Source organism: Pararobbsia silviterrae, from assembly GCF_003628125.1.
GTDB lineage: Bacteria > Pseudomonadota > Gammaproteobacteria > Burkholderiales > Burkholderiaceae > Pararobbsia > Pararobbsia silviterrae.
The window spans coordinates 1-54374 of sequence record NZ_RBZU01000019.1; the positions used below are offsets into that span (position 1 = coordinate 1).

70 protein-coding genes and 5 tRNA genes (1 of these 75 running past the window's edge) are annotated in these 54374 nt (G+C 61.8%); 46 read left to right on the plus strand and 29 right to left on the minus strand.

Annotated features, from left to right (window positions below; all coding sequences use genetic code 11):
* Window positions 1–81: 81 nt before the first annotated feature.
* The 9 genes from D7S86_RS26865 to D7S86_RS26895 are packed head-to-tail and all read right to left on the minus strand — an operon-like array spanning window position 82 to window position 4951.
* Entirely contained in the window at window positions 82–744 is a 663-nt protein-coding gene (locus D7S86_RS26865) for a hypothetical protein (RefSeq protein ID WP_121091203.1), read from the minus strand.
* Complete coding sequence (locus D7S86_RS26870; protein ID WP_121091205.1) at window positions 741–1055, minus strand: hypothetical protein; 315 nt, start codon at window positions 1053–1055, stop codon at window positions 741–743. Before D7S86_RS26870 ends, D7S86_RS26865 begins: the two co-directional genes overlap by 4 nt.
* 2 nt (window positions 1056–1057) lie before the next feature.
* The gene (locus D7S86_RS26875) at window positions 1058–2272 is read right to left on the minus strand and encodes an RtcB family protein (protein ID WP_121091206.1); all 1215 of its coding nucleotides are present in this window, start codon (window positions 2270–2272) and stop codon (window positions 1058–1060) included.
* Entirely contained in the window at window positions 2269–2709 is a 441-nt protein-coding gene (locus tag D7S86_RS26880; RefSeq protein ID WP_121091207.1) for a hypothetical protein, read from the minus strand. The genes D7S86_RS26875 and D7S86_RS26880 overlap by 4 nt, the downstream gene beginning before the upstream one ends.
* 15 nt (window positions 2710–2724) lie before the next feature.
* Window positions 2725–3231 carry a hypothetical protein gene (locus D7S86_RS26885; RefSeq protein ID WP_121091208.1) on the minus strand — a complete coding sequence of 169 codons (507 nt, stop codon included), beginning with the start codon at window positions 3229–3231 and terminating at the stop codon, window positions 2725–2727.
* A 14-nt stretch (window positions 3232–3245) separates the two neighbouring features.
* A complete protein-coding gene (locus D7S86_RS26890) occupies window positions 3246–3776 on the minus strand; it encodes a hypothetical protein (protein WP_121091209.1) in 531 nt (176 codons plus the stop codon).
* A gap of 6 nt (window positions 3777–3782) precedes the next feature.
* Window positions 3783–4004: a hypothetical protein gene (locus D7S86_RS29325; protein ID WP_147432491.1), complete on the minus strand. Its 222-nt coding sequence runs from the start codon at window positions 4002–4004 to the stop codon at window positions 3783–3785.
* Window positions 3997–4173 (minus strand): hypothetical protein, encoded by a 177-nt coding sequence (locus D7S86_RS29675; protein ID WP_158602100.1) that lies wholly within the window; start codon window positions 4171–4173, stop codon window positions 3997–3999. Before D7S86_RS29675 ends, D7S86_RS29325 begins: the two co-directional genes overlap by 8 nt.
* 52 nt (window positions 4174–4225) lie before the next feature.
* Window positions 4226–4951 carry a hypothetical protein gene (locus tag D7S86_RS26895; protein ID WP_147432492.1) on the minus strand — a complete coding sequence of 242 codons (726 nt, stop codon included), beginning with the start codon at window positions 4949–4951 and terminating at the stop codon, window positions 4226–4228.
* 268 nt (window positions 4952–5219) lie between these two features.
* Here D7S86_RS26895 and D7S86_RS26905 point away from each other — a divergent pair, with 268 nt between their 5' ends.
* The 10 genes from D7S86_RS26905 to D7S86_RS26950 all read left to right on the plus strand — a co-directional run bounded on the left by D7S86_RS26905 (window position 5220) and on the right by D7S86_RS26950 (window position 13964).
* Window positions 5220–6971 carry a phage portal protein gene (locus tag D7S86_RS26905; RefSeq protein WP_121091212.1) on the plus strand — a complete coding sequence of 584 codons (1752 nt, stop codon included), beginning with the start codon at window positions 5220–5222 and terminating at the stop codon, window positions 6969–6971.
* Window positions 6968–7315, plus strand: coding sequence for a hypothetical protein (locus D7S86_RS26910; protein ID WP_121091213.1), 348 nt, complete (start codon window positions 6968–6970; stop codon window positions 7313–7315). The genes D7S86_RS26905 and D7S86_RS26910 overlap by 4 nt, the downstream gene beginning before the upstream one ends.
* 46 nt (window positions 7316–7361) lie before the next feature.
* Window positions 7362–8504, plus strand: a complete 1143-nt coding sequence (locus D7S86_RS26915; protein ID WP_147432493.1) for a hypothetical protein — start codon at window positions 7362–7364, stop codon at window positions 8502–8504.
* Between the two features lie 21 nt (window positions 8505–8525).
* The gene (locus D7S86_RS26920) at window positions 8526–8747 is read left to right on the plus strand and encodes a hypothetical protein (protein ID WP_121091215.1); all 222 of its coding nucleotides are present in this window, start codon (window positions 8526–8528) and stop codon (window positions 8745–8747) included.
* 43 nt (window positions 8748–8790) lie between these two features.
* A complete protein-coding gene (locus D7S86_RS26925; protein WP_147432494.1) occupies window positions 8791–9648 on the plus strand; it encodes a hypothetical protein in 858 nt (285 codons plus the stop codon).
* An 8-nt stretch (window positions 9649–9656) separates the two neighbouring features.
* Window positions 9657–10409, plus strand: a complete 753-nt coding sequence (locus D7S86_RS26930) for a hypothetical protein (RefSeq protein ID WP_121091217.1) — start codon at window positions 9657–9659, stop codon at window positions 10407–10409.
* A 39-nt stretch (window positions 10410–10448) separates the two neighbouring features.
* Window positions 10449–11897 carry a hypothetical protein gene (locus D7S86_RS26935; protein WP_121091218.1) on the plus strand — a complete coding sequence of 483 codons (1449 nt, stop codon included), beginning with the start codon at window positions 10449–10451 and terminating at the stop codon, window positions 11895–11897.
* Between the two features lie 89 nt (window positions 11898–11986).
* Complete coding sequence (locus D7S86_RS29680; protein ID WP_158602101.1) at window positions 11987–12358, plus strand: hypothetical protein; 372 nt, start codon at window positions 11987–11989, stop codon at window positions 12356–12358.
* A 105-nt stretch (window positions 12359–12463) separates the two neighbouring features.
* Window positions 12464–13312, plus strand: coding sequence for a hypothetical protein (locus tag D7S86_RS26945; protein WP_147432495.1), 849 nt, complete (start codon window positions 12464–12466; stop codon window positions 13310–13312).
* A gap of 1 nt (window position 13313) precedes the next feature.
* Entirely contained in the window at window positions 13314–13964 is a 651-nt protein-coding gene (locus tag D7S86_RS26950) for a hypothetical protein (protein ID WP_121091220.1), read from the plus strand.
* Here D7S86_RS26950 and D7S86_RS26955 read toward each other — a convergent pair.
* Window positions 13961–15139, minus strand: coding sequence for a hypothetical protein (locus tag D7S86_RS26955; protein ID WP_147432496.1), 1179 nt, complete (start codon window positions 15137–15139; stop codon window positions 13961–13963). The genes D7S86_RS26950 and D7S86_RS26955 overlap by 4 nt on opposite strands.
* Window positions 15140–15190: 51 nt before the next feature.
* Here D7S86_RS26955 and D7S86_RS29330 point away from each other — a divergent pair, with 51 nt between their 5' ends.
* From D7S86_RS29330 to D7S86_RS26995, 8 genes are all read left to right on the plus strand, one after another.
* On the plus strand, window positions 15191–15742 hold the full coding sequence (locus D7S86_RS29330) for a hypothetical protein (RefSeq protein WP_147432497.1): 552 nt from the start codon (window positions 15191–15193) through the stop codon (window positions 15740–15742).
* 23 nt (window positions 15743–15765) lie between these two features.
* Window positions 15766–16164 carry a hypothetical protein gene (locus tag D7S86_RS26965; RefSeq protein ID WP_121091223.1) on the plus strand — a complete coding sequence of 133 codons (399 nt, stop codon included), beginning with the start codon at window positions 15766–15768 and terminating at the stop codon, window positions 16162–16164.
* Window positions 16165–16173: 9 nt separating this feature from the next.
* A complete protein-coding gene (locus D7S86_RS26970) occupies window positions 16174–17895 on the plus strand; it encodes a phage tail sheath subtilisin-like domain-containing protein (RefSeq protein WP_121091224.1) in 1722 nt (573 codons plus the stop codon).
* 15 nt (window positions 17896–17910) lie between these two features.
* On the plus strand, window positions 17911–18351 hold the full coding sequence (locus D7S86_RS26975; RefSeq protein WP_147432498.1) for a hypothetical protein: 441 nt from the start codon (window positions 17911–17913) through the stop codon (window positions 18349–18351).
* A gap of 68 nt (window positions 18352–18419) precedes the next feature.
* Window positions 18420–18830 (plus strand): hypothetical protein, encoded by a 411-nt coding sequence (locus D7S86_RS26980; RefSeq protein ID WP_147432499.1) that lies wholly within the window; start codon window positions 18420–18422, stop codon window positions 18828–18830.
* Window positions 18831–19243: 413 nt separating this feature from the next.
* Window positions 19244–21847 carry a lysozyme family protein gene (locus D7S86_RS26985; RefSeq protein WP_147432500.1) on the plus strand — a complete coding sequence of 868 codons (2604 nt, stop codon included), beginning with the start codon at window positions 19244–19246 and terminating at the stop codon, window positions 21845–21847.
* Between the two features lie 268 nt (window positions 21848–22115).
* Complete coding sequence (locus D7S86_RS26990; RefSeq protein WP_147432501.1) at window positions 22116–23357, plus strand: hypothetical protein; 1242 nt, start codon at window positions 22116–22118, stop codon at window positions 23355–23357.
* Window positions 23357–24292 carry a hypothetical protein gene (locus D7S86_RS26995; protein WP_147432502.1) on the plus strand — a complete coding sequence of 312 codons (936 nt, stop codon included), beginning with the start codon at window positions 23357–23359 and terminating at the stop codon, window positions 24290–24292. Before D7S86_RS26990 ends, D7S86_RS26995 begins: the two co-directional genes overlap by 1 nt.
* Window positions 24293–24321: 29 nt before the next feature.
* On the opposite strand, the gene D7S86_RS27000 is transcribed toward D7S86_RS26995, so the two are convergent.
* Window positions 24322–24996: an SPOR domain-containing protein gene (locus D7S86_RS27000; protein ID WP_158602102.1), complete on the minus strand. Its 675-nt coding sequence runs from the start codon at window positions 24994–24996 to the stop codon at window positions 24322–24324.
* Window positions 24997–25224: 228 nt separating this feature from the next.
* On the opposite strand from D7S86_RS27000, the gene D7S86_RS27005 reads away from it, so the two are divergent.
* From D7S86_RS27005 to D7S86_RS27070, 14 genes are all read left to right on the plus strand, one after another.
* Entirely contained in the window at window positions 25225–26379 is a 1155-nt protein-coding gene (locus D7S86_RS27005) for a hypothetical protein (protein WP_121091231.1), read from the plus strand.
* Complete coding sequence (locus D7S86_RS27010; RefSeq protein WP_121091232.1) at window positions 26376–26999, plus strand: GPW/gp25 family protein; 624 nt, start codon at window positions 26376–26378, stop codon at window positions 26997–26999. The genes D7S86_RS27005 and D7S86_RS27010 overlap by 4 nt, the downstream gene beginning before the upstream one ends.
* Before the next feature lie 119 nt (window positions 27000–27118).
* Entirely contained in the window at window positions 27119–28210 is a 1092-nt protein-coding gene (locus D7S86_RS27015) for a baseplate J/gp47 family protein (RefSeq protein WP_158602103.1), read from the plus strand.
* Window positions 28207–29313 carry a hypothetical protein gene (locus D7S86_RS27020; RefSeq protein WP_121091234.1) on the plus strand — a complete coding sequence of 369 codons (1107 nt, stop codon included), beginning with the start codon at window positions 28207–28209 and terminating at the stop codon, window positions 29311–29313. Before D7S86_RS27015 ends, D7S86_RS27020 begins: the two co-directional genes overlap by 4 nt.
* A 40-nt stretch (window positions 29314–29353) precedes the next feature.
* Complete coding sequence (locus D7S86_RS27025) at window positions 29354–29806, plus strand: hypothetical protein (RefSeq protein ID WP_147432503.1); 453 nt, start codon at window positions 29354–29356, stop codon at window positions 29804–29806.
* Between the two features lie 11 nt (window positions 29807–29817).
* The gene (locus D7S86_RS30020; RefSeq protein ID WP_205962899.1) at window positions 29818–31029 is read left to right on the plus strand and encodes a gp53-like domain-containing protein; all 1212 of its coding nucleotides are present in this window, start codon (window positions 29818–29820) and stop codon (window positions 31027–31029) included.
* A gap of 45 nt (window positions 31030–31074) precedes the next feature.
* The gene (locus tag D7S86_RS27035; RefSeq protein WP_158602104.1) at window positions 31075–31593 is read left to right on the plus strand and encodes a DUF4376 domain-containing protein; all 519 of its coding nucleotides are present in this window, start codon (window positions 31075–31077) and stop codon (window positions 31591–31593) included.
* Window positions 31590–32027, plus strand: coding sequence for a hypothetical protein (locus tag D7S86_RS27040; protein WP_121091237.1), 438 nt, complete (start codon window positions 31590–31592; stop codon window positions 32025–32027). Before D7S86_RS27035 ends, D7S86_RS27040 begins: the two co-directional genes overlap by 4 nt.
* Before the next feature lie 122 nt (window positions 32028–32149).
* Window positions 32150–32461 carry a hypothetical protein gene (locus D7S86_RS27045; protein ID WP_147432504.1) on the plus strand — a complete coding sequence of 104 codons (312 nt, stop codon included), beginning with the start codon at window positions 32150–32152 and terminating at the stop codon, window positions 32459–32461.
* Window positions 32458–33027, plus strand: coding sequence for a lysozyme (locus D7S86_RS27050; protein ID WP_121091239.1), 570 nt, complete (start codon window positions 32458–32460; stop codon window positions 33025–33027). The genes D7S86_RS27045 and D7S86_RS27050 overlap by 4 nt, the downstream gene beginning before the upstream one ends.
* A 20-nt stretch (window positions 33028–33047) precedes the next feature.
* Complete coding sequence (locus tag D7S86_RS27055; RefSeq protein ID WP_147432505.1) at window positions 33048–33419, plus strand: 6TM ABC transporter family protein; 372 nt, start codon at window positions 33048–33050, stop codon at window positions 33417–33419.
* Entirely contained in the window at window positions 33416–33934 is a 519-nt protein-coding gene (locus D7S86_RS27060; protein ID WP_121091241.1) for a hypothetical protein, read from the plus strand. Before D7S86_RS27055 ends, D7S86_RS27060 begins: the two co-directional genes overlap by 4 nt.
* Window positions 33903–34226: a hypothetical protein gene (locus tag D7S86_RS27065; protein WP_121091242.1), complete on the plus strand. Its 324-nt coding sequence runs from the start codon at window positions 33903–33905 to the stop codon at window positions 34224–34226. The genes D7S86_RS27060 and D7S86_RS27065 overlap by 32 nt, the downstream gene beginning before the upstream one ends.
* A gap of 129 nt (window positions 34227–34355) precedes the next feature.
* On the plus strand, window positions 34356–34595 hold the full coding sequence (locus tag D7S86_RS27070; protein ID WP_121091243.1) for a hypothetical protein: 240 nt from the start codon (window positions 34356–34358) through the stop codon (window positions 34593–34595).
* Between the two features lie 288 nt (window positions 34596–34883).
* On the opposite strand, the gene D7S86_RS27080 is transcribed toward D7S86_RS27070, so the two are convergent.
* From D7S86_RS27080 to D7S86_RS27145, 14 genes are all read right to left on the minus strand, one after another.
* Window positions 34884–35249, minus strand: coding sequence for a helix-turn-helix domain-containing protein (locus D7S86_RS27080; RefSeq protein WP_121091245.1), 366 nt, complete (start codon window positions 35247–35249; stop codon window positions 34884–34886).
* A 3-nt stretch (window positions 35250–35252) separates the two neighbouring features.
* Window positions 35253–35555, minus strand: a complete 303-nt coding sequence (locus D7S86_RS27085) for a type II toxin-antitoxin system HigB family toxin (RefSeq protein ID WP_121091246.1) — start codon at window positions 35553–35555, stop codon at window positions 35253–35255.
* A 122-nt stretch (window positions 35556–35677) separates the two neighbouring features.
* Window positions 35678–35980, minus strand: a complete 303-nt coding sequence (locus D7S86_RS27090; RefSeq protein WP_121091247.1) for a DUF7673 family protein — start codon at window positions 35978–35980, stop codon at window positions 35678–35680.
* 32 nt (window positions 35981–36012) lie between these two features.
* Window positions 36013–36339, minus strand: coding sequence for a hypothetical protein (locus D7S86_RS27095; protein WP_240648426.1), 327 nt, complete (start codon window positions 36337–36339; stop codon window positions 36013–36015).
* A gap of 57 nt (window positions 36340–36396) precedes the next feature.
* Window positions 36397–37260, minus strand: coding sequence for a plasmid replication initiator TrfA (trfA, locus tag D7S86_RS27100; protein WP_121091249.1), 864 nt, complete (start codon window positions 37258–37260; stop codon window positions 36397–36399).
* Window positions 37261–38011: 751 nt separating this feature from the next.
* A complete protein-coding gene (locus D7S86_RS27105) occupies window positions 38012–38431 on the minus strand; it encodes a hypothetical protein (protein WP_147432506.1) in 420 nt (139 codons plus the stop codon).
* Window positions 38428–39075 carry a ParA family protein gene (locus D7S86_RS27110; protein ID WP_121091251.1) on the minus strand — a complete coding sequence of 216 codons (648 nt, stop codon included), beginning with the start codon at window positions 39073–39075 and terminating at the stop codon, window positions 38428–38430. Before D7S86_RS27110 ends, D7S86_RS27105 begins: the two co-directional genes overlap by 4 nt.
* A 156-nt stretch (window positions 39076–39231) precedes the next feature.
* Entirely contained in the window at window positions 39232–39687 is a 456-nt protein-coding gene (locus D7S86_RS27115; protein WP_121091314.1) for a nuclease domain-containing protein, read from the minus strand.
* A gap of 95 nt (window positions 39688–39782) precedes the next feature.
* Entirely contained in the window at window positions 39783–40394 is a 612-nt protein-coding gene (locus D7S86_RS27120; RefSeq protein WP_121091252.1) for a hypothetical protein, read from the minus strand.
* A 2-nt stretch (window positions 40395–40396) separates the two neighbouring features.
* A complete protein-coding gene (locus D7S86_RS27125) occupies window positions 40397–40945 on the minus strand; it encodes a single-stranded DNA-binding protein (protein ID WP_121091253.1) in 549 nt (182 codons plus the stop codon).
* 8 nt (window positions 40946–40953) lie between these two features.
* On the minus strand, window positions 40954–42807 hold the full coding sequence (locus D7S86_RS27130; protein ID WP_121091254.1) for an AAA family ATPase: 1854 nt from the start codon (window positions 42805–42807) through the stop codon (window positions 40954–40956).
* A 48-nt stretch (window positions 42808–42855) separates the two neighbouring features.
* Window positions 42856–44034, minus strand: a complete 1179-nt coding sequence (locus D7S86_RS27135) for a recombinase RecT (protein ID WP_240648427.1) — start codon at window positions 44032–44034, stop codon at window positions 42856–42858.
* Window positions 44004–44831, minus strand: coding sequence for a RecB family exonuclease (locus tag D7S86_RS27140; protein WP_240648428.1), 828 nt, complete (start codon window positions 44829–44831; stop codon window positions 44004–44006). Before D7S86_RS27140 ends, D7S86_RS27135 begins: the two co-directional genes overlap by 31 nt.
* 171 nt (window positions 44832–45002) lie before the next feature.
* Window positions 45003–45746 carry an XRE family transcriptional regulator gene (locus D7S86_RS27145; protein ID WP_158602106.1) on the minus strand — a complete coding sequence of 248 codons (744 nt, stop codon included), beginning with the start codon at window positions 45744–45746 and terminating at the stop codon, window positions 45003–45005.
* 151 nt (window positions 45747–45897) lie between these two features.
* On the opposite strand from D7S86_RS27145, the gene D7S86_RS27150 reads away from it, so the two are divergent.
* From D7S86_RS27150 to D7S86_RS27220, 14 genes are all read left to right on the plus strand, one after another.
* Entirely contained in the window at window positions 45898–46170 is a 273-nt protein-coding gene (locus D7S86_RS27150; RefSeq protein ID WP_121091257.1) for a helix-turn-helix domain-containing protein, read from the plus strand.
* 104 nt (window positions 46171–46274) lie between these two features.
* Window positions 46275–46460 carry a hypothetical protein gene (locus tag D7S86_RS27155; RefSeq protein ID WP_121091258.1) on the plus strand — a complete coding sequence of 62 codons (186 nt, stop codon included), beginning with the start codon at window positions 46275–46277 and terminating at the stop codon, window positions 46458–46460.
* A gap of 103 nt (window positions 46461–46563) precedes the next feature.
* A complete protein-coding gene (locus D7S86_RS27160; protein WP_121091259.1) occupies window positions 46564–47436 on the plus strand; it encodes a hypothetical protein in 873 nt (290 codons plus the stop codon).
* Window positions 47393–48154, plus strand: a complete 762-nt coding sequence (locus D7S86_RS27165) for a hypothetical protein (RefSeq protein WP_121091260.1) — start codon at window positions 47393–47395, stop codon at window positions 48152–48154. The genes D7S86_RS27160 and D7S86_RS27165 overlap by 44 nt, the downstream gene beginning before the upstream one ends.
* A 3-nt stretch (window positions 48155–48157) precedes the next feature.
* Complete coding sequence (locus tag D7S86_RS27170; protein WP_240648429.1) at window positions 48158–48664, plus strand: hypothetical protein; 507 nt, start codon at window positions 48158–48160, stop codon at window positions 48662–48664.
* 35 nt (window positions 48665–48699) lie between these two features.
* Window positions 48700–48876, plus strand: coding sequence for a hypothetical protein (locus D7S86_RS29685; protein WP_158602107.1), 177 nt, complete (start codon window positions 48700–48702; stop codon window positions 48874–48876).
* A 609-nt stretch (window positions 48877–49485) separates the two neighbouring features.
* Window positions 49486–49881, plus strand: a complete 396-nt coding sequence (locus D7S86_RS27185; RefSeq protein WP_121091263.1) for a hypothetical protein — start codon at window positions 49486–49488, stop codon at window positions 49879–49881.
* A gap of 165 nt (window positions 49882–50046) precedes the next feature.
* Complete coding sequence (locus D7S86_RS27190) at window positions 50047–50343, plus strand: HU family DNA-binding protein (protein ID WP_158602108.1); 297 nt, start codon at window positions 50047–50049, stop codon at window positions 50341–50343.
* A 311-nt stretch (window positions 50344–50654) separates the two neighbouring features.
* Window positions 50655–51227, plus strand: coding sequence for a hypothetical protein (locus tag D7S86_RS27195; RefSeq protein WP_121091265.1), 573 nt, complete (start codon window positions 50655–50657; stop codon window positions 51225–51227).
* A gap of 149 nt (window positions 51228–51376) precedes the next feature.
* A tRNA-Gly gene (locus D7S86_RS27200) sits at window positions 51377–51452 on the plus strand.
* Window positions 51453–51604: 152 nt separating this feature from the next.
* Window positions 51605–51682: transfer RNA gene (locus D7S86_RS27205), tRNA-Met, on the plus strand.
* Between the two features lie 188 nt (window positions 51683–51870).
* Window positions 51871–51947 (plus strand) — tRNA-Glu (locus D7S86_RS27210).
* Between the two features lie 4 nt (window positions 51948–51951).
* Window positions 51952–52030, plus strand: a tRNA-OTHER gene (locus tag D7S86_RS27215).
* 336 nt (window positions 52031–52366) lie between these two features.
* Window positions 52367–52466 (plus strand) — tRNA-Ser (locus D7S86_RS27220).
* A gap of 464 nt (window positions 52467–52930) precedes the next feature.
* Here D7S86_RS27220 and D7S86_RS27225 read toward each other — a convergent pair.
* The 4 genes in view from D7S86_RS27225 to D7S86_RS27240 are tightly spaced (at most 50 nt apart) and all read right to left on the minus strand, a layout consistent with a single transcriptional unit that may run on beyond the window.
* Complete coding sequence (locus D7S86_RS27225; protein ID WP_147432507.1) at window positions 52931–53119, minus strand: hypothetical protein; 189 nt, start codon at window positions 53117–53119, stop codon at window positions 52931–52933.
* A gap of 28 nt (window positions 53120–53147) precedes the next feature.
* Window positions 53148–53726 (minus strand): DUF7338 family protein, encoded by a 579-nt coding sequence (locus tag D7S86_RS27230; RefSeq protein WP_121091267.1) that lies wholly within the window; start codon window positions 53724–53726, stop codon window positions 53148–53150.
* 50 nt (window positions 53727–53776) lie between these two features.
* On the minus strand, window positions 53777–54112 hold the full coding sequence (locus D7S86_RS27235) for a DUF4031 domain-containing protein (RefSeq protein ID WP_121091268.1): 336 nt from the start codon (window positions 54110–54112) through the stop codon (window positions 53777–53779).
* Window positions 54109–54374: the final stretch of a DUF5131 family protein gene (locus D7S86_RS27240; RefSeq protein WP_121091269.1), read on the minus strand. The gene runs 841 nt beyond the window's last position; 266 of the gene's 1107 nt are visible here — the last part of the coding sequence; the start codon falls outside the window, past its right edge; its stop codon occupies window positions 54109–54111. Before D7S86_RS27240 ends, D7S86_RS27235 begins: the two co-directional genes overlap by 4 nt.

The following is a 54374-nucleotide window of genomic DNA, read 5'->3' on the forward strand; positions in this document are numbered from 1 at the left end:
GCGCGCGCGCGCGCGCGGCGATCGCAGCCAGGCGCTCGGACGCCTCCGCGACGCTCATTGGTGCTTGTTCGGGGCGTGACATTAGAAAAGGGCTCCCTGATCAATAGCGGGCTCGACGGTGGACGTCGCTGCGGGTACGTCGGGACGAGATTCGCGCGCCGTGCTCACGGGCTCGCGCCCTTGCTCAAGCCGAGCGAAGCGGGCCCGGATCGCGTCGTACGCGCTTGCGTATGCCGTCGGCTGCCCGGGCACGAACCATCCGCTGTTGTGCGGGATCATTTCGTTGAATACGCATCCCACCTCGCGTGCGAGTTCGCCGAGTGCGGCTTCAGTCGATTCGAGAAGCCGCGCGCTCGGTGCGGCAGTCAGGATCGGGCGAGATGGGGGCGCCGGCGCCTTCTGTGGCACGATGACGGGCACGGGAGCCGAAACGCCTAGCTCGTCAGCCGTCCAACCCGGCGGCGGCGTGCCGGGCCCCTCCGTGATCTTCCGGCCGAGCATCATCTGTGAGAACTCGTCGAAGTTCGGATACCAGCGCACGGACCCCATGTCGACGACGGCCTTCTTCGCGAGCGCGTGGTGCGTCATCACGTATCCGGTGACGACGTAGAAATTGCGCTCCTCAATGCGCGCGGCGCGCTCGCGCGTCACGCCCAGGATGCAATTCAGGTTTGGACTGCCGCTCGCGCAGTCCACGAGCACGGGCCGATCGCTTTCGGCCTGAATCGCCGCGTCGACCGTCATGCGAAGCGCTCCGCGTCGAACGGCCGCACCTTCACACGCTCGTCGGTGTCCTTGATGTTCGTTGCGACCGCCTCTCCGACAAACCAGCCGACGAGCATCCGGTATGCGAGGTAGGGGCGCGAAAACATCGTGTGTTCGGGCGGCGGCGGTGCGATAGGCTTCTCGCCGAGTACATACAGGGGGGTGCCTTCTTCGTCCCGCGTCAGCTGCACGATCACAAGCTTCGCGCGCAGCTCAGCGAGCTTGTCCGTGTAAATGACGACGGCGCCTACAGGAAGGCGATGCAGCTCGCCAGGGTTCTCGCTGCGCATCCTCAGGCCCCCTTCACGCAAAGGACCTGCTTCAGCTCATGAACGACTTCGACGAGGTCGGTTTGATTCGCCATGACCTCGTCGATGGGCTTGTACGCGCCCGGAATCTCATCGAGAACGCTGTCGTCCTTCCGGCATTCAACGCCCTCGGTCTGAGACACGAGGTCCGCGACCTGGAACCGGCGGCGCGCTTCCGTGCGACTCATGCGGCGCCCAGCGCCGTGCGAGCACGAGCAGTACGACTCGGCGTTGCCTTTGCCGCGCACGATGTAGCTACGCTGGCCCATGGATCCGGGGATGATGCCGAGGTCGCCGGCGCGCGCGCGGATCGCGCCCTTGCGCGTGACCCACAAGTTCTTTCCGAAGTGATTCTCGCGCATCACATAATTGTGATGGCAGTTGATCGCCTCCTGCGTCACGGTGAACTCGATAGGAATGTGCCGGCGCACCGCGGCGATGACGGCCTGCATCATCACCCGGCGGTTCTCGAGCGCATACTCCTGAGCCCACTGGACGGCTTCGACGTAGTCGTTGAACTCGTCCGTCTCCTCCGGGAAGTAGGCAAGATCGCCATCGGGAAGACTGATGAAATACTGCTCCATGCGCCGCTTCGCCTTCTCGATGAAGTAGCGCCCGATCAAGTTGCCGATGCCGCGCGAGCCAGAGTGCAGCATGATCCACACGTCCTGGCTCTCATCGATGCAGAGTTCGATGAAGTGGTTTCCGCTGCCGAGCGTGCCAAGTTGCGACGCCGCCTTAGTGAACGCCTTGGGCATGCTTCCACCGAAAATGCGGTCGGCGAGAATGTCCTGCATGCGATCTGACGGCATTGTCGGCAGGCGATTCAGGTTTGCATTGATCTCCTGATCGCGCTTGTGCGCGCCGCCAGCGCCGAGCGGAACGTCGCGCTCGATTTGATGGCGAATGTCCGTCAGGCTTTCCGGCAGGTCCGCAGCCTTCAGCGAGAGGCGCACGGCGTTCATACCGCAACCGATATCGACGCCGACGGCGGCAGGAATGATCGCCTTGTCGGTCGCAATGACGGTGCCGACAGTCGAGCCAATTCCAGCATGGACATCGGGCATGCACGCGACGCCGTTGCCAGCGATGAAGGGAAGGCGCGCAAGGTTCTTGAGTTGCGTGAGGGCCGCGTCCTGGATGTCGTCGGTCCAGATCTTGATCGGACGCGCGCCGTCCTCGCGAATGACTTGCTTCATAGCTGTTCCGTGTTGGATAGGTTTTTCATCGCGTGCCGCACGTGATCCAGGTGGAACACGATCCCGCGGCAGTACTTCTCGCCGTCCTCGAGCACTTCGAACGTCGCATGCGGGATGTCCGTCCGATAGACCCACGAATATTCGCCCTCAGACCACACAGCCTCGACCACCGCGGCAGCGTCTTTTAGCTTCGCGAAGTGAGGACAATCGTCGTCCTCGCACTCGTTCGTGAGCAACCCGAGCGCGGTGAAATAGGCTTCTCCGCCGTCGTAGCAAGACACCTCATCGTGGATAGCGCCGCGCAGTTCCATGAGATCGTCGCTTGCACCGAAAACCACGACCAGGCCGTGCGCTTTCGCTTCCGCCTCTTTTTCGCGACTGATCTCGTCCCCCATCTGGGCCCCGCTAAGAGCGGCCGCGAGTGTGGATGCGTCCATGTTGATTGGCTCCTTTCAATGCGTGGTGGGGGATGCGGCTGCGGCGACGGCGACCGTAAGCGGTTCGCAAAGCTCGTTGAGCGTTGCCTTTCCGTCGACGATCGGGTTGCGGCCGTGCCAGGTGCCGTTGTGATGCGTGATCACCTGAACGGACACGAACTCGATAGCGGGGATCTCGTCGCCCGCCCGCGGGCCGCCGGGCGCGACCATGACGACGGCGTCTGGCGGGACCGCGAACGACGCACGCAGTGCACTCGCCGTGTCGAAGATGCCTGCCAGAAAGCGCTGCAGAATGTTGTGCTGCTGCTCGACCGCATTCTCCGGCGCGACCTCGTACAGTCCGAGCAGCATTTGCATCGGTATCTCGACCATGAGAATTTCGGTCGGCTCGAACGTCGCAAGCATGAGGGCGGGAGGGATCTCGCCCTTCTCGTTGAACTTGGCGACGGCGATGCCCGCGACGTTCGAGTACAGAATCGAAATCTGTTCGCGCGTGAGGCGGCGGGGGTCCTGAGTGCTCATAGATAGTTCTCCATTCATTCATTTGCGATGCGCTTCAACTCGCGCGCGATCGGATCCGATATTTGGTGGACCAAGGTTCGAAACGGAATCCTGGCCAGCGTCAAGGGACTGATCGCATAGCCGACGCGCTGCTCGCAGTAAGTCACGCGCACATGGCGCGCTCCACGCATGTCATCGAACGCGTGCGCAAGGATGACCGGCAATGTCAGCGTTCTGAACGCATGACTCGGATCGACGCGCATGGCGCGCCCCGGCAAATACACCGCGTCCATCACGGACGCATAATCCACGTTGTTCAGCGCGCCGAATCGTCCGAACAGCTCCACGAACTGAGTCGCCGGACCATTTAATTCCAACGTCTGCGGATCGAATGCCGCGCTGTACTCGCCCGCGATTCGCTTCGCTCGCGCGATCTCTTCGCGTAGGACACGAAGCTCGCTCGTTTTGTCGCCGATCGCGCGTCGGGAGATAGCGTCCTGATGCTCAAGTTCTAAAATCCGCTCGCGCGCGCGGCGCCGCTGATTGCGGCCAAATCGCTTGCTCATGAACGACTACAGTTCGCCGATGCGATGAAGGTGGTTGAAAATCGCCGAGTGCCCGCGCTTTACCTGACGCGGTGTGAGGCTCTTTGCCGCCGGGCGCTTCGCGCGCCGCGCATCGCACGAATTGCAGATCGGCTTCTTCGAAATCTGATCCACGGCCTTGTGCGCCACGTCTTTGTGGCGCGAGCACGTGAAGCAGAAGAACTCTGCTCGAGCATCGGCCTTAGTCATGTTCCGCGGCGCATGCGCGCTCCATTCCAATGCACTCGGTACACAGATCGCGGCCCGGCTCCTTCTCGAAGAAGCCGCACTCGGCGCACTTCGACTCGTCGTCCGGGGTTCCGCTGTCGATCGGCTCGAACGCGGGGCGCGCATGCTTTTCTCGGGATCGCTTGCTCATGGTGGATTCGTGCTGAGAGCCGCGCGCGGGCGATGCGCGCGGCGTGACGCGATTACTGCGGGGCGCCGACGGCGCGCGGGACTTTCTTCGGGGCGGCTGCGGTTGCGACGGGCGCAAGGCTCGGGGCCGCGATCGTCTTCGGCGGCCGACCGCGTCGCTTGGGCTGAGCCACGGGCGCATCCGTTGCCTTGACAGCAGGTGGCACGGCCGGCTTCTTGATGGCGCGCTTCGCTTTGGGCGCGGGCGCCGGCTTCGACTGCGCGTCGGCCTGGGGCGCTGCAGCAGCGATGCGCGCCGCAGCAGCGATCGCTTCGTCGATCGGCGGCGAGAGAAGGATAAGCGGGCCGCGCTCCGTAATCTGCGTGCGGATTTCACGCCCGTTGAGCTTCACGCGACGCTTTGCGAGTTCGCGATCGATCCCGAGTCTGAGGTTCGCCATCTGAGTTTGCTCGTGCGAATGCAACTCGTTGATGGCGTCGCCGAAAGACTTCGCCTGGTTCGTCAGAAAGTTTTTGACGTACTGGATCGCGGTCAGGTAGCCGGCGGTGTGCGCGGTGTGTGCGTCGCGGATTGCGATCTCCTCGACCGCCGGAGCGACGGCCTGAGCGATCGATTTCTTTGCCTTCGTGGCGGCCTGCTTGATGGCTGCTTTCGACACTTGAACTCCTATTTGGATTGGGTCACTCGGTGCGCGCGAACTGATCGCAGACGCCGTTCGCCACGATCGTGAATCCACCGATTCGGCATTTCGACACTCGGCTCTGAGTGCCGCTCTCAAACCCCGATTTCTGGCATGAAAAGCAGCACGCTTGCGACCGATAGCCCTGGATCTTCCTGGCGTTCGTCAACTCGCCGAATCGTGTGGATTGCTCGATGCTCTGCAACGTGGTTTCCATGCTGCGCCTCGCCAATTCTGCGTACAAAGCAGATTATTGACGCAATGCGTAACCCCGGCAACAAATATTTCTTCGATTTAGGAAGAATTCGGGGCGCGGATAGGGCCGGAGTCGTGACTACAAACTCATCGTTAAAACCATGGGGGTGTTATGTCCGATTCAGCCGCGTCCGCAGCCTTTGACGGGGCCGCGCCCGAAGACGAGCGCTCCGAAGCGCTTGGCGCGCTGCAGCGCGAATACATGCCGACGCAGTCGGATTTGCTGCCTCCGGAGCACGTTCGTCAGATTCTTCAATTTGCCGAGTACAGTTTCGACGAGCCGTTCGCCAAGGCCATCGCGGACAACGGCGCGCCGTTCCCGAGCGAGGCCGCGCGCAAGAAGTTGCGCGGCATGCAGTCCGTGCAGCTCGACGGGTTCACGATCAATATCCAGGGCGATTTCTGGGAGCGGCCGACCGCGCTGTCGTATGACTCGTTGCGGCTCATGGTCGCCAAGACACCGATCCTGAACGCTGTCGCGATGACGCGCGTTCGGCAAGTTCAGCGCTTCTGCCGCGTCGCCGAGAAGGGCGTCGACGCCCCCGGATTCGATATCCGGCACGTTGACCGCAAACACCAGCTCACGAAGGCCGAGCAGGAGTCGATCGGGCTCTTGAATCGCTTCATGGTCAATTGCGGGTGGGAATTCAACCCGCGCCTTCGGAAATCGCTGCGCCGCGACTCGCTCTCGCAGTTCATGGCGAAATCGGTGCGCGACTCGCTCGTGCTCGACTCGGCGCCGATCGAGACGGAATGGAAGCGCAACAAGAAGCTGGGCATCGACGGGTTTTACCCGGTCGACGGCGCGACGATCCGCCTCTGCACCGAGGACGGCTTTCACGGGAATGAGGCCATCTGCGCGATTCAGCTCGTGGAAGGACGCATCACGGCGGCCTATACCCACGACGATCTGATCTACGAGCCGCGCAACCCGCGCACGGAGGTCAACGCGGTGGGCTATGGCATCTCCGAGACCGAGCTGCTCGTGCGCGTCGTGTCGGGCTACTTGAACGCTATGACGTACAACATCAAGGGCTTCGACTCGAACCAGATCCCCAAGGGCGTCCTGAACCTCGTTGGCGATTACAGCGAAGCAGACTTGAAGGCCTTCCGTCGCTACTGGAACTCGCTTGTCAAAGGCGTGAGCAACGCCTGGACGCTCCCCGTGCTCGCGGCCAAAAACAGCGAAGCGAAGGCCACGTTCGAGAAATTCGGCGTCGAATTCAACGAAATGTATTTCGCGAAGTGGATGACGTTCCTGACGTCGATCATTTGCGCGCTGTGGGGCATGTCGCCGGCGGAGATCAATTTCGACAGTTTCTCGGGCGGCAATACGTCGCCTCTTTCGGGTTCGGACACGGCAGAGCGCTTGGCCGCCTCCAAAGATTCGGGGCTGCGGCCTCTGCTCGCGCACTACGAAAACCTGTTCAGCGATTTCCTCATCGCCGAGTACTCGGACAACCTCGTGTTCCGGTGGACGGGGCTCGACCCCGAGGACAAGGAAGCGAAACAGGAAATGCGCAAGCTCGTTCTGACGGTCAACGAGATCCGCGCGGAGGAAGGGCACGAGGCGATGGAAGGTCCGCTCGGCGATGCCCCGGTGAATCCCGCGTTGATTCAGCCGTGGATGGCCTTCAACGGCCCGCAGCCGGCCGAAGGTGCCGACGGCGGCGCCCCGGGTGCTCCTACCGGCGCAGGCGGCGCGCGGGCCGCAGATCCGGACGCCGAGCCCAACGAAAACGACACCCCCGAAGAAGACGCAGCGCCCGGATCGGAATCTAGCTTCGGCGAGCAGCCGGGCGAGGACTTCGGAAAGGCATTCAATCTGCCGCCCATTTATTCGACTGAGGACATGCTCGCATGAGTACGGCCGTATTTTTCAAGGCGATCAAGCCGGCGAAGTCTCCCAAGGCAGGGAAGGCCTCGAAGATCAACAAGCAGGGGGACGGCAACCCTCTGGCCGGTCTCCTGTCGATCCTCACCGAGCACAAGGTGGGGCAGAAATTCGGGCCCGACGTGGTGAAGGACGACCACGAAGTCACGTTCAAGGCCGGCACTTTCGTCGGCTCGGGTAAGGTCCGCGCAACCGGAAAGCATGGCTGCAAGGTCGAGGACGAAGAGGGCCGCGCGCACGACGTGCGCTGGCACGAAGTCACCGGGCACAAGGACGGCGGATCGGGCAAGCAGAAGGGCAATGCTGAAAAATAACGTGTTCCTCGATATCGGCCCGCTTTCGTGTGCGTGCTCGGACCACGTGCTCGGCACGATCGCGAAGGCGCTGTCAGGCTCGGACGGCCTGTCGCACGACATCTGGGCGCTCCACGAGAGCCCGTTCGTGCGCTCGCTCGTCGAACTGTTCTCGTCGCGCGGCCTGCTGCAGCTCGACAAGGTGCAGACCGAGCTCAAAGCATGGGTCGCGGGCAAGCGCTTCATTCCGAACGGGCTCGGTGTCGACGGACGGCCCGTGCTTTCGGTCGGCCGGCTGGATGCGAACGAACTCGCGCTCGTGCGCATCTATCTCGAGAACCTGCCGCCCGAGAAATTCACGGCGGCCGACTGGAGCCTGTTGGTCGACTATCTCGTGAGCCGTTACATGCCACCCAAGGTCGCATATAGCGAGGCGGAGTGGCTGACGGTACGCTCCACTTTCATGGGAAAGGTGCAGGCGAACATCGCAAATCTGAACGCCGCGCAGGCGGAGGGACTCGTTGCCGCTCTGCCGAGCACAGTCGCCGAGGCGAAACGCGAGTTCAGCCCTTCGCCTTCGCTTCAGGCGATTATCGACTTCGGGCTCGAGCGCTGCGCCGACAACATCACCGCGATCAACGACGCGACGCGGCACCGAATCAAGCGCGTGATCATGAATCACGAAGAGCAGCGCTTGCTCGGCGATCGACCGCCGGAATCGGCGTTGCAAACGCAGCTCGTCGACGAGTTCGCTGCGCTCAATCGTGACTGGCGTCGCATCGCTCTCACCGAGGTCGCCGAGAACGCCGGCAACGGCATGATTGCCTCGGTCGCGCCGGGCGGCCGCGTGCGGCGCGTCGAGCAGTACGTGGGTTCGTGCGACTTCTGCCGGAAAATCCACGGCCGCATCTTCACCGTCGTGTCGCCCGATAAGAAGGACAAGAACTGGGACACGGAGGTCTGGGTCGGCAAATCGAACATCGGCCGATCTGGCGCGAAGATGAAGCGCACCGATGATGGCCTGGTGCCGCGCGCCGAGTCCGAACTGTGGACGGTGCCAGCCGGCCCCGTTCATCCCCACTGCCGCGGTATCTGGGTTCCCGTCGAGGACGCGAAGCCGACCGACGATCCGTCGTTCGCAAAGTGGCTGGACGCGCATTTCGCTAAGCACCGCCGGTCCGCCGAGCAGCTCGCAGAATCCTTTCGCTAGTCGTGACGCCGTAATGGCGTCATGCACAAGTTCACCGTCTACGAGCTACACCTCGCGGCCTATATCAAATCGAACGGCGCCACGTTCGATGGCCTCGATGGTCGCGGCTTCAAATTCACCTCAGATATCTCGGTCGACGCGTGGAAGGTCAAGCACTCCAACTCGTGCTGCCGTCGCGTTGATATCGAGCTAATCGGGCTGCGCAACTTCTTGCGCGACAAGTTCCCCGCAGAAAAGTCGTGACGCGAGCATTGCCTTCATGACTCCGCACACGAACAACGAAGCATTGCTGAGCACGCTGCCCGATTTTCTCAGCGTGTCGCAAATGCTCAAGGCGACACCCGCGACAGAGGGTGACGCTCGCTTCGTGTATCTCGAAGCGTCGAATCAGACGCGTGACCTGCAGGGAGAAGTACTGCTCGCGAAGGCCCTCGAGGAGTCGGCCTCGTATTACCTCAAGTTCGGAAATCTGGATCTCGAACACTTCACGCAAATCGGCGCGAAGCAGGGCATCCCGATGTACGAGTCGTACGAAATCGGCAAGCCCGTCGATGTGCGTGTCGATGGCACGCGCACTTTCGTCAAGGGCCAGATCTACACCGGCACCGGACCGGCTGCCGAGAAAGCAAATCTGTTCTGGTCGTCTCTCACGCAGATCGATCCGCCGAAGGACTGGTACCCGTCCGTCGGCGGTGGCGTTCTCGGCAAGAGCATCGCAATCGACCCGGAAACACAGCAGCCGTACCCCGTGATCACGAAAGTTCGGTGGTCGAACGTCGGGTTCTCGCGCACGCCCGTGAACCCTGACCTAGAAACAGTCTCAACGATGCCGATCGGCGTCCTCACCAAGTGCTGGGGAGCCGCGGGCATCGATCTACGCAAGTCCTTGACCGCTGGCTATTCGACCGACTCCGCGTCGATGACCGGCGGCGAAGCGCTGCGCATCCAGTCGCTTCAGGGCGGCAAGAGCAAGTCATACCGCGACTTCCGCGACGAGCTTGCAGGCGCCTTCATGAAGGGCGAAATCGCCGCTTGCGACAAAACCTCTTTGGTACGGGAGGCCGGCGCGCGTTTCGGTCTTTCTGACGCCGACGCCGCGCTGTACGTGGGGCGGTTTCTTGATGACCTCAAACGCGAGAACTAGGAGCACTGATGAAGTTTGACGAACTGCAGAACCTGATCAAGGGTGCCGACGACCTCGCGAAGTCGCTGTCGGCCGCACCCACGGAGCCGATCAATAACGCAGCGGTCGCGGCTGCCGCGAAGGATGGCGCCGCCGCCGGTGGCGATGGAAACACGACCGCTCAGGATCCCAACGCATCCGCTGGCGATACGCCGGCTGAAGGCGACGAGGAAGACGAGGACAACCCCCTCGCGAAGTCGTTCTCGCTGACGCTCGAAGACGGCACGACGCTCGAAGGTTTCGACGGCACCGAACTCATCAAGTCGTTGCGCGCCGAGCTCGCTGCCGAAAGCGGCGCCCGCGTTGCCGACGGCGAGCAGTTCCTGAAGGCATTCGGCTCGGTGATCAGCATCGTCAACACGCTGACCGCCGAAGTGGACTCGACCAAGAAGGCCAACGCCGCGCTCGGGAAGCAACTCGACGCTGCGGCAGCTGAGATCGCAACCCTGAAGGCCGCAGGCGAAGAACTGACGAAATCGCTCGCGACGTTCGGTAACGAAGGCCGCGGGCGTCGTGCGGCCACCCTCGTCGTGCACAAGCCGCCCGTCGGCGCCGACGCGGGCACCGACCCCGTCCAGCCGTCGAAGGCCGAGATCCTCGCGAAGGCATTGAGCGCCATGCAGTCCGGCGCGATTTCCGGCTCCGAGGCCTCGCGCATCGAAGCAACTCTCAACGCCGGGCAGCAAGTGTCGAAAGCGCTGCTCGACCGCATTTTCAAGTAATTCCCGCCAACAGGGACTTTTCGGAGGTCTTAGAGAACCATGGATTTTCAACCCGGCAATACTTCCGGCATTTCCACCGCTGGCGCGATGGGCACGGACGAACTGGCTGAACTGCAGAAGTCGCTCGAGGCAGGCTACGAGACCGACGTCGACGGCATGACCGGTGGCTCGGCGCTGCGTATTCAGTCGCTCGACTTGAATCTGCAAGCGACCGTGCAGCAGAACCACCACTTCGTGCTGTTCAACATGCTGCCGAAGCCCCGCGCGACGGCCGTGCTGGACGAATGGACCGAACAGCATGACATCGGCGGCTTCCTGGGCTCGACGTTCAATACCCAGGACGGCGCTGCGCAGCAAACGAACGGCAACTACGAACGCATGGTCGGCCAGGTCAAGTACATGACCACCTATCGTTCGATCCCGATCGTGCTGCAACGCCAGAACAACATCGTCGACGCTACCGCGATCGAAACGACCAACGGCACGAAGCAGCTGCTCACGGATATCGAATTCACGATGTTCGAAGGCGATTCGTCGGTGGTGCCGCTCTCGTTCGACGGTATCTACGCGCAGATCAATTCGCTGGACTCGGACGACCATATCATCGATTTGGCGGGCGCACCGCTGAACTCGATCGATGCGATCGCGACGGCCGCCGAGGTGATCTACGGCTACGGCAACTTCGGCCGCGCGACGGACATCTTCATTCCGCCGAGCGTGCAGACGGACCTGAACCAAGACCTGGACCCGGCATTCCGCGTGCTGCTGAACCAGGGCGCGCAGAACACGGTTCGCGGTACGTCGGTGTCGGGCATCCAGACGACCTACGGCGAGATCAAGACGCGCAACGACGTTTTCATCCGTGACGACAAGCTGAAGAAGCCGTTCGAGACCGTCTCGCCGGCGCTCCAAGCAATCGCCGCCGCGAACGCGTTCAAGCCCGCTACGGTCACGCCGACGGCTGTCGCGACCGAGGTCGGATCGGCATGGCAAGCCTCGCAAGCGGGCAACTACTACTACGCCGTGGCTGGTATCAACCAGAACGGCCAGTCGCAGGCGCTCGTATCGGCACAGGTTGCGGTCGTCTCGGGCGGCGCTGTCTCGCTCGCGATCGCCGCGTCGGCAGGCGGAACCGAAACGGGCTACGTGATCTATCGCGGCCGCCTGAACGGCACGAACGCGCTGACCGATATGCGCGAGATGATCCGCATTCCGAAGGCCACGGGTGGCACGACGACGTACGTCGACACGAACTCGGAAATCCCCGGTTCGACGCGGGCATACATCCTGAACTTGGCAGCGGAAGACCACGCTATCGCCTGGCGCCAGTATCTGCCGATGATGAAGATCCCGATGGCCGCGGTGAACAGCCCGATCATCCCGTGGCTGCAAATGATCTGCGGATATCTGCGGATCACGAAGCGCAACCAGCACGTCGTCGTGAAGAACATCGTTCCGACGCGCGCTGCCTGGAAGCCGTTCGGCTAAGGTGCGCAGCCCCCTAGCCGGGGCATTCACTGAGGTTTTGACGAACACGAGAGCCCCCTAGCGGGCTCTCCTTCTGAGAGGGTTTGAGAATGAAGATTCTTTGCACGCTGCCGAACGCGTCGACGCTGATCAATGGTGTGAGCTTCGTCACGCACAAGCTCGGCGTGGTGTCCGAGGAAATCGAGGACGACGTCGCAGCTGAATTCCTGAAGATCAAGGGCTATCTCCCGTTCGCGCCGAAGAAGGCCGCGCCCGCACCTGCTGCGACGGGTGCCGCGACCGATACGTCGAGCACGAGCACCGCTGACGCCGCTGCCACGCCTAGCGCTGCGACGGCGGCCGCAGCGGAAACAGCCGCCCCGGCTGCCGCTACGACCGCGGCTACGGCTACGGCGACGACTGCGGCCGCGACGGCCGCTGCCGCCCCCGCTGCCGCGTCGAGCGACGTTGCCACGAAGTAATCAAGCAGCTCTGCCGTAAGAAGTGCGTCGCGAGGTTCGCCTCCCGACGCATTTTTTTCGTGATCGCATCCTGCTTGAATTGAAGCCGATTCCTTCGCTATGGCCATGACCGATTCGACCGATCCCACCTCCGGCACGACCATGGTGTCGGCGCTGTTTCCCGATGCCGCATGCGCGATCGCCGATCTGCGCGCAATGCTCTCGATGAGCGCCGGCGGCCTCATCAACCTGTCCAAAGTCAGCGACACGACTCTCTGGAACAAGCTGATGGCTGCCGAGGCCGAGGCCGAGCGCATCCTGAAGACGTTCTTCGGCGCAGTGGAAGTTCTCCCGGATAACTGCGACCCGAGCGAAATCGCGGCGTTCGAGGCCGCGGGCACGCGCTATACGCTGGTGTCCGCCTTCGACTACGACCCCGACCTGTTCCGCAACGACGCCTGGGGCTATATGCGGCTGCCGTTCGCCCCGATTCAGCAGCTGCATTCGGTCAAGATCGTTTTCCCGGCTCCGTTCCTGCAGGACTACACGGTGCCCGAGGACTGGATCCGGCTCGACAGCAAGTACGGCGATTTGCAGCTCGTTCCGACGACGACGGCCCCCGTCACGCCGGTCGGCGCGTACGCGGTCGCGATGTGGGGCGGAACGGTCTACCCGCAAGCCGTCCAGATGCGCTATCGCTGCGGCCTCACAAATGCGAGCGGAACGGTCGTAACGTCGTTCGCGCAACACTGGAACGACCTGGTCGACGTCGTGCAGCGCATGGCGATTATGAAGCTGCTGCGCATGGCGTTCCTGCCCACCTCGGCGTCGATCTCGGCCGACGGTCTGTCGCAGTCCAAGAGCTTCGATTACAAGGTGTGGCAAGACGGCATCGATGAAGTGCTGAAGGGCGGAAAGGGCGCGAACGGCGGCCTGTTCGTGCAAATTCACGGTGCAATGGGATTGGTGGGCTGACATGCAGCTGAATCCCGACGACTTCAACAATTTCCTCGGCGGCAACGGCGTCATCGGGCAAGACTACGCGTGGTACAGCTCGAACGCGTGCCCGTGCGTCGATCCGAACTCCGGGCAGCCGGATCCTGCGTGCCCCGTGTGCGACGGGCAAGGGCGCATCTACGCCGCTCCGGTGCCGGGCGTCGCCGCGCTCTCTGGCGCTAAGACGCAGCGCGATTGGGCACAGTTCGGGCTGTATGAGAAGGGCGACGTCGTCGTGACGGTGGCCGAGGACTCGCCGATGTACGTTATCGGCCAGTATGACCGCGTGACCGCGCTCAACGAGACCAACCGCTTTTCGGTGCCGCTGCGGCGCGGCGCCACGATCGAACGTTTGCTCGGGTCGATTGTGTCGCTCTCGCGTGTGTTCTGGCTCGCGGGGACGCCCGCGACGATCGTCGACGGCGATCTCCCGACGGTGAATGCGGACGGCACGCTTACGTGGGCCGCGGGCGCAAACGCGCCGCCCGAGGGAGTGCAGTATTCAGTCACGGGCCTTCGCCACATCGACTATTTCTGCTTCGGGAACTACCCGCAGAACCGCCGCATGAACCAGGGATCCCGTCTGCCCATCAAGGTCGTACTGCGGGACTGGGACCTGTTCAATCGCTAGTCGTTGCCCAACTCGCGACGCATGGCCTCGTTCAAGGCCTCTTGCGCGATCGGCTGAATGTGCTCGGCGACGCCGCGCGCGATGTAAAGGCCTTGCTTCGCGGGGATAACCCATCCGCTGGATCCTTCCACCATCGTCCTGAACGTCAGATATGACGTGCCGCCGGTCGATTCCTTCATCCGCACCATTCCCGCGAACCTGCGCTGGTCAGCCTGCGACACGCCGGCTGCCGTCAGGTCCGCGCGCTTCAATCGTCCACCCCATTGATAGCTGTGATTCGGGACGAGGTAGGTCTTCTTCGTCGCGATGTTGGATGCGAACGGGGTCTGCAACGGAGACGGTGCCATCCCGCTGCCTGGTGTCATGACCGTCGTCTGGCCGGACGGCCGCGTCCCGGTCCCGGTGACTTCGGACGCTCGCATCTGGCTCGCAAGCTCATAGACGCTTGTCGGCATCGCGGGCGCGTGCGCGGTATTGCCTGGCGTGTTGTGCCGGATGGGGATCACGAGGAATCGCCGACCATCATGCGTGCGGCGCACCTTCATGCTCGTGTCGAGCATCGTCTTCAGGTCGCGCGGCGGCATACCTGATTCGATCTGTTCGGCGAGCTTGTAGTCGCTGACGATTTCGGCGCGCATTCCGGATCCCCAATAGTCGACTTTGATGCTGTCGATATAGGGCTGCTTGTATCCCTGCCAAATCGGCGCGGCCGCGATCGCGTCTATCCAGTTCGACTGAATCTCTTGCGCGATGGCGCGCACCGCCTGTTCCACCAGCGGAAATACCTGCTTGTTGAAAATTCGATCGACGTCCGAAATTGTCGGAAGGTCGAGCTTGATCGAGTAATCGGGCATTTGTAAATCTCCTGCGCTCAGTGTTCCGTCACGAGGTCGTGACGCGAGTCTGTGTGCATGACGATTTCCATGCTCGACCCCCTCCCGATCGGGAACGCAATCAAGATCGTTTTCGATCCCGCGGACGGCAACGTAGCGCGCCGCGTGCTGCGCACGACGGACACCTCGTTTTCCGGACCCAACGACGCCCATTCGGTCGTCGTCTATCAGGGTGACGGCGTGTACGCGGTCGACGCGCATCGCCTGAAAAACGGAACCACCTACACGTACGGCGACTTCATCTTCGACGGTACCGAATGGGTCTTGTCGTCCGTCGTCCAAGGCACCCCCGAGATTGCGTACGAGGACCGCAGCACAGACGTGCTGACGGTCTTGCGCGAGCGCCTGACGGTCGGTCTTGAGAACGAGGTCGCTCGCAAGACCCTACGCCCCAAAGAGGGCGTCATCGAGGTCAAAACGGCCCCCCCTGCGTTCGAAGAGACGCCATGGCCTCTCGTGACCGTGCACGTCCTCAACGACGGCAGCGCGGAGCGCGGTGTCGGCGAGTTCCTCGACACCGACGTGCAAGACCTCATCACCAACGAATGGCTCGAGACGCAGGGCTGGATCGCTCGCGTGCAGATCTCGGTCGTTGGCTGGTCGAAAAACGCCGACGAGCGCATCGCCATGCGCCAAGCATTGCGCCGCCTCGTGATCGGGAATCTCCCTGTTTTCCAGGGCTACGGCATGACGCGCATCGACTTCTCGCAAACCGACGCGGACGAGATGGCTGCGTATCCGGTGCCCGTCTATCAGACCGTCGGCACGTTCTCGTGCTTCGCGCCCGCCGAAGTCGTCACCTCGAGCTCGAACGTCGTCACCGACATCGACTCGTCCGCTTTCACCCCCGATTTCCCCGATCGGTCCGCTCGGGCCGCCTTTTAACGCTCCATTGAGGACTCATCGAAATGGCAAACGAAACGACAGCGGGTACGGCTGCGGGCTCGACGGATACGTCCACCGCAACGGCTGCCGCTGCATCCACCGCGGCGGCTGCCGCGACGACCCCGGCGGCGAGCACGGAAGCATCGACGGCTTCGGCCGCCGCGGCGACGACGACCGCTACCCAGGCTGCGGCAGCGCCGGCAACGACCGCGACGACCACCGCCGCGACCACGAGCACGGCCGCCGCGGCGACGGCTCCGCAAATCACGCTCAAGCAGTTCGCGATGGAGACGTCGGCCATCGACAAACGCGTCGCGCTGCTGCACGGCTTCGTCTTCGAGGAAACGGCCGCGGGTCACTTCAAGGACACGGAGGCGAATTTCAAAACTCGCTACGCCGCGTTCGCAACCAAGAAGCTCTAAGGACTAGCGATGTCGTACTACTTCAACGGTACTGAGTACATCACGCCGACCACCGTGTCGGCGATCAACGACGACGCGATGACGCCGGCCGGTGCCTCGACGTCGAACCTTCCTTGCATTCTGGGCGAATCGGAAGGGGGACAGCCCAACGTCGCTCTGGTCTTCAGTGACCCCTCCGTCGCGCAAGCCACATTGCGCGGCGGCGAGCTGCAGCAGGCGGTGCTGCGCACGTTCGCGTGCTCGGACGACACGGGCGGCCCGTCGCAGGTGGTCGTGTTCCGCGTCAATCCGGCCGTGCAATCGACGCTGTCGCTGCTCGACGCGTCGGGCAACGATGTCATCGATCTCACGTCGCAAGACTGGGGCGCGTGGACGTCAACGATCAAGACGTCGATCGGCGCCGGCTCGACGCAAGGCCTCAAGGTCAGCATCGGTGTGGGCTCGACGATCACGACGGCCGACAACATCTATGGCGAGCCGCTCACGGTCCAGTACACCGGGGAGGAGGAAACCGCCTCGATGTCGATCACCGGAACGTCGCTGACTCTCTCGGCGCCGACCGGGACCGTCGTCGCGACGGTCGACCTGACCACGTTCTCGACGATCGAGGAGCTTGTCGACCACATCAACACGCTCAACGATTTCGTGGCCGTCATCGCGAGCGGCTACGAGAACGACCCGTCGCTCAACGGGCTCGACTTCGTCACCGACGTACCGATTCTTCAGGCCTATACGGTCGAAGCAACGCTGCAGGCGCTGGTCGACTGGTTCAACGGCTCCGCGCAGACGTACGTGACTGCCGCGCGCGGCACGAACGCGGGCACGCTCCCGACGCCCATCGGCTACACGTACCTTACCGGCGGTTCGGACGGCGAGACAACGACCTCGTCGTGGAACGACACGCTCACGGCGATGCAGGCGGCCGATGTGCAGTGGATCACGCCAGTCTCGCCGACGCCGACGATCTGGGCGATGGTCGACGCGCACGTGCAGTACATGAGCACGACCGGTCGCATGGAGCGTCGTGCGATCTGCGGAACCGACTTGTCGACGTCCGACGACGCCGCGATCGCGTACGCCAAGCAGATCAATTCGAACCGTACGTCTCTCGTCAACTTGGGTCATTACAACTATGACCTGACCGGCGCGACGGACGCTCTCGTTCTGTGGGCGCCGTACATCAGCGCGTGCGCGCTCACGGGTGCATTTGCGGCGTCCGCGCCCGGCACCGCGCTGACGAACAAGGCCATGAAGTTCGCGGGCCTCGAGCGCGATCTGCTCAACCCGACCGACACGGATGCGCTGATCCAGGGTGGTGTGATCCCGCTCGAAAACACGGCGTCCGGCTACAAGGTGACGCAGTCGATCTCGACCTGGTTGACCGACCAGAAGTACGACAAGGTCGAACAGTCGGTGGGCTTCGCGTGCGACTACATCGCGCGCACGGTGCGCACGAATCTCGACGTGCTGCGCGGCCAGAAAAACGGCCCGCTGCTCATGGGCCGCGCGATCAGCATCACCGATTCGACGCTGCGCGCGCTCGCGGTGCCGGCACCGAACGGCCCCGAAGTCATCGTCGGCGACGCGGACAACCCGGCCTATCAGAACATCACCGCGTCCGTCTCGGGCACGGTGCTGGCCGTGTCGTTCCAGTGCGCTCCTGTCCTGCCGGCGAACTACATCGGCATCACGATCTACGCGGTGCCGTATAGCGGCTCGGCGTCGGCCTAAAAGGGGTAAAAAAGAATGGCAACGACGGCAACGACCTCGACCAACGTCCAGACCCAATCCGGTAACCGGATAAAGGTGTATCTGGGCGGGATCCTCGTCGGCTTGATTCAAAACATCGACGCCGAGGACGACTACGCGCCGGATCCCGCTTCGGGCGTCGGCGATATCCACGCGATCGAGTACGTCCCGACGATGGCGCGGCACACGCTGAATGTGTCGGTCATGGTCCTCAAGACGGGCTCCCTTATCGCGGCGGGCGTCGCGATGGAGAACGGCGACGCGGTACTTCAGGGCAACGTGTTCGATATCGAAGTCTATGACAACGATACCGGCAGCTTGCTCCGCAAGTACATCAGCTGCTCGTACGCGTCGGGCGGCGTGCAGATCTCGAAGCACGCGATCGTTGTCCAAAACGCGCGCTTCATGGCGTTGGACGTGAGCGGAACGGGCTTCTAAGCGTTCACAGCCGGCCGCCTGCGTGGGGCCGGCTTTTCCAATGGTGCAGGTATCAGGGGTAGAGGAAAGTGCGCAGTCAAAAGGACGAGACCCAATTTCACATCGACGTCAAAGGCGTTGGGCGGTATCTGTTCCGCCGGCGTCAGATGGCCGATCAATTCAAGATTCGCGGCATCTACGCGCAGCTCACCGGCGGCAATTACGACGAGCAGGGACGCATGACCGACGTGTCGGCGCTCGCGTTCGCGTGCATCAAGGTGCTCGCTGTCGAGCAGCCCGCGGATTTCCACATCGAGCGCATGGACCCGATCGTCGACGAGAAGCTCGACGATCGCCTGGTCGAAGTCTATATCGCGCTGACCGAAAAGGAGCGCTCCTTTCGACCTGGTTCGGCGGCGGCGGTCGAGGGAGCGGGGGCGGGAGCTGGCGAAGACGTACGAGCTGTGGTTCCGCCGAACGTATCGGCTGGCGCCGACTGATCCTCGTTTTCTTTGCGCGACGCCTGAGCAGATCGAGGCCGAATATTGGGCGTACTACTTCGACGCGAAAAAGAACGGCAGCGACTTCGAAGACGACAATTTCAACCTGGACGACACGATCGCGCAGATCGAGGCCGAGGCGGAATCGGGCGAAGTGGCGATCGAGTATCAGGTCGGTGCGGAGCCGCGGCGCGCACCCGAAGCCGCGGCGCCGGATCACCGTCCAACCCCTGAAGAAATCCGCGCGATCGACGATTGGGAGGAGGTAACCGACCTCTCGAATCTCGGCCCCGGGTCGTGACATCACCCTGTAGAAATCGAAGAATCAGGGGGTTCGCGTGACGGACGTACGGATTGGGGTAGCCGGAGACGTTGGGGCCGCGAAAGCGGCCATCAACGTCATGGCCGACGCGATGAACAAGCTCGCGAAGTCGGTCGCCGACGCGAACAAGGTCGAATACAAGGCCCCGGGCCTCGAGGCCGTCTCCAAGGATCTTGCGAAGATCCAGAAGCAGTTTCAAGACGCCATTCGGCAATCCACGGGTCTGCGTAACGCGCTGAAGAACAGCGGGCAAAACGCAGACGCCGGGATTCTCAATATCGACTGGAACAGGCTCAACATCGATCCGAAGATCGCGGCGTCGCTCAAGGCGCGCACGATCGCCTTCGCGACGCAGGGCACATCGCTCGACACGAAAAACACGTTCGGCCAGGCGACCCCCAACCCGGCACCTGCCCCCCGCGATCGTCAGTCGCAATCCTCGACGCGCGGCCCCGGTGTCGGCACGCAGGCGGCTCAATCGTTCGCGAGCGGCGTGGGCGGCGCGGCCGGCCAGATCGGCAACAGTGCAATCAAGGGCGCCGCTTCCGGCGCGAAGGCCGGCGTCGATCCGGATGAGGGCGGCATCAACATCCTGGGCGGCGTTGGCGGCCTCCTGAAGGGGGCAGGTATCGGCGCGGTCATCGCGGGCGGCCTGGCGGCCGGGAAAGCCGTTTCCAACGGCATCGATATGGCGAAGGATCGGGCCATGACGCTCGACACCCTAAAACGCCAGATGGGTGACCTGGGATTCAGCTTCGACGAGCTCAAGGAATCGGCTAAAGGTGTCAGCGTAAGTCTCGGCGTCAATTCGGCTGAGTTCGCGCGTCTGGAGCAGCAAAATCTGCAGGCCTCGCACGGAATCGTCGGCAACGAGTTGCACGACTCGACCGAGTTCGGCGTCGGCGCCGCGCGCGCGTATGGCATGGACCCGTCGGCCTATCTGGCTTTCCAAGGCCAGATGCGCGCTATCGACCCTGCGACGGACCATCGCCAGCTCGCGACGTACATCGCCGAGGCCATCAACGGCGCGGGCAGTAAGGCGCTCCCGCAGGAGGTCATCCAGGCGATCCAGTCGCTTTCCTCCTCGACGTCGCGCCTGGCGCTATACGCGCCGAATGTAGGCGCTGAAGGCTCTGCCTTCACGTCCATGCTGCGTGACAACAAGGTCGGCATGACGCCCGATGTCGCGCAGGCGATTCTCGGGCAGGCCAATTCGTCGATGATGAACATGGGTTCCGCCGGCGAGGCTGGGAAGAACTTCATCATGCAGGCGCTCAACGACCAGGGCGGCACGACGATGAACCCGCTCGAGGCGCGCGAGCTTGCTTCGGGCGGCCTATTTGCGACGCCACGCACGCGATTTGCACCGAACAGCACCTACGCCAAGTTCGTGAATGACGACGCTCGCATGTCCGCGCTCGCGAATGGTCCCAACGCCGACCGCACGAACATGGAGGCAATCCGTGCCTATGCCGACAAGGTGTCGGGCGGCAACAAGGAACTTGAGCTCGACTTGGCACAGAACCTGTACGGGCTTTCGACACAGGATCAGGCAGCGGCGCTGCTCGGTGCCAATCCGACTAGTTACGGAAAGCTCGGCAAGCTTCTTGAAAAATCCGGCGTCTCGCTGAACGACGTGAATGGGTCCGGGCTGGCCACGCTTGGCCGGCTCTCCGGCGCCAGCGACATGTGGGATTTGAACGGGATCTACCAGGATCTCCAGCAGCGCACCGGCAACTCTGCGCTCTCCGACAGCGCCAAGAGCGATCTCGAGAAGGCGCACGCCACGGGCGATTTCGATACGTTCCAGCAGGCGATCGCGAAGGCGGTCGCGAGTATGGGCCAGACCGAAACGACCGCTACGCAAATGCGCAAGCTCGGCACCGGCGTCGATGACCTCGAAATCGGCGTGGGCGATAAAGCCCTGACCGTTCTCACAACGATCGAGGGGGGTATCGACAAGCTCGTGAATTACTTCACGAGCGGCGCGGGCGGCCTCGCCGACCAAGTATCGAACTCGCTCGACATCGGCGTTCATCCATCGGGACCGGGCGGCACCACTCCGGCTCAATGGAACAACTACGGGTCCTACACGCTCGCACAGAAGCAGCGGGTCATCTCCAGCATGGAGGAGCAGTACAACTTGCCTGCGGGTTTGCTGAAGGGCGTATGGGGCACGGAATCGTCGTACGGTCGCGACGCGACGAAGGCATCGTCTGCCGGCGCGCTCGGGAATTTTCAGGAGATGCCAGGAACGATCAAGCGCTACGGCGTCAAGATCGGCGACTTCGCGTCTGAGGCCGACGGGTCTGCTCGCCAACTGAGCGACCTCATCGCTTTGCACAACGGAGACGTGAAAGAGGCGCTGCTCGACTACGGTGGATTCAACCCCAAGGATCCGAATCGGGCCGTGCGCGGCGCGGGCTACATCGCGAAGGTCGAGGAGGCGGGCGGCGTAAATGAGCTTGGCCCGCAGATCATTCCCGAGGCGGACAACAAGCTCCCGACGAGCGATCCCTCGTCTTCGTCCAAGGCGGCGAAAGCGGCGCCGTCGTCGGGCTCAACCGACACCGTTGTCGTCGACATGAACTTCAACGTTCTGGACGCGTCGACAGGCCAAAAGAAGACGCTCAACACGTCGGTGAACGTGCCGCGCGGCTCGGGCACGCAGTACGTATCGGTCACCGGGCAATAGCGCAATGCTAAACATCACCTCGCATACGCCTGGTATTCAGGTCTTGCTCAGAAAAAACGTGGGGCGAAGCACCGTCGACGGCACGACGCCTGTGTCATCGGTCTGGGCCGGACAATCGCCTGTGGTCGATCTCACGCCGTACCTGTCGGATTCGCTGCCGGTGCGTGTGCGCAAGTCGGTGCACGAGGACGCCGGCGCATTCTCGTTCCAGATCGCGGACCAGATCGACAAGGACGTTCTCGATACGCTGTATTCGGTGATCGAACCGATGGACGTCATCGAGATCCGCATGGCGCACGACGCGTACGTCTACGCCGGCCTCGATTTGCCGATCATGATGCGCGGCTTTGTGAGCAGCGTGCGTCGCACGCAAGCAATGGGGCACGAGGGAAAGCCTAAGCGCATCGTCTCCGTCAGTGGCCACGACTACGGCAAGATTTTGCAGCGGTACCAGGTCTTCTATCTGCCCAGCGTGCCGGGCGATGCTATGGCGATGATTACCTCGTTCCCGTTCTTCACGAAATTTGGGGACTTCGCCAACGTCAAAGAGGCGGGTGCCTTCGTGCAGGCCGTTGTCGATCAGGTTATCAACCCGTACTTGTCGGCCATGATCTCGACGTCGCCAAACGTGGCCGCGGTCAAGACCTTGTCGACAGATATCCAGGTGAGCGGCGGGGTGGTGTCACCGTACGGATTCGGCACGTTCACGCAAGGCACGCTGCTGCAACTATTTCGACAGAATTGCGACGTCGGCTCGTGGAATGAGCTGTTTATCGAGGACCGAGCCGACGGCCCATACCTCGTCTATCGGCCGAACCCCGCACTCGATATCGTCTCTGGCGTTTGGCTGATGCAAGGCGCCGCGGTGTCGGGCGCCTCGGCGCCGAGCGTGATTGAAATCGACGACACCGATGTCCTGTTCTACGACGTCGGCCGTAGCGACGCGAACGTCGCGAACGTGTTCTGGGTTGATTCCCATCGATACGCGCTGAACTACGACTTCACCACGAAGGCGCTCGCCTCCGTTGCGCCCTCAGTGTCGGCCACCGCTCCCGTGGCCGAGACGTCGTACGGCAACGTCAACCCCGCGCTGTACGGATGGTCGAAACTCGAGGAGATCACGAACCAGGGTCACCTCGACGAGACGGATAACGGTAACGGCACGGCGGCCGGCGCTTCTCGCAACTCGAACAACGGCTACGGGATCGACTGGCTCAATACGCGCCGCGCGCAGCTCTATGCCCAGAACAAAGACAACGTGATCTTCGAGTCCGGCTCGATGCGCGTCAAAGGAAACGAGCAAATCCGCGCTGGCCTCTATGTCGCGTACACGCACGGGAACCTGCGATCGCTCCACTATGCCGAGGCCGTCGATCACGAATTCATCCCGTTCGGAAACTACTTCACTTCGATCTCCTTCGCGCGCGGCACCGGGTTTTCAGACCGGATCAAGCAGAACGATCAGATGCAGTCCCCGTATTACGCTGAAAACGTCGTGGTCAACCCATAATGAGTCTCGAGCTTGGTGCAGTGGTGGCGGTCTATCCGCAGGGCACATCGGTCGATATCGTGCTGCGCAATGGCGCGCGCTTGGCGAATGTGCAAGTCATGCGAGGCGAAGCGAGCGACGCGAGCGGCCGGCAGGATCTCATCGACGTCGGGGGGCCCTCGGGCGAGCAGCGGTGGGTCCTGACCTCCGCGTTCGAGCGCTACGTGCGTGCGGTCATTTCCTACATCGGTCAGGTTCCCATCTGCCTGGGATTCGTGTTCCCGCAGGTCTCGCAGATGACCTTCGATCGTAAGAATTTTCGCGTCGATCGGCATGGCTCCGACGTCTATTCCACGATCAACGACTCGGGCGATATCGAGCAATACCACCCGAGCGGCACGTTCCTTCGCATCGCATCGTCCCCGACGCATGAGGACCTGACCGGGCAAGACTTCGACCAGCAGTGGGCCATCGAGCGCAACACAAGCGCGGCCGTCTATGTGAACCTGACGGTGGCAAACGCGGGATCGGTTGTGGCCACGTTCGAAATTGACCCGGCCGGCAATGTGTCGCTGGTGAACGCGGGCAATCTCACGGCGAAGGTGGGCGGAGATATCGACATCTCTGCAGGCGGGGATCTCGATGCCGAAATCACCGGCACAACAACGATTACCTCGGGGGGCGCCGCGACGCTCAAAGCGCCGTCTGTGACGATCGACTCGCCCACCACCACGTGCACGGGGACGCTGACGGTTCAGGGCGCGCTGACGTTCCAGGCTGGCGCAACCGGCTCGGCAGGATCCGGCGGAGGGGCGGCAATCAGTCTGACAGGGGACGTCTCGGTGACAGGCGGCATCACGTCCACGGGCGACCAGGTGGCGGGGAACATCTCGCAAATCAACCACGAGCACACGTCCGAAAACCCGGGTTCGCCGACGAGCCCGCCGATTGCGTGATAGGACGGCCGGACTATCCCGGCCGTCCCTTACTGCGCTTTCGAGGTCAACGGATAGCCGTTGGCCAATGCCGTATCAGATATTCCGGTGGCGCGATATTTCTTGACGGCTGATTCGGCTTCGGACCGCGCGTCGAACGGTCCCATTCGCAGCAAATAGACGCCGTCACGCTCCAACACGAACGTCGAGAGGCCCTGTGATCCGTTCAAATACGCGGCCCAAGCGCTCGCCTGCGCGAGGTTCTTGTATTTCGCCAGTTGCACGTAAATGTGCTTGCCGTCCAGAGCTTGCGGAGGCGTCGTCTGGATACTCGCTTCGCTCGGCGCCGACTTCTGAGGCTCCTCTGCTGGCTCCCCATCGCCGAGCTTCATATCGGTCGAGGTGAATTCCGTTTGCTCGCCCTCGTGCGCCCAGGTCACGGAAAACGTGTTGACGTGTTCCCCTTTGGTAACCACAGCACACCCTATGTTGACCGTTCCGTCTTTCTGGTTTTTCGCGAAGACGAGCGATCCCTTCGGATCACGGGGGACGTTTGCATAGCCATCCTCCGGCATATTCGAGCAGGGGGCGTAGCTAAATTGAATCGTGTTTCCAGTCAGCTTCGACACCTGGTGGGCGATCACAATGCTGTCCGCGATGCTTGGCATGCTGACGGCGCTGAGTATCAATCCGGCGAGCAGCAATCTGGTCGATTTATTCGTCATTTTTGCTTGTGTGTTGGTCTGACAAATGGACTCCGGGACGAGTCTATCACCTAGCGCGCGCATGCCTCCCGCGGCCCCCGCGCGTCGTGACGCCACAGTCGTGGCATGGTCTCCTCCCTGTCTTCGATCACATCGTCCGTCTCGTCAGTCTCGTCGACGCTGTCGTCGTTGTCTGGCGCGCTGTCCAACCTGAGCCCGCCATCGAGCCAAAAGCCGGGCGATCGGCCCGTGCTGTTTGCTCTCATCGACGGTACGACAACCGGCTCGTCGGCAAGCTCGAGCGGCGGCTCGGATAGCTCGTCCGCACAGACGCAGTCGATCACGTTGAATATCCGTCCGGAGGAAATTACGCGAAGCGCGCCGTCGCGCGCCGTCGTGCAGCAGACGTTCGGGGGCGCCTGGGTCGACGATTGGGGCACCGGGCTGACCCAGGTGAACATCTCGGGCACGACGGGGTGGCGAGGCGTGCAAGGCTCCGACGGCATCGACCTGTATATCGCGCTCAAGGGGATGGTGTGGAACAGCTTCTATCGGAAGCGGAACGACGCCCGAAAAAACGGGCAGGACCCCAATCTGGTTGTCCTGAAATTCGTCGACGCGCTCGACAGCACAGTTCTAAGCGTCATTCCGACGCAATTCACGATCCGTCGCTCGAAGTCGCGTCCGCTGCTGATCCAATACAACATCTCGATGATCGCGCTCGCGCCAACGACGTACACGCCTGCGTCGAGCAGCGGCGTCTCCGGATTGCTCTCTGGGCTGCTGAGCGCGGCGGGGCTCACGTCGATCGCATCCGCCCTCAGCACGATTACGTCGGCGATTTCCACCGCGGTGTCGTTCGTCGAAAACGACATCATTGGTCCCGTGACGGCGCTGTTGAGCACGGCGGCCGCGGTGATCGGCGTCGTCGTGTCGGCTGTTGCAGCGGGCGTCGCGGTGGTGTCTTCGGTACTGAGCATCGCCACGCTCGTGGCCCAAACCGGCGCGCAGATTATGCAGACGCTGGCGACGGCGGACGGCCTTTCGAATAGCACGATGTCGTCGCTCGTGACGACCGGTGGGGCTTTCACGAACTGCTATTGCTTGCTCTCCAACACGGCGAGTTCCGGTTACACCTATCCCGATTATTCGTCGATCGACGGTGCATCGAATTGCTCGTCGACGGCGGGCGGCTCGCCCTCGAGCACGTACACGATTGATGGCACGAACCCGTTCGACGACATCGTCGGGACGACGGCTGCGCCACCGGTCCAGATCAGCGCGGCGGCAACGAACGCGCTCCAGCAAATCGTTCTCGCCGATCCAGTCCTGTCTCCTCTGACAAAGACCCAGATTTCCTCTCTGCTGACGACGGCCACGGCCGGCATTACGGTGACATCTTGACCACCAGCTTCGACACCTCTCTTACCGGCTTTCGGTTCGTCCGCTCGCACTTCGGCGACACGCTGCGCGACGTCGCGCTGCGCGAGCTCGGCGACGCCTCGAAGTGGCGTGACCTGGTCGCGATCAACTCGCTGCAGCCGCCGTACCTGACGGATGATTCGACGCTCGCGAGCGACACAGTCCTTCTCAACGGTCGCGACTACATCACGATCCCGGCGAGCGCCGCCGCGGCTGCCACCACCGAGGCCGAGGACGTCTTCGGGACCGATTGCCTGCTCAACGCCGACGGCACGCTCGGTGTGACTGCGTCCGGCGACTTCGCGACGGTATCGGGCGTTGCCAACCTGCAGCAGGCATTGACGAACGCAGTAGGGGTCGAAAAGAAGGAATTGATCTATCACCCGGACTACGGCTGCATCGTGCGGCAATTGCTTGGCGCGGTCGCCGGGCCGGCCGCCGAGCTTCTAGCGGCCGACGACGTGAAGACGACGGTCGAGGCAGACCCGCGCATCAATTCCGTCACGTCATCGACGGGATCGATCTCGGGCGACTCGATCACCGTTTCGACCGTCGCCCAAGCCATCAACGGCCAAACCGTGACCACTACCGCGGCTGCTTAGCGCTCGCACTCGATGTGTCGTGATTCGAAGCTCACCCGGAAGAAGATTCCAGAGGTGAGCGAGTGGCCAGCTTCCAGCTAAAAAATTTCGTTAGCATTTGTGCGAGCATGATCAACCGCATGAAGGCGACCCAAACGGTAGTTACCGATTACAACGTCGGCGCGGTCGCGCGCACGCTTATCGAAGCGCCCGCGATCGAACTCGAGGAGTTGTATCAGCAGTCGTTCAACATGGTGACCGCTGCAATTCCTGTGTCGGTCTATAAGTCGTTCAATTTCACGGCGCTCGCCGCGATCGCCGCGAGTGGGCTGATTCGGACGACGATCGCTGCGCAGCAGACGGACCAGCGTATTTCGGCAGGAACGCAGTTCGCAACGACTTCGACCAGCTCCGTATATGTCGCGAGCACGGATACGACGATCGCCGCCGGCGACACGTATGCCGACGTTCAGGTGGCGTGCTCCGCGACCGGGAGCGCTGGCAATCTGGCAGCGAATCAGTCGTTCACGACCACGCCAACGATTACGGGGTTTGTGAGTGCGACGAATCTTTCCCCGTTCACGAGCGGGCGCGATGCAGAAACCGCCGACCAAACGCTGCAGCGCTTCAACGACTACATCTCGACGCTGCCGCGCGGCACGACCGCATCGCTGTCGTACGGCCTATCGACCGCCCAGGTCACGGACTCGAATGGCAACGCAATCGAGACGGTTGCCCTGTCGCTCGTCGATGAGCCCTACACGCGTGACGCCACGCAGCCGATCGCGCTGGTCAACCTCTACATCTTCAACGGCGTCGGGAGCACGTCCGCGGCGCTGGTCGCGGCCGCGCAAAAGATCATCGACGGCTACACCCAGACCGACGGTACGAAGGTAGCCGGATACAAGGCCGCCGGCGTGCCCACCACCGTCTATGCGGCAACCGAACAGGACTTGAATTTCTCGGCAGAGCTTGAAATCGATACCGATCTGACCGATTGGGCTACGGCGGAAGCTGCTGCGACAACGGCGATCGACTCGTACCTGCTGGGGCTTCCATTCAACGCGACGGCCGTCGTCGCGAAAATGGAAGCGCTGCTCATGGGCATCACCGGGGTGACCGATGTTCCCAGCATGAGCCTGACCGCGAACGTCACGGGGGGCATCGGCGTCAAGCTCATGGCCGGCACGTTGTCCTTTACGCAGGCTGCGACGACGGAGGCCACATCGTGAAGCTGACGAAGACGCTGCTTCGGTTCCTCCACAAGAAATTCAAAAAGGATCCGCTTCCGTTCAACGCCTTCACGATCACCTGTGATGGCAGCGACCTCGCTTGGGTCGTGGCAGATGACGTTCTGACGCTCACGCCGACCGGTGGACAGGCTTCGGCGCTAACCGTCGATCTGTCCGCTTATACGCTGCTCCAGCTCGTGCAGTACTTGGCCTCGGAGCCCGGGTACAACTTGAGCGCGCTGTCGAGCGACTATCGCGATCTGTCGTCGCTCGTTCTGCTCGACGGCAGCGGTGCGGTGTCAGCGGGCACCAACACGCTGACTGGCTACACCAACGTCCTCTATGCGCTGATGGAGGCGAACGCGCGCGAGCTTCAAACCGCGCACGATGCGATCGATACGCTGCCTGATCAGATGGCGACCACGACGGCGGCCGGCGACTTCCTGGATTTGCTCGGATCGTATTACAACGTGCCGCGCGCGACGGGCGAGCTCGACGCAGTGTATGGTCCGCGAATCATCGCGACTGTGTTGCGCCCGGCGAGCAACAACGTCGCGCTCGAAATGGCGATCGAGACGTACACGGGGCAATCCGCAACGGTGACCGACGTCGTCACAAGCGGTGTGACGGGCAGCGTGTACAACTCGGACCACGACTTCGACGGTTCGATCGACTACAACGCAGTATCGACGAACGTCTATGGTCTGTTCGATGTCTCATACGCCTACGATCTGATCAACGGCGGTGACCTGACCTCGTTCCAGACAACGGTTGTCTCGCTCATCAATACGCTTCGCGCCGCCGGCACGCACATGCGCTCGATCGCGCTGACGGGATCGGTGCTCAGCGACACGCTCACGCCACCGACTGACTCGTTCCATACGCTCGGCGTCGGCGTTCCATTCGCCGACACACTGACGAGCCCAACCGAAAGCATGTCGGTGATGCCGACGAGGCTTGCACAGCTTTCGGACACACTGACGACGCCAACCGACGCCGCTTCGATGACGGTCTCCTACAACTATGACTATAGCGGGCTTCGCTCTTACAACGGCGTGATCGAACACCTCGGCGGGTTCGCGATCACTGAAGATCTCGCATAGTCGTGACACGAGACTGACCTCCAAATGATCGGAGGTCTAAGTGTTTCGTTTCCGCGAAAAATCGCGTCCGCCTACCGGGCGCCTCTCCTACAAGGTGTTTCGAAAGGGCGCGCTCATCGAGGAATTCGATGATCACAACCTGATCGTCATCGGTTCCCAAGCCACGCATGCGCACCTTCTTGGCGGCGACGTCGCAAATCGAAGCCTGACGCAGATTGGCTTCGGAACCAACGCGACGGCCGAGGTATTCGCGAATGCCGCGCTGACGGGCGCGTACATGAACAGCCTAGGCACGCCGACCTATCCGGCTACCAACGAGGTCAGCTTTCCGTTCTCGCTTGGTTCTGCCGACGTCAACGCGTTTGGGCTCTCGATCTCCGAATTCGGTTTGCTGACTGCCGGCGGCGTTCTATACGCACGCCGCACGCGCGCATTGCCTCTCAACTTCAACAGCGACCTGTCTCTCTCCGGGACGTGGGTCATTTCGTTCTGAGGCCGCGATAAATGGCAAATCAACCGGAAGTCGCGGAATACGATGCTGGCGTATATCAGCTCGAAGTCTCAGATCCTGTTCAAGGTGGCGTGGGAGGGCTCGCGAACGCGCCGCTGCTGAACCTCGCCAATCGGACGGCGTGGCTCTATACGCAAGTGAACAGCCTGCTCGGCGGAACGGTTATCCCGCCCACGGTTGCTCCGATCAACTCGCCGACCTTCACCGGGTCGCCGGCCGCTCCGACTCCGGCGCTCGGAGACAACTCGACGAAGCTCGCGACGACGGCCTTCGTGCAAAACACGGTCAGCGGCGAGATTTCCGTGCCGGTCGCGGGCGGCGCGAACGTCACGCTTTCGGCGGTGCAGGCTGGTAACGGCGTGCTGAATCTGACTGGAGCGCTGACAGCGAACATCGCGGTCATCGTGCCGGGGCAAGGGAAGTGGACCGTCCTCAATAAGACGACGGGCGCGTACACGCTCACTGTCAAGACGGCCGCAGGCACGGGCATCGCGGTCACGCAAGGGTACTCGCAGAATCTGTGGTCGGACGGCACCAACGTCTACACGCAGGTTACCGACTTCCCCAGCCTGGTCTTGACCGGAACGCCGACGGCGCCGACGGCGGCCGCCGGCACGAACACAACCCAGATCGCCACCACGGCGTTTGTCACAAGCGCGGTGAGCACGGCAACGAGTGGGCTCGCACCGCTCGCTTCGCCAACCTTCACCGGCACGCCGGCCGCGCCGACTGCGACGGCTGGCACGAACACGACTCAGCTTGCGACAACGGCATTCGTGACGGCGGCGATCACGGGTGTGACGACGGGCTTCGCGCCCCTCGCGTCGCCCGCATTCACCGGTACGCCGACCGCGCCAACCGCCGTTTACGGGACGAGCAATACGCAGCTCGCGACGACGGCATTCGTGGCGAACAATTATGCGGCGCTCGCTTCGTTCACGGCTTCAATCGCGTTGCCTGGCTATCAGAAGCTGCCGAGCGGTCTCATCATGCAGTGGCTCTACTTCACCGCATCGGCATCGTTGACCTTGCAGCTGGCGACGCTACCTATCGCCTTTCCAACCGCCATCTTGGCGATCATCGCGAGTTCGGTCTCTACGAACAGCCCGGTTTATAGCCAGAAGTACGGGACCTCACTCACGCAGATTTACGTCGCGAGCCAGAACGCGTCGGGTGCTGGCTACGTTCTTGTTATCGGATACTAAGCAATGGGACAGAAATACGCCGCCTACGATTCGACCGGCGCCATCGTGGGGTTCTACGACAGCGAAGACAGTCCGGTTCCGACCGGTACGAATGTGATCGAAATTACGGATGCGCAGTGGTCGGCTGCGATCCAAAACACGACCGGCTTCAAGGTTGTCAGCGGTGTGCTCGTCTCGGTGACCCCGACCGCGGCCCAGCTGCTCGCCACGGCGCAAACCACGCAGAAGCTGGTCATCGACGCCGCCTATGCGGATGCGATCCAGCAGAACGTTTCGTTCACCACGGCGGCCGGCGTAACGGAGACATTCGAGGCCGACAGCGACAGCCAGACGCTCCTCGTATCGGCAACTCAGGGCTATACGATCGCCGGTGCGACGCCGGCTGGGTTCTATTGGGTCGCGGCCGACAATACGCAGGTACCGTTCACGCTCGCCGATCTGACGGGGCTCTACCAAGCGACGCTCGCGCAAGGTTGGGAAGCGTTTCAAAAACGCCAGACCCTGAAGTCGCAGATCGATGCTGCGACGACTGTCGCCACGGTGCAAGCAATCACCTGGTCATGAAATTCGCCTTCTACAAAGGCAATTCATCGCTACTCGACAAGCTCATCAGCTGGTGGATGCGCGGCCCGTACTCGCACGTCGAGGTTATTCTCGGCGAGGGGCCGCGCGGAACGTACACCATCGCGTCGTCTGTCCCCGGTATCGGCGTGCGAATCGCGACGCATCAGACGTTGCCGCTCGACGAGTGGGACATCATCGACGGTCCCGGCAATATCGATGCCGCGCGCGCGTGGTTCGAGAAGCGAGTCGGCGCGCCGTATGACTACGTCGGGCTCCTCGGCTTCGTGCTGCGCCCCGCGACCGGCGACGCGCGCGGGAAATACTGGTGCAGCGAAGCAGCGCTTGAGGCGATCGGCTTCCCGGGTGCGTGGCGTTACGACCCGAACGCGATGTTCGACGTGATCACGTACAGCGCGCGAGCAGCTCGGGCGTAAGGAAAATGCAGCAGGAACCGGGGCCGCCTTCGCGCGGCCTTTTCGTTTTTGTCGTGACGACAGACTGATCGCGTGGCCTCACAACGGGCATCGATCAATCATCGCAAACATCAAAAATGAACATGGATTTGCTGCCAGTTATTCAGGCCATCTGGGCGGTTCTCGTGTTGGTGCTTATGGCCTTCTCGACCGTCTTGTGGTTTCTGTTCATGTCCGTACGCGCTGACGCACGCAAGGCTAACGATGGGCTCGCCGAGCACCGGGTGTATTGCGCCGAAAACTACGTCACGTCTAAGGAACTCACTGAGTCGATCGGCGCGCTGAATCAGACAATCGATCGCCTCATTGCGGCGGTGAATACCAACATGGAGGAGACGCGGCGCGCGCTCTCCGAAATTCACCGCCGCGTCGACACAGTGGCCGCCGGCAAATGAACGACGACCTCGTACTCACCGCGGACGACCTCTCGCTCACGAAAAGCGCTGAGGCCTGCTATCTCACCGCGTACCCGGACCCCGCCTCGGCGCTCGCGCAGAAGCTTGTCGCGCTCGGCCTGTGGGCACAGACGCTTCGCGGCGTCGCGATCCCCGCGTCAGTGCTCGCGCTCGGGCTGATCGGCGCGCCGTGGACGATCGGATATGGGCACACCGGACCCGAAGTGCATCAGGGCCTCGTGTGGACTCAGCCGCAAGCGGATGCCGCGTTGCTGGCCGACATGAGCGCCGTGCAGGCAAATGTGCGCGCGCACGTCACGGTCGCGCTGACGAAGCCGGAGTTCGTCGCGCTTTGCGACTTTGCATACAACGTCGGGACCGGGAATTTCGACACATCAACGCTGTTGAAGCTGCTCGACGCGGGCGACTTCGAGGGCGCGGCCGCGCAATTCGCGCGATGGAATCTGGCCGGCGGCGTCGTTCTCGCTGGCCTTGTGAAGCGGCGCGGGGCGGAAGCTGCGCTGTTCCTGTCAGGACTGGTCCAAGCGACGACGGCGACGACCTAAGTGATAGAGGGAGGAAGGGTATGTGGGGGCTCATTCGGTCGCATTGCCGGATGCCTCAGTTCGAGTTTGTGCGCACCTTCATGCGCCACATTCTCACGGAAGCAGACGGCGAGTCGTATGACCTGATTCGCGTATTGGCTCTGTGCTTCGGCGCGAGCTTCGCTATCGGTGGCATGGGCGGCTTCGGCGTGATCGTCGCGTGGGGCGTGCGGCAGTTGACGCATCACGCGCTCGATGTCGGCGCGTACTCGACGGCGCTGGCGACCTCATTCGGGGCGTTCGCCGCGGGCTGCGCGACGCTGATGCCCGCGATCGGCTTCGCTCTCGCGAAGCGCGCTCAGGGCGAGGGGCCATCGGTGCCTGACAAACCAGCAGAGGGAGGTGAGAAGTGATTTCGTTTTTGATTGCGCATTGGGTGTGGTTCTCGGGCGGCGGCGCTGCGCTCGTTTTTAGCCTCGTGGCGGGCCTGCTCAGTTGGATCGGGCCTACCGCTCTGATCGCGAACTGGAAAGCCATTCTCGGCGCCATCGTCGCGGTCGTCGTGCTCGGCGTGATTCTGGTCCTGTACGCGTTGCTCGAACACACGAAGGCCGCGCTCGCGGCCGAGCAGCTCGCTTACTCGAAGCTCAACGGGAACTACCAGATCGTGCTCGGCGAGAACGCGACGCTCGGCGCCGACAACCTGAAGCTGTCGTCGACGGCGGCCCTGCAGACGGCTACCGTCAAGGCGATCGCGGCCCAAGGGGCGCAGGCCAAGCAAGATGCCGCAGCGGCCGTCGCAGCGGCGCTGGCTGCTCAGACGTCCGATCGCGCGACGATCGCGCGGCTGACCGCGCGTATCAATGATCCGAGTTCGAAGAATGGAGGTTGCGAAAATGAAATCGCTGCTCTGCGCGCTGCTCTGTAGCGCGGCGCTCGCCGCGTGTGCATCCGGGCCCGCGATCGCGCCGGCACCAGTGCTCGACGTGAAGGTCCAAACGGTGGACGTTCCGACGCCGGTCGCATGCGTCGACAAGGTGCCGGACAAGCCGGCTCTCCTGTCCGATCAAGACCTGCTCGCAGGGAGCGGTGCTCAGGTCGTTGACCAGCTATGGCGCGACCACGTGCAGCGCCGCGACTACGAGGCCGTGCTCGAGCCGATCGTATCGAAATGCGCGGCGATCCCGGTCGCGGCATCGGCGCCAGCGGCAATACCGTAGCCCGACCGGAAGCCGGCCGAAATGCCCCGCAATTTGCGGGGCATTTTTGTTTGACCTGCGCGCCGAAAATGTGCGTGTGCGCGCCGCGCTGCCGTATCCTCTGGCCTGCACATGCAGGGGTGGAACGATATGGACGACGCGCTTGAATTCTTCCTCGAACGCGCTGCGATCATGCAGTACGACGGCGGTAAGGACCTGGCAGACGCAGAATTTGCGGCGCTGAGCCGCACTCGTGTGTACTGCGAGCGTATGGGCATCACGCAGCCCAAGACCGACTATTTCGCGCGGTTCCGCCTCTATCGAATCGACTGGTCGGAATCCGAGGGAAGGGGCGTCTACGTGCGCGAGACCGTGGACGGAAAATTCTGAAGTTAGCCCTTGAGCGTTATGGAGCGTCCAGCCGTTCCGCGGTCGCGACCCGCTGACGAGTAGTGATCGACCTCATCGAATCGAAATGTCGCTTCCCTGAGGCGACCCTTCACTTTCTTCTGGCATTTCAGAGTGTCGTGCTCGATTTCCAAGATTTTCCAAACCTGCGCCGTGGTCTTATGGCGCACGGAGCGTCCGACAATAAACGGTTGAGTGGCAGCGTCCGGCATTTACATCTCCCCTGATATTTCAGTTTTCGAGAAAAACGCAGCGAGCGCTGTACGCGTGTTAAACCGCCTCGCCAATCAATACGCTCGCGGGAATATTCAGTCCTTGATGCAAGCGTCGGATCATCGGAAGCGTTAGGTGTCGGCGGCCGTTCAGAATCTCGTACACACGATGCTTGGGCCCGATATATTCGGCCATGTCTTGTACACCGAGGCCTGCTTGCTCCATCCGGAATCGAATCGCCTCAATTGGATCGGGACGTTCCATCGGGAAGTGCTCGGCCTCATACCGCTCGACGAGAATAGAGAGGATTTCGAGCTCGTCGCCGTCGGGCGTGCCAACTTCGGGATCCATATCGACGAGCGCGGACACACGTACGAGAGTGGCCTCGTAGTCTACTTCGCTATGAAGAGGGCGGATTTCCATCTTTTACTCCGGTTCAACAGTCGCGGCGTCGATCGCATCATATTCAGCGTGAGTGCCGATGAATTTGACGTACACAATGCCGACGCGATAAGCGATGGCAACGACCAATCGATAATCGTTACCCTTAATATTGAAGACAACTCGGTTGTTGCCAACGAAGCTGGCATTCCGATATTGGTCTTTGACGTCCTGCGGCTTCGTCCATCTTGCCCGGGAAGCTTCCTCATACCACGCCATCAGCGCCGGAGCGGCGTCTTGATTGTTGGCTATGAAAGCGGTCAGGGTTCTTTTGGCTACGATTCGCATAGCCTCACTATAGTCCCATCCTGGGACTTGTCAAACAAATTCGTTGGGGAGCCGCTCCAACATGGCTCCAGCATTACTTTACATAATGCAATTTGTTGCTCAGACAGAATCTGATCCGGCAGTCAGCCTCTGATCAACTCGGGGCGCCATTCACGCACGATCGCCTCGAACTGAGATCCATAGCCCAGCGTGTCCGGGTAGCTGTGCGAGCGCGAGGCGAGTCGAAACACCACGCACATGTCATCGACGATGTCGTCATCAACACCCCACGCGGTCGTCAAATCGTATTTGCCGCACTCCGCGGAATTCCACCACGCGAGCAAAAAGTCAGCGACGCTGCGACTTTGGCCTGTATTGCCTTGTGCTCGCGATATCAGCCGCTCGAGCGCCGCCTTCTCCGCTGGTTGCAAGTGTTCGGAACGCATCGTTGATCCCCCTATTCCTTCGAAAGTAAATCTCAATGGGCGTTGAGATTTTCTCGAACCATTGCGGCAATACCGTCCAAGTATCTGTCGACAATAGCGCTACGCACTGCACGCGGTGCTAGCTGACCGATTTCAGGCGGGAAATGAGCGTGTGCCGCGGCCACGTTGATCGCCCTGAGAAGCGTGGGAAGGGATGCTCCAGCGTACCGCGCCTGGAGTTGATCGGTACGTACAACGTAGCGAACAAGGATTGGGGCCACGAAACCTGTGCTTCCGAGATCCATCGGATCTTTTATTGCACCAAGCTCTTCGAACGACATGTGTTTCACTTCTTCGAACGAATATTGCTTGAGTTCCACGCGATCTCTCCGTTACTTGTGTTGGTGTATGCGCGCGGCCGCGATGGAGTTACCGGGTTAAGCGCTGATCGCGCGCGCTGCTTTTCCGACGTGAACCTTGTCGTCGTCATCGATCTTCCACGAAGCAAGAAACCCGACCGATTGAAGTTCGGTCAAAGCCTTTTTGAGCGTCACGCGAAAATGCGACAGCGCCTTCGCCTGCGACCCGCATTGCTGGTGGATGAATTTCACCGACACCGCGAACGGAGCTGCGTGGGTGTTGTAGTAGCTATGTAGCCACTTCGACAGTTCTGACCTGAGCCGCAGCCGCTGCTCGCGCGCGACTCGGCTGTAATCATCGGATGCAAACAGTCGCGCGATCTCGGGTTCGATGTAGCAAATCCACCGAGTCTGCCCATCCGAGTCCGTCTCGGTGCCGTCCTTCCAGATGAACTTTCGAATCAACGAACCCTGAAAGCCTTTTCGGTTTCCCTCGAACGCCACCTTGAGCGAGCTTTCCTGCAGCCGCTCAAGGATCTTCACGAGGCGCTCGTACCCTTTGCTCGACGTGTCCCATCCGAGCGTCTTCAGCATCGCGTATCCGGTGAATTCGACGCGCTCCGACAAAATCGTGTCTCGGGCCAGATGCAGGATCTCAAGAAAGACGTCGGCGTCGTCCTGCCGCAGCTCCTCGCCTTTGTGCGTGATCGTCGTCGTTCCCGAGCTAGCGATTTGCTTTCCCGGGAAGTATCGATCGCGCGGCGCCGCGGCGCGGTTCACGTTGAAGAGCGCCGATCGCGCGAGCGAATTCGGCATGCCCCGGACGTTGGACGGCCAGAGCGGGATCTGCGTAGGCTCGTCGGGCTTGGCGACAGCAGCCTTAGCGCTTCTGGCGAGAGCCGCTGCACCGAGTTGCCTAGTTTTTTCGACGAGATCATTCATGGCGGCCACACTAGCGGTAGTCTGCACGATTCGCAACCCACTACCTTCGGGTTTCTAGCGATGGTCGTTGCTTTTCGGCCAGAGGCTCGGGTTTCTGGCGATGATCTGAAAAACGGCGTTTGTGCACAACTCTCGGGTGTCTAACGACGGTCATCCAGTGGATATCTGTCGGGTTTCTGGCGACGTGTTCGGGTGCCTAGCGACGACACCTTCGGGTGTCTAGCGATAGAGGCTCGGGTTTCTAGCGATCGCATGGACATGAAATTTCCTTTTTATTCAATGAATTACATGGTGTTTTGGAGAGACCTAATCAGTCTTTAATCTTCTTTAATCCACACCAGACCATCGCTAGAAACCCGATAGTTCGCGATTTCCGGCCCCCGATTTCGTACCGTCGCTAGAAACCCGATAGTGGAAAATCGTCGCTAGAAACCCGTGGCTACACGTTATGCCCCATCGCTAGAAACCCGTGCCCCGGTGAGCACTCACTGTCGGTGAACTCGCGCCCGCCTATGGACAGGGGCGCTGCCCACCGCCTGTCGGCCGTGGACAGCCGCTTCGCGGTCCCTCCCCTGCCCACAGGCTCCCCGCGGCCCGTGCCCTTCGGGCCTGACGCGCCCTGACGGGCTTGCCTTGCGTTGGGATAAACCATAAAAAAACCGGGCTGCATTGCTGCTCGCCCGGTGGTCCAGAGTGCTGTGTTACAAGGCTCGGGTTCTGTTTGCCGCCCTGCCCTCCCCGTGTACTTGCTTTACTCGAGTCCGTATTTCTTTTTCAACGCGGCCAGCTTGTCTCGAGTGCCGGCGATGATCACCTCGGACATGGGAATGTCCGTGGCCTTCCAGAAATCCCGCAGTTCCTCGTGCAGGTCGACGGGGAGACGAGTTTGAAACGGCGTGGTGGCCACCGATCGGCGGCGAGGGATGGGCAACGGATCGTCCTGCGGCTCGTTTTGCGGCTCCACAGGGGGCTTGGGCGCCCTTTCCCGCGGCTTGGGTGCAGCGACGGCCTCCGAAGCCATAGTGGCGGCCACCTGGTCTTGTGTGTGCGCGGCTGCCTCGGCAGCGTCGATTGCTGTCAGGGAGGACGGTGTTTCTGCCTCGTCGCTGTTGCCGCCCTTGATAAATTCCATCGGGCTGCGAAAGCCCTTCCCTCGTGCGGCTGCATTCATTGTGCGATCTCCAGAGCAAGGGCGCGCATCTCGGCTACGGCCTTGGGGTCAGTGCTGCCGTTGTATTCGGTCACGGCGCGGCCGTCGCGCGCCGTCAGGCGGAATATCTTGCGCTCGCTGATGAACCCGTCCAGCAGCCGGTATTGGGTCAGGTCTTGAAGGGCTTCGCGCATTTCCGCCACGTCGGTCGATCGGGCGTTTGTCGGAGCGCGGTTGATCACCACGAGTGCGCGCAAAGTCTTGTTCCAGATCCGCGCGTTTTTGACGTGGTTGTCCATCTTCGCGAACGTGAAGATGTCGAACTGGCTGGTTTGAGCAGGTGTGACCACCACATCGGCGGCCACCATCGAGGCGCGCATTTCCTCCGCGTCGTGCCCAGGCGTATCAACCACGATATCGTCGTACTTTGCTTTGAGGGTCGTCAGCTCTTCTGCAATCGTGGCGCCATAGATGCTGACACACGTGATTTCAGGGGTGATTTTCTCCGTGCGACGTATCTTGTGCCATAGCGATGCCGATCCCTGCCTATCTGCATCGACGAGTAGCACGTCACGTCCCTCGCCCGCCAGCATTGCGGCATACCCGACGGCCAGCGTGGTTTTACCACTGCCCCCTTTCTCTCCGCCAAACAAGACAACAGCCATGACAAATACCCCGCGCGCTTGATGTGAATACGCGCAGGGTAGTTGCAATGTGCGTGAAATGCAACGTTCGGTGAATCAAATACTTATGTGTGTGTTTGCGTGCGTATAGGTGTATATCAGGCGTGCTATACGGATATACAGCTATACGGCTATCAACTAGGATTGGCGGAGGGGTTTCGTGGTTGGTGGGGGTTCGTCAATCAAGCTTTTTTGCAGGAGGGCGTGCTGGGATTCTCGCATGGCTTCTGTGAACCGTGTCTCCACGAACTCAAGTGTCATTCCTTGCGGGCGTGCATGCTGCCTGTCATATACGCAATGGCACCAGTAGCACGCGTAGCAGCCATATACGTCATCCGCCTTCATACCTCCTGCCTTGCCGTGCTCGCTGCGGTTCGAATGCGCCCACACGACGTTTCCGATCTCCGTCTTGCACACGCCTGGCAGGCGCAACCGACAATACTCTCCGTTCGCCGATTTCCTGATTTTACTCGTCGGTGCTCGGCGGCTTTTCAGACCCGACCGCGGTGCGAGTTTGCGATCCGGTGCAATATCGCAAACTGGATAGGAGAGCGCCTCGGGCTTCGTGCGAGCGATCGGCGCCGCGCGTTGCATCTGCTTCGCGCCGGGCTTGGACTGGAAAGCGGAACGCTTGAGGGGGGTGTTTCGCGATAGCCCCTTTCCAGCAGACTTAAAACTGCTGTTCCAACTCACGCTTTGATGATCCCGGCGTACGCCAATTCGCGCTGAATCTGGACCTCTAGCATTTCGGCCGATATTTGCGCCGGCGTCATTGTCAACGTGCGATCGCGCATCCAGGCGATCGATGCCCGTGCCGCGTCGACCTCGCGCTGCGTGATGGGCATATCTAGTTCGAAATGCTTGGCGAGCTTGCGAAGGCCCGCGGTCTGGTCGTCCCATCCATGAGTGCGCGCGAGCTTATCGTAGGTAACGCACACGCTCTCGAGCGCAGGCGCGAGCGGATAGAGGTTTCCATCAGGCGCGCGGAAACCTGCGACGCCGTTTCGCAGTGTTTCGATTTCTCCGGTCGCGACCAGTGTGTCGAGCAACGATTCGACGGGGCCGAACACGGCATCGATGCGCGGTCGCTGTTCCTCGTGCGCGAAGGGAAGGTTGTTCGCGATCTCCGCCTTCTTGAGCGCATGGGCCTCTGCCTTGTACACCAGGCTCGTGATGTGTGACCGCATGCGCTTCGTCGCTGCCGCTGCCTCACCCGCGTCTCGGCGCGCGCGCACCGATGCCTTATCGGTGCCGCGACGCTGTGCGCGGCTCAGCTTTGGTTGTGCTTGTGCCGTTTCCATGATCAGTACCGCGCTGCGCCGTCGCGCCGAAGGGGAATGCCGTCGACAGCAGCGGGCCGCATGAACGGGATGTCGTCGTCAGGAATGTCGCCATATCCGCTCGACTTGGGCTTGCCGCCGCGGGGCGGCGCCGGGTTGTTCGAGCGCTCCTCGCGATCGTCGTTTGCCCCACCGGAGCTTCGAGCGCCCCCGAGCATCTGAAAGCTATCGACGCGAAGCTCGGTCGAATAGATGTCCTTGCCGGACTGGTCTTGCCACTTGCGCGTGCGCCACTTGCCTTCGACATACACCTGTTGTCCCTTCTTCAGGTGCTCGCCGGCGATCTCGCCATAGCGTCCGAACACCTGGCAGCGGATCCATTCGGTGATTTCCTTCTGGTCGCCAGACTGCTTGTCCTTGTAGCGATCCGTGACGCCGATTCGAAACGTGGCGATCGCTTCGCCACTCTGCATGTATCGAACCTCGGGATCAGCGCCGAGGTTTCCAATGAATGTGCAGCGATTGAGGCTCAAAACGTTTGCTCCGTGAGAAGCGGGGGAGTGCCCCCGCATGTGTTCAGCTACGCCGCGTTGCGATACGAGTTCGAATTCGCGATCTGGTCGCTAATGGCCGGGAACAGTTCGGCGATCTGGTCGACGTCGGCGAGTTCGCCCTCATGCACCCACTCGCACGCGATCTGCTCGGGCATTCCAAGCGCGGGTTGCTTGAGGGTGGCGAAGAGGAGGGCCGTGTTGATGGCGCCATCGTTCGCTCGCTTCGCGAGCCAGAGGAGGAGGGCGACGCGCGACTTCGCGTCGAGCACATCGACGCGGTCCAGGATCAAAATCCCGAGGCCCGAAATCGATGCGATCGCTTCGGCGAGCATCGCGTCGATGCGCCACTTCTCCGACTCACAAAGCAGGCTATAAGCACGACTGTCGCCGGTGATGGTCATGTCCGTATGGATCGTCGCCTGCGGCCAGTTCGTGTCCATCGCGGATTTGCGAAGGGCGCTATTGATTGGCCTAAGCGCTTTCGCGAGCAGCTGCGCGGGCACGCCTTCGGGTCCGAGCTGCTCGGCGAGCTTCCCCCACTCGAGCACAGCGGTGTGATGCTTGGCGGCGCGCGTGGACTTGTCGTCTGCCTCGTCTGCCTTCGTCTTTTGCTGTTGAAGGGTGATGTAGTTCTCGTCTGCCTCGCGATACTCGGCGAGATGAAGCTCGAGCGATTCCTGCGCAACGTTGATGTCGGCTTGCGTGACCTGTTCGCTGCTCGACGGTTGCGCTGCTTTCTCGCGGGCGATCTCGGCGGAGCGCAACGAACGCTCGGTGTTCGTTTGAGCGTTGGTCGCCATCTCGAGTGCCTTGGTGAACTCCGCGAGCTTCGCGCGCGCCTCGTCGTCGCCTGTGCTGCTCGGCAAGCCGTACTTGTCGACGTACCGATCGAAGGACGGCTGTAGCTGCGCGCAGATTTCGACGAGACTTTCCGTCTTCGTTCCTTCGAGGGCATCCAGGGCATATTCGATGCCGCGCGCCAGGTCGTGTTCGAGCCCGACTCGCGGCCCGCTTCCGGCCTTTGCCTTGAGCGCGTCGACCTGCTGTTGAACCTCGGCGAGCGTCTGGCGATCGGCCATCAGTTGCGAGAAAAGCCGCGGCACTTTTTCGCCCAACTCGCGGGCCGCGGCGCGTTCTCGGGTTTCGGACTCGTACGCTTCGGCCTTAGCCTTAAGGCTGCCGATGATTTCCTGCGTCGTGTGCACTTGCTTCTCGCATGCATCACGCTTCGCCTCGGCCTGCGCGATCGCTTCGGCATCGACTTCGGGCTTCTCGGCCTGCCAACCTTCAGCCTTCTTCGAGCCGTACGTTTCGCCCGTGACTTCGCGCCATGCGCCGCGCGCTTCGGTCACCTTGACCGTCGCGAACTTCGCGGCCGCGGGAAAGCCCGTGATCGACTTGAGCAGGGGCAGCGTTTCCTCGACGAAGACGGCGTCGCACTTGGCCTCGAGCAGCATCGTGCGCAGCCGGTCCTCGGTGACGCCGCAATCGGTGAGGGAAAACAGGAAAGTGCGCCGCTCGTCGTCGGTCAAGCGCGCGAAGCCCTGCGCGTTGAGAACGTAGGGGAGCGCCTCGGGAAGCCCGAGCGACAGGTCTCCGGTCATGGCGTTCGTGCCGGCCGGGAGCGAAAACGACGCTTCTCCGATGTCCGTAGCGACGCTCACAGTCCCTGCCTTAGCTCCCTCTGTGACCAGAGTCGGATAGAACTTCTTCAGGTTCACGCGCAACGTCTCGCCCGTGAAGGCCATGCGCACGGCTTCCTGGATTGATGACTTCGCGGCGCCGTTGAATCCCGCGAATAAGGTGATAGGGCGCGCCGGAGCGATATCGATGCGGCGCGCGCCGAGGATGTTGCGAATGCTGATGCTGGTGATTTTCACGTTGGCTCCTGTTGGGGGAGGGGAGCGGCGCTCGCGCGCCGCTCCGCGTCAGTCCATCTGAATGAGGGTCGCTTGCTTCGAGCTCTGCGCGCCTTCTTGGAGGGCGGCGCGGCGCTCGCGAAAAAGTGCGTTGAGCGCTTTGTGCCGATGCTTCGGCGTCGACGAGATCAGATCGGCGGCAATGTCCAGCGTGTCTTCGCTCGTTGCGTTGCGCAGCTGCTGCTCGATCTTGTCGGCCTCGCGCTCTGCGGGGTCTTGCTCGGGCTCCGCTTGGGCTGAGTTCGCGTGCGATGGCGCGGCTGCCGTAGCGATAGTGGTGGTCTGAGCTGGTTCCTGAGCGCTTTCGACACGCTGCGTATCGTTTTCAGCACCGTGCTGTCCATCGTCGACGTCGGGGGTGTTCAGGTCGCTGATCGGTGCAATGAGGCCGTCGCCGTCGATCGTGAAGTTTTTTCCGTCTTCGCTGGCTGCGTCCAGCGCGATCGCGTTCGAGAGTTCGACCGACTTCGGTACGTACTTGATGACTTGTAGGAGTGGCACTTTGCGCGCGTACATCTCCCAGTTGTTAAAGCTGTAGTGCTTCTGCCCGACCTTGTTGACCTTGTCGCGGTGGCGCGCGATTTTGCTAATGGGCCAGAGTTCGACGACGGGGATATCGGCGCCCTTAATCCATCCGATCGCATAGGCGTGCGTGATGTCGAGCGGATCGTCGAGTGATGTCTCGTTGTGGATCACGAGGTCGCGCCGCGCGCCATCGGTGAACGTGTACTTCTGGTCGCTGTAAATGACGCCTGTGTAGACCACCGCGCGCCCGGCGCGTGCTACGAGGTCGACGAGACCCTGCCAACCTGGCACGAACGTGCACTTGCCCTTGTAGGGCACGAGGTAGCCTTGGCCCGTGATGCCGATCTCAAGCCCGAGTTGCGCGGCCACGATCACGCTCGCGAAAATCGTCCGGATGTCGCATTTGGCGAGCTCGGCGTTTTGGCTGAATTGCGTCAGCGCCAATCGCATCATGCGGTCGGGTTTGAGATGCGTCGGCAGCGCCATTTCGAGCTGCGCCTTGTGTTTCTGGAAGAAGTCACTCAGGGTCTGCTGCGGCGACGACTTCTTTTCAGTCGGCGCGTTGTTTTCGCGAAGTGCGGTTAGGGACGTCGTTGCCATAGTCTCGGGATTCCAGTGAAAGGGTAGGTCGGTTACGCGTCGCGGTAGATGCACGAATCCCACCGGCCGCAAAAGCGGGGGTCACACAGAGGACTGCTTGGGTTGGGCGGGAACATGCCCGACTTGAGGAACTGGACGGCATGGGCAATCAGGCCGTCTTCGTATGAGGTGCCGAGCATTGGGCGCTTGGCGTCGAACGTCTTGCTCACGCCCGTGCGCGCGCTCGCTGTCGTCTGAAGGGCGATGATCTGTGACCCCTCAGTCGGGGTGCGCGTGTTCTGCTCGAACATGATCGCGTACGCGCCGAGCTGAGGACTGCGTCCCTTGATCAGCACGTTGCCGTCGGCATCGATGAGCCGCGATCCAGTCTTGATGTCGGGGATGATCACGCCGCCGGCGCCACCTCGCGCCACGCGCGCTCGGTCCATCGTGCCTTTTAGGCGCAGCGTGATTCCGTCGCCGCAGTCGATGTCGACCGGCTCCATCTTCATCTCGACCGCGACGAATTCGAATTGCGGGCTGATCTCCGCGCAATATTTCGCGTGCAGGGTCAGGCCGATCTGCTCGGCCTCGCGCATGGTGATGCTGCGGTCCTGCTTGTAGTCGACGTCGCCGCCCGGGTTGTGAAGCGTGGCGACGAATACGTCGGCCGCGTCGCTCGCGGTGATCCCCGTCCCGTCAATACGGCTCTGGTCGAATACGGCGGTGCTGGCGTGGACTGCAGTGCCGAGGCTTGCTCGGATGCCCGAAGGGCGTTTGAGATTGAGAAGGTGCTCGCCTTCCCATGCATACGCGCAATCAAAGAGTCGTCCCCAGGACGAAGCGCGTACTTCGATGATGCGTGTCGTGGTAAGTGTCACTTGAGCGGGTCCGTGTCCGTCCAGTATTCTGCGCTGGTGGCAGAACACTATGCGAATACGGAAACTCCATCAAGCGCAGTTTTCGATAAAGGAAGAAATTTAGGCGAAAAAAAACCCGGCGCGACGCGTCCGGGCTTTGCTGGAGGGAGGAAGGGGCCTGCTCGTGCCCGCTTAGAAACCGCCGATGCCTTGGAATCCCTTTACGCGGCCTACAATGACCAGCGCCTGCGACTGGCGGTAGTCGAGCGTCATCTCGGGGACCTTGCCGCTGTCCGTGGTGATGCGAATGCCCTTGTTGATGTAGTGATGCAGCCGGCGCACGCATGCTTTGTCGTCGATCACGACGAGAAACACGCCGCCATCGTCTGGAATTTCCGTATCTGCGCGATCCGCAACAATGCTGTCGTTTTGGCACAAACGCGGCCCCATTGCGCTGTCGCGCAACTTGAACGAAACAAGGTTTTCAGGATCGACACCGGTCTCGCGGATCAAGGACCCTTGAAACAGAATCTTCTCTCGGGCGCTGACTGAAACGGTCACGCCCCCCCGGGCTGCATCTGGTCTTACTTCTAGCGTTCCAATCGCCACGTTATCGTCCCACTTTAAGTCGGTAATTTCTTCTTTGTCCGACGCGGGCGATGTAGTTGTGTCCGTTGCGTCGAGTGCAGAATTATGCACCGCAACGGACTTGCTTTGAAGTGAATTTGTACTTGTTGGAAGAAAAAAATCTGCGACACGCACCTGCAATGCCGTCGCGAGAGCCTCCAACTTGGGCTGCGGCACGCCCTGTTTGCCCGTCTCAATCTTCGACAGGCTGGAGTTGCTGATTCCCGTAAGTGCCTGTACTTCCATCAATGTCAGGCCGCGTTCGAGTCGGTAGCGGCGGATCTGTGCGCCGATTTCAGCTAAGGACACGTGTGGGTACTCCCTGATCATTCAATGTATTCGGACTGCTGACTTGGTTCCGTCGGATCTGCGGTTTTCTCATGACGCATGCTTGCCATTGCGCAAAATCTGCCCTTCACGCACAATTACTGGAAATTTTCTTCGATAAAAGCAGATAGGTATGACCGCAGCCAATCTCAGCCCGCTTCGCAAAGCTCGCGAGGCTCGGGACCTCAGCCTCAAGGAGGTTGCGGCCGCCGTAGGCACGTTCACGGGGAATCTGTCGCGCATCGAACGCGGTTTGCACAACGCGTCACGCGACCTCGCGGCCGCGCTCGCCAAGTTTTTTGCGCCGGACATTACCGAACTTCATATCTTTTATCCTGAGCGATACGCAGATTTCTGCCCTTCGAAATCGTCTGCTTATACGAAGAAAGCAGAGATTCTGTCGTAATCGTTCTTTAGGGTTGCACGATACGCATTTTTGCTCGTGATGGCAAAGAGTTCGTTCGGTTAGGCAGATGTCTTTTGCTTTTTGGTCGTTCTAAGCACCAAAAAATGACCAAAATCGGAAAAAAAGAGTGCGTTTCGCCCGGTTTCGAACAGACGTATTTCTTCGGTGCTGACTGCCTTGTCGAGCCGATCGGTCTGATGATTAACCTGTTGATTACAAAAAACAAAAAGGCCCCGGTGCGCGAACGCCGGGGCCTTCTTTTTGCAAACCACTACATCGAGTTAGCGTGAATTATATCCCGAAAGTTGCCTGCCAAGCAGAACGTGTTCTGCAATTTTTTGTGAACTGTGCAGATTGCAAGTCCGCGCGCCGCACCGCTTGCGCGGGGGGCGCATGACGACGCACCATTTCGAGGTCGACGACGCCGTTCGATATGGCGTGAACGCCGCTGTCATTCTTCAGAATCTTCGATTCTGGATCTTGCACAACAAGGCGAACGGGAAGCACCAGCACCAGGGCCGGACCTGGACGTTCAACAGTGCTCGCGCGTTCTCGCTGCTGTTCCCATACCTAAGTGCCGATCAGGTGAAACGCATCCTTCGCAAGCTCGTCGACGAAGGTGTTTTGCTCGCGCGCACGCTCGCTGAGGACAGTTGGGATCGAGTCAACTGGTATGCGTTCGATGATGAGTCGAAGCACCTTGCACAGCCCGAAACCCCCGTCGCAGCGCATGGTGCAAATTCGCCCAATGCATCGGGCGGAATCGCACCATCCATGGGGCGAAAGCGCACCGTCGATGGTGCGAAATCGCCCAATCACAAGACAGATGTAAACACAGATAAAAAACGCAGATCTAAATCTATATCGGCTGCTGCGCAGCCTGACGATGATTTCGAGCAGGCCTGGGCGCTTTATCCGAGTCGGGGCGGTGGAAATTCGAAGGCCGACGCGCTGAAGGCTTGGAAGGCGCGCATTGCTGCTGGCGACACCGCTGCGCAAATGCTCGAGGGCGTGCAGCGCTACGCGGTGTTCTGCGACAAAACAGGGAAGCTCGGCACCGAGTACGTGAAGCAGGCTAAGACGTTCTTTGGACCCTCTCGGCACTTTGCTGATGCGTGGCCTGTGCCGGTCGCCTCGGCGCCGGCCGCGCGCGACGACACGCGCTTTGCTTCTTCGCGCTCGATCGTAGGTTCGGCATCCCCTCATTCCGTAGGAGCACGCGATGACGGCAAGACCATCGACGCTGACGCTCGCTTCGTCAACTGAGCGCGCGCCGAGCGGCGCCGATACGGGCATCGATCGGGTGTTCCTGCATCTGCATGGAATCTGGGGGCGACGCTTCGGCGATCAATTTCTCTCGGGCGACGTGGTCGACGGCGTCGACACGGGCATCGCAAGCGCGAAGCTCGTTTGGGCAGAGCGGATCCGTGCGAACGGATTGACCATCGGACAGATTCGCCGCGGCATGGCGGCGGTCGAGAAGCTGAAGCATCCCCCGTCGTGGGCGGACTTCTTGCGCGTTTGCCTGCCGCCGGCGATCGACGCCGATCGCGCGCTCTCTGAAGCCGTTGTGCAGATGGAGCGGCGCAGGCGAGGGGAGGACCGGTGGACCGACGCATGCGTGTTTTGGGCCGCCGTGCGCGTGGGCGAATACGACATACTTTCAAAGTCGCGCGAATGGTTGCGCCCCGTCTTCGCCGCCGCGCTCGAGGCCGTGCTCGCGCAGGGAATCGTGCCGCCCGTTCCAGAGCGCGCGCCGGCGCTCGTTGCGCCCGGCACCGCGGTGACGGACACAGAGTCGGCGAAGGCTCGCCTCGCGTCGCTCGCGCGGACGCACCTTCAGCAGACGTCGGTTCCGGGGCTCGCGTGGGCTCAGCGCGCGCTCGAGCGCAAAGCGCGGGGCGAGCCGGTCGCTGCGAAACTCGTGCTCGACGCCGAGCGTGCGCTCGCCGCTCGCGCATCCGCGTCGAGCGGTGAGGCCTGAAGCATGACGAATAGCGTGCGCATGACACCCGAGCAATACGCCGAGCATTTGCGGAAGCGTGAGGCGCCACGTCGCGCACAAGGTCCCGCGCCCGCTGCGGTCGCGCCTGCGCTCTCCGCTGCCGATGCAAAGGTCTTGCGTGCGCACGCAGCGAACCAGGCATTCCAGGCGCTGGGCCGCTTGCCGAAAGGCACGATGAACAAGACCGAAGGGCAGTACGCGGATTTCCTCGAGGAACAGAAGCGCATCGGCAAAGTCCTGTTCTGGAAATTCCACCCGTTCAACGTGCGCCTCGCAAACAACACGTTTTACGAGGTCGATTGGCTCGTGCTTCCTTTCGACATGGTTCTCGAGATCCATGAAACGAAGGGCGGCCGCACGACGGACAAAGGCCAATTGAAATTAAAGCTGTGCGGTGAAGTACTGCCCGTATTCCGTATGAAAAAGGTCATCAAGCAGACAAAGGCTGATGGCGGTGGTTGGCTTATCGAGGAATATTCCGCGACATGAGTGCCCAAGCGATACCGATACATACCGATTGGCGCGTGCGGCGCGCGATCGCTGCGATCAATGCCGACGATTCGTGGGACTTTGCCGTGTATGCGGCCGAGTTCGAATGCGACGAGGAAGAGGCGATCGAAATATTTTTTCGCGCCGCGCGTGTGCTCGGCGTCCGGTTCCGCGTAGTGGAGGACCGGCCGCGCTCAGCCCTATTGCACTGACCTACCTCTTCGACGACGGTGTCCTATGGCAGCGAAACCCGATTTCCCCGTGACGTATTTCGAGCAAGAGGGCGCGCCTGGCAAGTACTTCGCGTGCGCGCACTATGGGACGATGAGTGTGAATGCATGCGCGCGAAATTTCACCGACGCGCCGCACTCTGTTAAGCAAGGGCGCCTGCAGCGATGCATCGGGTGCTCGGTCGGTGCCACGCATGCGGGAGTCGATGCTCCGCCCGCGGCGAGCCCACCGTCTTCATCGATCGTCTATCGGCCGGCGTGCGTGCGCTGCCGGCGCGACGGCCGCACGCAAGGGTCGCGGCTCGTCGGCCGCATGCGTCTCGTGCGCGGCGGCACGATTTGCGTCTCGTGTTTCAACCGCGAGAAGGAGGTTGTCTCCGGCGCAAACGCGAAGGGTGCGAAGCCTCGCAAGTGGTCGGGCCTCTTCTTCTCGTCTGTGACGTACGTGACCTGGTCGCGCGCTGTCGTTCAAGTTCACCCGGACCCGGTCGTCGATCGCATCGAGCTCGCATTGACGATGCTTCGCCGCGGTCATGAGCGGGGCGTCGCCTGGTCACGGCCGCCGGTTCTGATTCCGCTGGAGGCATAGCGATGCTCGTCCAGTTCGACCTGTTCGGAGCAGATGATCCGTCCGACGAGCAGCCTGCCGACGGCAAGCCTTTGCGCAAATCGCGGGGCGCGAGCGGATGGCGTCTTGCCGATCATTGCTGTCGATACTGCTTCGGCCGCGTGCTCGAGCAAGTTGCCAAGGGCGTCGTGATTGAGGTTCGATGCGCCGAGTGCGGGCAGCGCGCGGCCGGCGGGGCGGAGCTGCTCTGCTGCTGCGGCGCCGACTGCGGCGAACTCGGCCAATTGCTCGTGTGCGTGAAGAACCCGTGCGTCACGCCTGAGGTCCCCCACGAAATTCTCGTGCGCGAACGGCGCCGGCCGGAAAAGACGGAGCGCGACGCCGCGCCGATCCGCCCGGTCAAGATCTCTGGTTTCTGAATTCTTCCTTAATCGAAAATAAATTCTGCGTTAAACGCATATTTTCGAGGAATGGGGATAGAATCCTTCCTGCGTTCGGTGCAGCAATGGCCGGAACGAATCTCTCGGTCGGTCGTGACAAGAGACTCGGTTTTATCGGGTCTCGTGTTCGTACTTACGGAGAGGATGGAAGTGAGGAAGAAAGAATTTGTCGCCGCCGTCGCTGCGGCCTCGTCGCTTACCGCCGCGCAGGTTTCCCGCGCGCTGAAAGCGCTCGAGGAGGTCTCGGCCAATCACATCAAGGATTTCGGATCGGTGCAGGTCCCCGGGCTTGTGACGATCAAGCGCATGCCGGTCGAGGAACGTGTGCGGCAAAAGCCCAGCACCCGTGAATCGTTCGTGGCGCCGGCCTCGGTGCTCGTGAAAGCGAAGCCCGTACCGCGCTTCAGCAAGCGTATCAAGGCTGAGAACGTACCTGCTTGATGCGTGACGGCCGCCAAGCCGGCAGTGGCGGCAGTAACGCCGGCAGATGCGTACGCGGCACGGGCGGCTAGGCCCTCCGGGATTCGACACGCGCAAGCGTGTGCGGCGGGGCGCATCGGACACCGGGAAAGACTGGGCAACTGATCAATTTTGCGGGGTAGGGAATGTCGAGCGTGTCGTGGTCGCCTCTTGCATGGCTCCGGGCTCTGTTCCGGTTTATCGCGCGTCGCGGCGACGGCTCGCAAGCATCTCCCGCCTCGTTGGCGTTTCAATTCAACCTGCCTGACGGCAACCTTTTAAGGGGTACGACGATGGATCTGCAACTCAAAGACGACGCACAAGCGCAACAGTATTCGGTGGTCCTGAAGGACAAGGCCGGCAACGTCGCGGCGGCAACGGGCGAGCTGACGGTGTCGGTGTCGGATTCGACGGTGGTTACCGCGACGCTGTCGGCCGATGGTTCGACGGTCGCGATCGCGCCGGGCAAGATCGGTTCGGCTGTCGTTACGGTGTCGGACGCGGCAGACGAACTGTCGGCGTCGATCAACGTCACGGTGACCGCTGGCACGCCGGCTTCGATCGAACTGGACCCGGTGGCGGCCGACACGTCGACCGCGTCGAGCACGGACGCTTCGACCACGGCGGCGAGCACGTCGACGGATGCAACGAGCACGGCCTCGACCGCCGATACCGCGTCGTCGACGGATGCCACGACGGCGCCGGCTGCTGGTACCGATTCGAGCGCCGATGCAACGGACGCGTCGTCGGCCGATGCGTCGACCGCCACGGATGCGTCGACGGATAGCGCCGCCTCAACCTCGGATGCAACGACGGACGCGGCCGCGGCCGCCGACGAGACCGCTGCCGACGCGACGGCGCAGTAAAGCGGTGAAGGGAAGGCGCTCGCACGCGCGGGCGTCTTCGTTTTAAGAAGATTTGAATTGCGTTTTACGCAGAATTGTCTATGATGGCTGCATTGCATGGCGGATGAGTTGTCTGCAATGTGTATAGCTGTGTAGCAGTGTGGATATACGCGGGCTTGGCCGATCGGTTAGGCGCCAGCTTCCCAAGCTGGTAATAGGCGAGTTCGATTCTCGCAGCCCGCTCCAGTATTAGTGCTTCCCGCTCGGTTGGATCGAGTGCTTGGCCCCCGGTCGGGACTCAGGGGTGCCCCTCAAGCGCCGAGGAATCGAAGAGGCCATGACCGGCCGCTAGCAGCGCCTCGAAATAATCGTCCGCTGGCCCCGTAGGGCCAACGATTTGGCAGGGTGGGGAAGTTGGTCATCCCGATGGGCTCATAACCCGTAGATCGCTGGTTCGAGTCCAGCCCCTGCAACCAAACTGATGGGTGGCGCAACCTCCCTGAACCGGTGACCTAAAAGTTAGGGAACTGCGCGGAGCAACGACGGTTGCGAGTGTTCAGAAATACGGGTGTAACAGTGGTTGCTCGGGGCCGGTGACGTACACCGGCGCTGTACCCGATATGCGCATGCGATGTGTGTGCATATCAGGTGCAGTAAGCGGTATGTCGCGTTGGACTTCTGGTTGAGGTCAGCATCCTTTCAAGGTGCGTAGGTCGGGTTCGAATCCCACACGCGACACCAGTTTCGCTGGGTAGCTCAAGCGGTAGAGCGTTCTCTCTCCAGAGAGGGGAAGGTTGGTGGTTCAAGTCCATCCCTGGCGGCCAGCGGTTCCTTGTTGTGCTTCGGTGCGGTGCCAGCCATAACATCGGCTGGGTGGAGGGTCGGGGCCGCTACCCCGACCCCTCATTTACCCATCGAAGAATGTGCATGAATTGCAACTAACGCCCAAGCATGCTCGTCTCTCGGCGAGCGCTTCGCGGTGGTTGCGCAATGGTTGGGTGGCCGGGGCGATATCCCTTTGTGTCCGCGCGCAAACCGCGCCTCGGCTGCTCAAACCCTCTGGTCTGGATTTGCTCGCTGACGTTCTCTAAGGACCCGCTCGTTCGCTGGAGCGTCGGAGATAGAGTCCAGACCAGAGGGTGAGGGGCCGCACCCTAGCAGCAGCCGTAGCTCAGTCAGGTAGAGCACCCCGTCGAGGGGGAGACTGGAATTCCAGGCACGCGGCGCCGTGTGGCACGGGTTCAAATCCCGTCGGCTGCTGCTAGGGCGACAAGGGGCCTCGCGCCCTGACAGCAGAGTCTGCCGAGAACGTCGCGCGCGCGGCGCCGAGGCGAACGTCGATGGTGTGGCCGCATCGGTAGGCGGGATCCGGGCTCTGCTGTGAGGGTGGAAGGTACGGCGGCTTCAAAAATGTGACCTCCGGTGTGCGGGTTCGAGTCCCGATCGCTGGCCGAGACTGAAGTTGGTAGACGCAGACGAAATAGCCATGTGCGAAACGTCGGAGCACGGCTGGTGTGCAGTTGGAACGCACACCCGAGGTCACCCTCATCGAACTGCGCTTGCATCGCAGTCCACCAGTTGGCAGCGTCGGGAGACGCCCCCCGTCAGCACGAGTGCTGCGGTCTGTGTCTGATCCTATCGGGTCCATACCGCAGTAGTTTTGCATTGGTCTCCTACGGCTTCCCCGGTCGAAGGATTAAAGCCCCGAATTTCGGGGCTTTTTTTTATGCTGCAGCGGTCTTGCGCGCGCGAGGCGGATAGATCCGCTTGATGCGGATGCCGGCGGCGCGCCGCGCGGCCGCGATCGTCCGATAATCCGGATTCTTGTACATCGCCTGGGGCGTGAGCCCGGCCAGGCGCGCGGCGCGGTATCCAGTGCAGCCCCCGCGCACGAGCTCGAGCGCGGTGATCATGCGATCGCTGATCGTCTTCATTGCGGTCCTATAGATGCGGGGTAAAGCAGATCGGCAGCCGATTATCGGTGCCCTTGGTCAGCGGCATGGTCGCCGGCAGGTTGAAGTTCGCGTCGAATGCCCACCACAGCTTGTAACCATACTTCGCGCCGGCCGCGTCTGTATACGCGAAATAGCGGCCGTCGATCGTGTGCGCCTTCAGCAGGGTGAGCGTCGCGCCGTCGTGCTCGAGCGTGTCGATCACCCACTCCGTCGGGTCGTACGCGATGCCGAGCGGCCAATAGCAAAAGCCATATGCCGGGTTGCGCCACAGCCAGCGTACGCGCAGCACATACAGGTTGAAGCCCGTCGGCGTGCCCGTGCCGCTGTAGTACCAGCCGGTGGCGTTCAGGATCGACTGCCAGCGCGTCAGCGTGGTCGGCACGACGAAATAGAGGCCTTGCCAGCCGGCGTCGATCGGTGCGTCTTCCGTCTCGAACCATACGAGCCAATTCGGGAGATAGCCGTTCGACTGCACGAACAACGCGAGCCCCGGCGCGAGGAGGCACGCGAGTCCCGTGAAAATCAGATTGAGCAGCGTCGCGCCGGCGTAGCGAAGATATTTCATGGTGAGGTCCGATATCGAAGGCGGCACGTCGCCGCACGTCCATCGTGTCGTCACGCCTCAGCCGATGAAACCGGCGCTCGGCGCGTGCGCAACCATTCCTCAGCATTGGCCGGGCTCCCGAGCAAGCCGGTCGCGCGGCGCCGCGCGTTCATGGCGCCACATTGGCGCCACGTGATCTCGACGGCACCCGCGGCGATCGCGGCCGCGCGCTTCGACAACGCGATGTCGTAGTGGCTGCCGCTGGTCTTCTCTGGCGACTGCCACCACCGGCGAGCGACGCCGATCTGCGCGGCCATCGCGTGCAGCTCGGCGTCCGTGTCGGCGATCATGTGGCACATGATCATGCGGCCGAACTTCGCGCGCATGTCGTCGACGTAGACGGTCATGGCAGCACCGAGTCGACGGACAGATCGGGATGCGGAAATCCATCGTGCGTCACACCATCGAGCAAACGGCCGGCCGCGATCTTGCCGACGCGCGCGCTCATGGCGCCGTCGTCGAACGTGTGCCACGCGGGGTTTTGCGGGCCTGTGGGGGCTCCCTCGGCGAACGATAGGGTCAAGGTGTCACCGTCGCGCTCGGCGGGCATCCACTCGCCCCATTGCTTGAACAGGAACGGAACGCCGGCCGCCGCGCATTGGTCGCGCA

Bases quoted from the DNA above. Each gene is read 5' to 3' on its own strand.
- D7S86_RS26865 (WP_121091203.1), bottom strand. From the start codon at position 744: ATGACGGTCGACGCGGCGATTCAGGCCGAAAGCGATCGGCCCGTGCTC.
- D7S86_RS26870 (WP_121091205.1), bottom strand. From the start codon at position 1,055: ATGCGCAGCGAGAACCCTGGCGAGCTGCATCGCCTTCCTGTAGGCGCC.
- D7S86_RS26875 (WP_121091206.1), bottom strand. From the start codon at position 2,272: ATGAAGCAAGTCATTCGCGAGGACGGCGCGCGTCCGATCAAGATCTGG.
- D7S86_RS26880 (WP_121091207.1), bottom strand. From the start codon at position 2,709: ATGGACGCATCCACACTCGCGGCCGCTCTTAGCGGGGCCCAGATGGGG.
- D7S86_RS26885 (WP_121091208.1), bottom strand. From the start codon at position 3,231: ATGAGCACTCAGGACCCCCGCCGCCTCACGCGCGAACAGATTTCGATT.
- D7S86_RS26890 (WP_121091209.1), bottom strand. From the start codon at position 3,776: ATGAGCAAGCGATTTGGCCGCAATCAGCGGCGCCGCGCGCGCGAGCGG.
- D7S86_RS29325 (WP_147432491.1), bottom strand. From the start codon at position 4,004: ATGACTAAGGCCGATGCTCGAGCAGAGTTCTTCTGCTTCACGTGCTCG.
- D7S86_RS29675 (WP_158602100.1), bottom strand. From the start codon at position 4,173: ATGAGCAAGCGATCCCGAGAAAAGCATGCGCGCCCCGCGTTCGAGCCG.
- D7S86_RS26905 (WP_121091212.1), top strand. From the start codon at position 5,220: ATGTCCGATTCAGCCGCGTCCGCAGCCTTTGACGGGGCCGCGCCCGAA.
- D7S86_RS26910 (WP_121091213.1), top strand. From the start codon at position 6,968: ATGAGTACGGCCGTATTTTTCAAGGCGATCAAGCCGGCGAAGTCTCCC.
- D7S86_RS26920 (WP_121091215.1), top strand. From the start codon at position 8,526: ATGCACAAGTTCACCGTCTACGAGCTACACCTCGCGGCCTATATCAAA.
- D7S86_RS26930 (WP_121091217.1), top strand. From the start codon at position 9,657: ATGAAGTTTGACGAACTGCAGAACCTGATCAAGGGTGCCGACGACCTC.
- D7S86_RS26935 (WP_121091218.1), top strand. From the start codon at position 10,449: ATGGATTTTCAACCCGGCAATACTTCCGGCATTTCCACCGCTGGCGCG.
- D7S86_RS29680 (WP_158602101.1), top strand. From the start codon at position 11,987: ATGAAGATTCTTTGCACGCTGCCGAACGCGTCGACGCTGATCAATGGT.
- D7S86_RS26945 (WP_147432495.1), top strand. From the start codon at position 12,464: ATGACCGATTCGACCGATCCCACCTCCGGCACGACCATGGTGTCGGCG.
- D7S86_RS26950 (WP_121091220.1), top strand. From the start codon at position 13,314: ATGCAGCTGAATCCCGACGACTTCAACAATTTCCTCGGCGGCAACGGC.
- D7S86_RS26965 (WP_121091223.1), top strand. From the start codon at position 15,766: ATGGCAAACGAAACGACAGCGGGTACGGCTGCGGGCTCGACGGATACG.
- D7S86_RS26970 (WP_121091224.1), top strand. From the start codon at position 16,174: ATGTCGTACTACTTCAACGGTACTGAGTACATCACGCCGACCACCGTG.
- D7S86_RS26975 (WP_147432498.1), top strand. From the start codon at position 17,911: ATGGCAACGACGGCAACGACCTCGACCAACGTCCAGACCCAATCCGGT.
- D7S86_RS26985 (WP_147432500.1), top strand. From the start codon at position 19,244: ATGAACAAGCTCGCGAAGTCGGTCGCCGACGCGAACAAGGTCGAATAC.
- D7S86_RS26990 (WP_147432501.1), top strand. From the start codon at position 22,116: ATGGACGTCATCGAGATCCGCATGGCGCACGACGCGTACGTCTACGCC.
- D7S86_RS26995 (WP_147432502.1), top strand. From the start codon at position 23,357: ATGAGTCTCGAGCTTGGTGCAGTGGTGGCGGTCTATCCGCAGGGCACA.
- D7S86_RS27000 (WP_158602102.1), bottom strand. From the start codon at position 24,996: ATGACGAATAAATCGACCAGATTGCTGCTCGCCGGATTGATACTCAGC.
- D7S86_RS27015 (WP_158602103.1), top strand. From the start codon at position 27,119: ATGAAGGCGACCCAAACGGTAGTTACCGATTACAACGTCGGCGCGGTC.
- D7S86_RS30020 (WP_205962899.1), top strand. From the start codon at position 29,818: ATGGCAAATCAACCGGAAGTCGCGGAATACGATGCTGGCGTATATCAG.
- D7S86_RS27040 (WP_121091237.1), top strand. From the start codon at position 31,590: ATGAAATTCGCCTTCTACAAAGGCAATTCATCGCTACTCGACAAGCTC.
- D7S86_RS27045 (WP_147432504.1), top strand. From the start codon at position 32,150: ATGGATTTGCTGCCAGTTATTCAGGCCATCTGGGCGGTTCTCGTGTTG.
- D7S86_RS27050 (WP_121091239.1), top strand. From the start codon at position 32,458: ATGAACGACGACCTCGTACTCACCGCGGACGACCTCTCGCTCACGAAA.
- D7S86_RS27055 (WP_147432505.1), top strand. From the start codon at position 33,048: ATGTGGGGGCTCATTCGGTCGCATTGCCGGATGCCTCAGTTCGAGTTT.
- D7S86_RS27065 (WP_121091242.1), top strand. From the start codon at position 33,903: ATGAAATCGCTGCTCTGCGCGCTGCTCTGTAGCGCGGCGCTCGCCGCG.
- D7S86_RS27070 (WP_121091243.1), top strand. From the start codon at position 34,356: ATGGACGACGCGCTTGAATTCTTCCTCGAACGCGCTGCGATCATGCAG.
- D7S86_RS27080 (WP_121091245.1), bottom strand. From the start codon at position 35,249: ATGGAAATCCGCCCTCTTCATAGCGAAGTAGACTACGAGGCCACTCTC.
- D7S86_RS27085 (WP_121091246.1), bottom strand. From the start codon at position 35,555: ATGCGAATCGTAGCCAAAAGAACCCTGACCGCTTTCATAGCCAACAAT.
- D7S86_RS27090 (WP_121091247.1), bottom strand. From the start codon at position 35,980: ATGCGTTCCGAACACTTGCAACCAGCGGAGAAGGCGGCGCTCGAGCGG.
- trfA (WP_121091249.1), bottom strand. From the start codon at position 37,260: ATGAATGATCTCGTCGAAAAAACTAGGCAACTCGGTGCAGCGGCTCTC.
- D7S86_RS27105 (WP_147432506.1), bottom strand. From the start codon at position 38,431: ATGAATGCAGCCGCACGAGGGAAGGGCTTTCGCAGCCCGATGGAATTT.
- D7S86_RS27110 (WP_121091251.1), bottom strand. From the start codon at position 39,075: ATGGCTGTTGTCTTGTTTGGCGGAGAGAAAGGGGGCAGTGGTAAAACC.
- D7S86_RS27115 (WP_121091314.1), bottom strand. From the start codon at position 39,687: ATGCAACGCGCGGCGCCGATCGCTCGCACGAAGCCCGAGGCGCTCTCC.
- D7S86_RS27120 (WP_121091252.1), bottom strand. From the start codon at position 40,394: ATGGAAACGGCACAAGCACAACCAAAGCTGAGCCGCGCACAGCGTCGC.
- D7S86_RS27125 (WP_121091253.1), bottom strand. From the start codon at position 40,945: ATGCGGGGGCACTCCCCCGCTTCTCACGGAGCAAACGTTTTGAGCCTC.
- D7S86_RS27150 (WP_121091257.1), top strand. From the start codon at position 45,898: ATGACCGCAGCCAATCTCAGCCCGCTTCGCAAAGCTCGCGAGGCTCGG.
- D7S86_RS27155 (WP_121091258.1), top strand. From the start codon at position 46,275: ATGACCAAAATCGGAAAAAAAGAGTGCGTTTCGCCCGGTTTCGAACAG.
- D7S86_RS27160 (WP_121091259.1), top strand. From the start codon at position 46,564: ATGACGACGCACCATTTCGAGGTCGACGACGCCGTTCGATATGGCGTG.
- D7S86_RS27165 (WP_121091260.1), top strand. From the start codon at position 47,393: ATGACGGCAAGACCATCGACGCTGACGCTCGCTTCGTCAACTGAGCGC.
- D7S86_RS27170 (WP_240648429.1), top strand. From the start codon at position 48,158: ATGACGAATAGCGTGCGCATGACACCCGAGCAATACGCCGAGCATTTG.
- D7S86_RS27185 (WP_121091263.1), top strand. From the start codon at position 49,486: ATGCTCGTCCAGTTCGACCTGTTCGGAGCAGATGATCCGTCCGACGAG.
- D7S86_RS27190 (WP_158602108.1), top strand. From the start codon at position 50,047: ATGGAAGTGAGGAAGAAAGAATTTGTCGCCGCCGTCGCTGCGGCCTCG.
- D7S86_RS27195 (WP_121091265.1), top strand. From the start codon at position 50,655: ATGGATCTGCAACTCAAAGACGACGCACAAGCGCAACAGTATTCGGTG.
- D7S86_RS27225 (WP_147432507.1), bottom strand. From the start codon at position 53,119: ATGATCACCGCGCTCGAGCTCGTGCGCGGGGGCTGCACTGGATACCGC.
- D7S86_RS27230 (WP_121091267.1), bottom strand. From the start codon at position 53,726: ATGAAATATCTTCGCTACGCCGGCGCGACGCTGCTCAATCTGATTTTC.
- D7S86_RS27235 (WP_121091268.1), bottom strand. From the start codon at position 54,112: ATGACCGTCTACGTCGACGACATGCGCGCGAAGTTCGGCCGCATGATC.